This is a genomic window from Umezawaea tangerina (assembly GCF_003002815.1).
GTDB lineage: Bacteria > Actinomycetota > Actinomycetes > Mycobacteriales > Pseudonocardiaceae > Umezawaea > Umezawaea tangerina.
Genome location: NZ_PVTF01000017.1, coordinates 1 through 57,671 on the forward strand (window position 1 = coordinate 1; position 57,671 = coordinate 57,671).

A 57,671-nucleotide genomic window follows, 5' to 3' on the forward strand; every position below is an offset into this window, starting at 1 on the left:
ACTACAACACCCGACGGGCCCACAGCGCCCTCGGTGGTCGACCACCGATCAGCCGACTGGCCGCCTAACCGTCAACAACGTCACAAATCACTACATCTAGCGCGCGGTGCCACTCCCGTACTGGGGCAGCTCGGCCCTGGTGGGCAGGCCCTCCCAGTCGCCGGTGGTGCCGACGGCGAAGGCCGCGACCGTGGTGGCGCGCTCCAGGCGCGCGGGCTGGTCGAGGTCGTCCAGCAGGGCCGACAGGTAACCGGCCACGAAGGCGTCGCCCGCGCCGATGACGTCCGCCAGCCCGGTCGGTCTGGCCGGTGCCGACCAGCGGCCGCCGGCCGTGGTGGTCTCGGCGCCGTCGGCCCCGCGTTTGGTGACGACCTCGCGGACCCCCTTGTCCAGCAACGCCCGCGCGCCGCCGACGAGGTCCAGCTCGGCCTCGTCGCCGAACACGACGGTCGCCTTGGCGGCCAACGGGGTGAGGGCGTCCGAGGCCTCCCGCGACGTCCAGAGCTTCGTCCGGTGGTTGACGTCCAGGCACACGGTCCACCCGTGCGCCGCGGCGTGGTCCACGGCGGTCCGGGTGGCGTCGAGCGCGGTGTCGGACAGGGCCGGGGTGATGCCGGTGAACAGCAGGACCCGCGCGCCTGCGCGGAGTGGTCCGCGCAGGTCTTCGGGGCGGAGGCGGGAGCCCGCGGAGGCCGTGCGGTAGTAGGCGACCCGCGCCTGGTCGACCGTGCGCTGCTCGCGGAGCAGCAGACCCGTCGGGGCGTCGGGATCGCGGACGACCACCGCGTCGACCCGCTCGGCGCGCAGCCGTTCGGCGACCAGCGAACCGAGCTCGTCGTCACCCACCCTGCCGACCCAGCCCGCGCGGTGGCCCAGCCTCGACAGTCCTATCGCGACGGTGCTCTCCGCGCCCGCCATGCCCAGCTCCATGGTCCTGGCCAGCCGCAGCGGACCCGGCGCGGTCGCCCGCAGGACGGCCATCGTCTCGCCGAACGCCAGGACGTCCACGGTCATCGGGCGCCCCGGACCGCGTCCAGCAGCCGCTTGGCCCGGTCCGCGAGGCCGTCCAGGCCCGTGCCCATCAGCGGTGAGCCGACACCCACGGCCACCGCGCCCGCCTTGAGGTAGGCGACGGCCTCGTCGACCCCCACCCCGCCGACCGGCACGAACGGCACGTCGGGGAACGGCGCCCGCAGCGCTTCGAGGTAGTCGACGCCGCCGAGCGAGGCGGGGAACAGCTTGAGCGCCCGCGCCCCGTAGGCTAGTGCGGTCTCGACCTCGGTCGGGGTCAGGACACCCGCGAGCACCGGCAGTCCGGACTCCACCGAGTGGCCGACGGCGGCCGTGGTCGCCGGGCTGACCGCGAACCGGGCACCGGCGGCCAGCGCGTCGTCGACGTCCCGCGGCGTGCGGATCGTGCCCACGCCCAGCCACCCGTCGTCCGGGGTCTCGCCCGCCAGGTCCGCGATGACGGCCAGGGCGTCCGGGCTGGTCAGCGAGATCTCCACCAGCCGGACGCCGGACTCGAACAGGACGCGGACGGCCGCCCGCGCGTCGTCGCCGCGCACGATGGCGACCAGCCGTCCGGCCTCCAGCGCGGTCGAGAAGTCCACCATTCCGCCACGTTCCCTTCGTCGTGCCGCCGCAGCCGGTGATTGTTCGTGATGAATACACCCACCGGTGCGGCAAGTGGCCGACCGGGTCATACCAAGTGGTTCAGACCATTGACAAAAGGGTCCGCGGTTCAGCACGCTGCGGACGTGGGATCGGTCCGACCGAGGAGGACGACGTGGAAACCCCAGCGCTCCAACGAGGTCGATGGCACCGGGTGGGGCGCGTGGTCGCCGCCGCTGCACTAGTCGTCAGCGGGGCGGTCGTCGTCTCGGTCGGCGTGCGCGCGCCGGGTGTCGCCCAGGCCGCCGAACCGCTGAAGAGCGTCGTGCCCGTCCCGGTCTCGGTGCAGACCACCGCGGGCGTGACGTACTCGCTGACCTCGACGACCAGGATCTACACCCAGGCCGGTTTCGCGGACGCCCGCGCGGTCGGCGACTACCTGGCCGGGCTGCTGCGCGGGTCCACCGGGTTCGCGCTGCCGGTGTCCGACGCGTCCGGCACCCCCGCCGACGGCATCTCGCTGCTGCTCGGCGGTGCGAACCCGAGCGTGGGCACCCAGGGCTACCAGCTCGACGTGACCGCGGGGACCGTGGTGCTGCGGGCGAACGGGTCCGACGGGCTGTTCGGCGGCGTGCAGACCCTGCGCCAGCTGCTGCCCGCGAAGGTCGAGAGCACGACCGTCCAGAGTGGACCGTGGACGCTGCCCGGCACCTCGATCCTGGACTACCCGCGGTTCGGCCACCGCGGCGCGATGCTCGACGTGGCAAGGCACTTCCAGCCGGTCGCCGCGGTCAAGCGCTACCTCGACCAGCTCGCCGCGTACAAGGTCAACTACTTCCACCTGCACCTCACCGACGACCAGGGTTGGCGGCTGGTCGTCGACAGCTGGCCCAAGCTCACCACCATCGGCGGCAGCACCCAGGTCGGCGGCGGCGCGGGCGGCTTCTACACCAAGGCGCAGTACCAGGAGATCGTGGCGTACGCGGCCTCGCGGCACATCACCGTGATCCCCGAGGTCGACCTGCCCGGCCACACCAACGCGGCGCTCGCCTCCTACGCGGAGCTGAACTGCAACGGCGTCGCACCCGCCCTGCGCACGGACACAGCGGTCGGCTACAGCTCCCTGTGCGTGTCCAAGGACGTGACCTACCAGTTCATCGACGACGTGGTCCGCGAGATCGCCGCGATCACGCCCGGCCCGTACTTCCACCTCGGCGGCGACGAGGCCAGCGCCACCAGCGACGCCGACTACCAGGCGTTCATGAACCGCGCGCTGCCGATCGTGAAGAAGTACGGCAAGCAGGTCATGGGCTGGCACGAGTTCGTGAAGACGACGACCGACACCACGGCGGTGCCGCAGTACTGGGGCACCACCACGTCGAACTCCGTCGTCTCGGCCGCCGCGGCCCGCGGCAACAAGGTCCTGCTGTCCCCGGCCAACAAGGCCTACCTGGACATGAAGTACAACGCGAGCACGCCGCTGGGCCAGGACTGGGCGGCCCGCATCGAGGTGCAGGACGCCTACGAGTGGAACCCCGGCGCGTACCTGAGCGGGGTCGGCGAGTCCTCCGTCCGCGGCGTCGAGGCTCCACTGTGGACGGAGACGCTGGTCACCTCGGCGAACATCGAGTACATGGCCTTCCCGAGGCTCTCGGCCATCGCGGAGCTCGGCTGGTCGCCGTGGTCGACGCACAGCTGGGACCAGTTCAAGCTGCGCCTGGCCGCGCAGGCGCCGCGCTGGACCGTGCAAGGAATCAACTTCTACCGGTCGACGCAGGTGCCGTGGGAGACGGGCACCACGACCACGACGACCACCACGACGACGACCACCACGACCACGCCTCCGCCGGGGAACTGCCCGGCGGCGTGGGACCGCGCCAAGGTCTACGTCGCCACGAACGTCGTGTCGCACGCGGGCCGGAAGTGGACCGCCCAGTGGTGGACGCAGGGCGAGGAGCCCGGCACCACGGGGGAGTGGGGCGTCTGGCGCGACAGCGGCGCCTGCTGAGGGGCCGGTGGCCGTGGGCGGCCTCCCCGACCCGCTTACGGCCACCGGACCGTCCCGGTTCAACCGGAATGATCACGCTGTTTCTGCTCACCCACGGGGTGGCCGGATGGTGTGAGATGAGGTCATGACGCGCATCGAGATCGATGGCCGCGCGGCCACCGCCGAGACCCTCGCGCACCCGGCGGTGTCGACGCACGGGCACTTCACCGCCATGCAGGTCCGCGACCACAAGGTCCGCGGCCTCGACCTGCACCTGGCCCGGCTGCGCGCGGGCAGCAGGGAGGTCTTCGACAGCGCTCTCGACGAGGAGCTGCTGCTGCGGCACCTGCGGCACGCGCTCACCGGCGTCGTGGACGCGTCGCTGCGCGTGTACGTGTTCCAGCCCGAGGACGAGCTGTCGTTCATGGTCACCGTGATGCCGCCCGGTGAGCCGCCCGCCACGCCGCAGCGCCTGCGCGCGGTCCCGTACGCCCGCCCGTTCGCACAGGTCAAGCACCTCGGCGGGTTCGCGCAGGCGCACTACACCCGGCTCGTGCGCCGCGAGGGCTTCGACGACGCGCTGATGGTCACCCAGGACGGCTTCGTCACCGAGGGCGCCACCACGAACATCGGCTTCTTCGACGACGACACCGTCGTGTGGCCCGACGCGCCCGTGCTGCTGGGCATCACCATGCAGCTGCTCAACTTCGCCCTGACCGAGCGCGAGGTCGTGTCCAGGCTCGCCGAGGTCAGGCTGGACGAGGTGGCGTCGTTCGACGGCGCGTTCCTCACCAACGCCAGGGGGATCGTGCCGGTGGCCTCGATCGACGACGTGGTGTTCCCGGTCGACGCCGACCGGATGAAGGTCGTCACCGAGGCCTACGACTCGGCACCGTGGCGGGAGGTCTGACCTCGACCTCCAGCAAGGTCGAGGTGACAAGCTCGGCCGGACTTCCGGCGGATCACCAGGGGGCGTCGTGCGAGCGGTGTGGTTGAGGGAGTTCGGTGGACCCGAGGTGCTGGTGGAGGAGTCGACCCCGGACCCGGCACCGGGCCCCGGCCAGGTGGTCGTCGACGTCGCCTACGCCGGCATCACGTTCGTCGAGACGCAGGTCAGGGCCGGCCGGGCGCCGTGGCCGGTCCGGCTCCCGACCATCCCCGGCAACGGTGTCGGCGGGGTCGTCACCGGGAGCGCGGACCCGGCGCTCGTCGGCGCGACCGTCGTGACCGCCACCGGTGGCTCCGGCGGGTACGCCGACCGCGTGGCCGTGAACGCCGACGAGCTGATCGCGGTCCCGCCGGACATCCCCCTCGACCGCGCCGTGGCGCTGCTGGCCGACGGCCGCACCGCCACGATGCTCGCCGACGCGGTCGACCTGCGGGCGGGCGACCGCGTCCTGGTCGAGGCCGCCGCGGGCGGTGTGGGAACCCTGCTGGTGCAGCTGGCCCGCGCCGCCGGGGCCGTGGTGGTCGCGGCGGTGGGCGGGCCCCGCAAGGTCGCGGCGGTCACCGGCGCCGACCTGGTCGTGGACTACCGGTCCGACGGCTGGGCGCACCAGGTGCGCGCGGCCGTGGGCGCGCTCGACGTGGTGTTCGACGGCGTGGGCGGCACCATCGCCCGCACCGCGTTCTCCTTGGTGGCGGCGGGCGGCCGGATGACCAGCCACGGTGCCGCGAGCGGCGAGTGGGCGGGCATCCCGGCGTCCACCGCGGCCGAGCACGGCGTGGCGCTGCTCAGCGCGTCCCGCCCGACGACCTCGCAGGCCCGCACCTACGCGCTGCGCGCGTTCGAGAGCCTGGTGCCGGTCATCGGCCAGCGGTTCCCGTTGGCACGGGCGGCCGACGCCCACGCCGCGATGGAGTCGCGCACCGCCATCGGCAAGACGCTGCTGGAGACCTGACCGTCACCCGCAGCCCTCCGCCCGCTCCAGCAGCAACGTGCGCTCCCGCTCGTTGCGGGTCAGCGAGGCGGCCTTCTCGAACTCCGCCCGCGCCTCCGGCAGCCTGCCCAGCTTCGCCAGGAAGTCCCCGCGCACGCTGGGCAGCAGGTGGTACGACTTCAACGCGGGTTCGGCGCCCAGGGCGTCGACGAGCTCCAGCCCCGCGGCCGGTCCCTCGGCCATCGACACCGCCACGGCCCGGTTCAGCTCGACGATCGGCGACGGCATGACCTCGCCCAGCGTCTTGTAGAGGTCGGCGATCCGCCCCCAGTCGGTGTCGTCGGCCTCCCGCGCCCGCCCGTGGCACGCCGCGATGGCCGCCTGCAGGGCGTACGGACCGCCGGCTCCGCCCAGCTCCTCGGCCTTGGCCAGCGCCGCCAGCCCGCGCCGGATCAGCAGCTGGTCCCACCGCCCCCGGTCCTGCTCCAGCAGCAGCACCGGTTTCCCGTCCGCCCCGACCCGCGCGGCCGACCGCGAGGCCTGGATCTCCATCAGTGCCACCAGCCCGTGCACCTCGGGCTCCGCGGGCGCCAACCCGGCCAGCACCCTCCCCAGCCGCAGGGCCTCGTTGCACAGCGACGGCCGCAGCCAGTCGTCCCCCGCGGTCGCCGAGTACCCCTCGTTGAACACGAGGTACACGACCTCCAGCACCGACGACAGCCGCGCGGGCAGCTCGTCGCGGCCGGGCACCTCGAACGGCACCTCGGCCTTGGCCAGCGTCTTCTTCGCCCGCACGATCCGCTGCGCGATCGTCGACTCCGACGCCAGGAACGCCCGCGCGATCTCGTCGGTGGTCAGGCCGCCCAACAGGCGCAGCGTCAACGCGACCCGCGCCTCCGTGGACAGCACCGGGTGGCACGACACGAAGACCAGGCGCAGCAGGTCGTCGGAGATCTCCTGCGGGTCCTCCACCTCGGGCGCCGCACCGTCGGGATCGAGCTCGTGGCCCAGGATCTCGACCTTGCGCCTGAGGTTCTGCTCGCGGCGGATGAGGTCGATGGCCCGGCGCCTGCCGGTCGCCATCAGCCAGGCACCGGGATTGCGCGGGACGCCCTCGGCAGGCCACTGCTCCAACGCGGCCACCAGGGCGTCCTGCGCAAGCTCCTCGGCGAGTCCCACGTCCCGCACGATCCGCGCGAGACCGGCGATGACCCTGGCCGACTCGATCCTCCAGACCGCGTCGATGGCGCGGTGTGCATCCGATGCCGTCACAGCCACTGACTACATGACCGGGTGACGGCCGCGCAAACTACCCGCCGATCTGCTCGCGCAGCGCCGCCTCGGCGGCCCGCGCCTCGGGCGTGAACGCCGGGCCGAAGTCCTCGGCCTCGAACACCCGGCGGATCTCGATCTCGGACTCGCCGTCGTCGAAGTTCGGCACGCGCTTGACCCACTCGATGGCCTCGTCGATCGACTTCACGTCGAGCAGCCAGAACCCGGCGATGAGCTCCTTGGTCTCGGCGAACGGCCCGTCGACGACGGTCCGCTTCTCGCCCTCGAACTTCACGCGGGCCCCCTTGGAGCTGGAGTGCAGGCCCTCACCCGCGAGCAGCACACCGGCCTTGACCAGCTCCGCGTTGAACTTGCCCATCTCGTTGAGCTGGGTCTCGGTCGGCAGGACGCCCGCCTCGGTGTCGGGGGTGGCCTTGATGATCGCCATGAACCGCATGTCCGCTCCTCGTTCCGTTCGGCTGGGCGTTCACCCTGCCCCGTACCCCTGCGTCGAACGAGGACCACCCCGATCGACACGCGGGCGGAACTTTCTCGGAAGTTTTTCGGCGACCGTCCGACCTGCGGAAACGCGAACGGCCGGGCCGCACGTGGCGGCCCGGCCGTTCACCGGGTCAGTAGCCCGCGGGCCTGGAGGCGCTCTTCGCCTTCCGCACCGCGCCGTCGATCTGCTGGTGGTACCTGCCCTTGGTCCGCCGGTCGAGGAAGGTGCCCGCCTGGTCGGCGAGCCTGCTCACCTTCTCCGGGTTCTTCTGGGCGTACTTCCTGGCCGCGGCCGCCGCTGTGGCGAGTACCGCGAGCTTGCGCAACATGGCCATCGGCTCGTCCCTTCGACACCCGGTCAACGTCCGGAGGTGCACCAGTGGTTCCCCGGTGTGACCGCCGCCAACCCCCGCCCGCCCGAGGTGGGCGGAGGCCGTTCACCGCTCGACCAGCACCGCCAGCCCGTCCAGCAGCCGCGCCAGCCCGAACTCGTAGGCGAACGCGGGGTCGTAGGCGGTCCCGTGCGCCGCACCCGCGGCCGACCCGACCCGCGACGCCAACGGGTAGGCGCCCGGATCCAGCGCCCGCTCCAGCAGCGGCGCGTTGACCGCCCACCACTGCTCGTCCGTCATCGCGCTCTCCGACACCGCCGCCCGCGCGTCGGCGGCGTCGCGCGCCCAGGCCCGCACGAAGGCCAGCAGGTGGCCGAGCGACGCGTCCATCTCCACGTCGTCCAGCCCCAGGCCGTCCACAGCGGACAGCTCGTGCTCGTACTTCGCCATCTGCCCCGGCCCCAACAGCGGCCGCCCGGTGGACACCCGCGCCGCCCACGGGTGCGCCTCGAACAGCCGCCGGTTCTCCGCCGCGACCTCGGTGACCCGCTCCCGCCACGGCCTGCCCGCGGTGTCCGCGCGGTCCATCCGCGCGTACGCGGCGTCCAGCATCAGGTCGAGCAGCTCGGCCTTGCCCGGCACGTAGGTGTACAGCGTCATCGCCACCACCCCGAGCTCCGCCGCGACCTTCCGCATCGTCACGGCGTCGAGCCCCTCGGCGTCGGCCAGCGCCGTGGCCGCGTCGACCACCCCGTCGATGCTCAGCCCTTGCCGAGGGCCCCGGCGCCCGACCGCCGTCGGGTCGCGCCAGAGCAGCCGCAGGGTGCGGTCGGGATCGCCCGCGCTCGTCCGTTCGCCAGCCACCGCGACTCCTCACTTCTTACAGCGTACAATGTACTGCGTACAGAGAATGGAGCACCCATGCAGATCACCGCTTCCGCCATCTCCCTGACCGTGGACGACGTCGCAGCCTCCGCTCGGTTCCTCCGGGACCACTTCGGCTTCCACGAGCAGATGTCCGCCGACGGCTTCGCCTCCCTCACCCGCGAGGACGCGGGCGTGAACGTCATCTTCCTGCGCCGCGGCCTCGCCACGCTGCCCGAGGACCAGCGGGACGTCCACGCCACCGGCCTCATCCTCGCCTTCGTCGTGGCCGACCTGGAGGGCGAGCTGGCCCGCCTCCAGGGCGGGGGTGTCACGATCACCATGCCGCTGACCTCGGAGGAGTGGGGCGAGCGGGCGTTCCAGGTCCGCGACCCCAACGGCGTCGTCGTGCAGCTGGTGGACTGGAACGGCTGACCCCGCCAACTGGCGGGGCATCCCCGCCACCTGGCACTGTCCGCGGCCGGACCCGCGGGCCGACGATGGTCGTGACGGCCACACCGCAGTGACCCGAGCAAGGAGATCCGATGACGACCACCAACACCACCGTCGGCCCGCCTCCGCCGTTCGACCCCGAGCTGTCGGCGGCACTGGAGGCCATGCCGGAGCTGCCCAGCTCGTTGACCATCGGGATGGTCACCGCCATGCGCGAGGTCAACGCGGAGCGGGACGCCACCGACGCCGACCTCGCCCGCGACGGCGCCTTCGAGGTCACCCACCACGTCGCCGACGGCCCGCACGGCGACGTGCCACTCCTGGTCGTGCGCCCCCGCGACGCCGCGACCACCGCCGCGATCTACTACATCCACGGCGGCGGCATGGTCATGGGCAGCAACCGGGGGCCGGACTCGGGCAAGGCCTTCGAGCTGGCCGCCGAGCTGGGCCTCACCGTCGTGTCGGTGGAGTACCGGCTGGCGCCCGAGCACCCGCACCCCGTCCCCGTCGACGACTGCTACGCCGGTCTCCAGTGGACCGCGAAGAACGCCGAGGAGCTCGGCGTCGACCCCGACCGGATCGTCGTGGCGGGCGCCAGCGCGGGCGGCGGCCTCGCCGCGGCGACCACCCTGCTGGCCCGCGACCGCGGTGGTCCCGCGATCGCCGCGCAGCTCCTGTTCTGCCCCATGCTGGACGACCGCAACGAGTCCGTGTCGGCCCGGCAGATGGTCGGCCGGGGCATCTGGGACCGGACGTCGAACGACATGGGCTGGACCGCGCTGCTCGGCGACGCCCGCGGCACGGCGGACGTCCCGCCGTACGCCGCGCCCGCCCGCGCGACCGACCTGTCGAACCTCCCGCCGACCTACCTGGACGTGGGCTCCGCGGAGACCTTCCGCGACGAGGTCGTGGAGTTCGCCTCGCGCATCTGGGCGGCGGGCGGCGAAGCCGAGCTGCACGTGTGGCCCGGCGGCTTCCACGGGTTCGAGCTGCTGGCCCCGCAGACGCTCCTCGCGCAGACCGCGGGAGGTCCCCGCGCCCCCTGGCTGCGACGGGTGCTGGGCCTCTGATCCCGGTGGCACGATGAACAGGTGGAAGACCTAGTAGGCAGGCTCGCCGCACTGGACCCGGACGCGGGCGCCGCCGTCAAGGTGATCGCCTACTTCGACCGGCTGGTCGAGGCCCGCGCCGGTCTGGAGCCGATCGTCCGCGGCGCGGCGGTCCTCACGGGGGCCGCCGCGCGGCTGGTCGACGACGACCGCGGGGTCTGCGTCCGGGTGGACGAGAAGGGCGTCGTCCGACCGCCGGCGGACCCGCCGGATCCCCGGTGGCCCAACGCCCCGCTGCACCCCGGTGGTCCGCCCGCGCTCTGGCTCGAACGCCCCGGCGCGGCGGGTCCGGTCGAGGCGATGGTCCTCGAACGCGCCCTCTCCGCCGCGCGCGGAGTCCTGGCCAGGCAACGGGGTCCGGCCGCCGCGGACGACGTGGCGGCGGTGCTCGACGTCGCCGTCGACGAACGCGCCCGGCAGCGGGCCGCGCGCAGGCTGGGGTTGGGCGCGAGGGCGCGGGCCGTGGCGCTGGACGGCAACCGCCCCAAGGTCCTCGCCGAGGACCGGGAACCGCCGCCGGGGCGCGCGGGGATCGGCCCGACCGTCCCGGTGCTGGACCTCCCGTCCTCGTGGACGGCGGCGAGGACCGCGCTGCGCTTCGCCGCCGCGGGCACCGAACAGGACCCCGGCCCGTCGGTCGTGCACGCGGACCGCCTGGGCGGACTGGTCGTTCTGGCGGCGGCTGTCGGGCCCGGCAGCGAACCGGTCCAGGACGTGCGGGACCTGGAACGCGCCCGGTCCGCGGCACCCTGGGCGCTGGCCACGCTGGTGGCCGTCGCGACCACGCCGAGCCTGCGCACCGCCGCGTCGACCCTGGTGGTGCACCACTCCACCCTCCAGGACCGGCTCGCCCACCTGGAGGACCTGCTCGGCTGGTCGGTCCGCGACCCGTCCGGCCGACTGCGCCTGCAACTTGCCATCGCCTTGCGCCGCCTGCACCAACACCCCGAACAGGCCTAAGTGGACGGTCGTGCGCGCGGCCGGTCCCGGCCACCGGTCCACGGCCTCGCGGTTGGTGGCCTGCGAGGGGCCGAAACCCCGTAGCATCGACCACGTGAGCGAGACGACAGGTCTTCGGGACAGGGCACGGCGGGCGATGCGCGCCGAGGTCGCCGTGGTGGCGTTCGACCTGTTCGCGCGCCGCGGTTTCGACCACACCACGGTGGACGACATCGCCCGTGCCGCGGGCATGTCCCGCACCAGCTTCTTCCGCTACTTCCCGACCAAGGAAGACGTGGTGCTGGGCCATCTGGAAGAGCTGGGCGGGCTGATCGAGGCCACCGTCAAGGCCCGTCCGTGCGGCGAGGACCCGTGGCTGGGCCTGCGCGCGGGTTTCCAGGCCGCCTACGAGAGCAGCGGGTCGTCGCCGGTGCGCGCGCTGAGCCTGGGCCGGATGCTCGCCGAGACCCCGTCGCTCAAGGCCCGCCAGGTGGAGAAGCAGGCGCGCTGGCAGAACCTCCTGGTCCCGGAGGTCGCGCGCAGGCTCGGTCTCGCCGACGACCCGGCCGACCCCCGGCCGCGCGCGCTGGTGGCCGCCGCGCTGGGCTGCCTGGACGCCGCGTTCCAGGCCTGGGCCACCACGGACGGCGAGGTCGGCATGCCGGCGTTCATCGACCGCGCCATGGACGTGGTGACCACCAGGAGCTGACCCGCTCCGTCCACAGTGGACCTACCCGGCGAGCGCGATCGTGTGGCCGGTGTGCTCGACCTTCGCCCGCAGGTAGCTCAGGTTGCTGGCGGTCGCGAACACCCCGGTCGGCACGCGGTCGCGCACGGTGATGCCGTGCGCGCTCAGCTGCGCCCCCTTGTCGGGGTTGTTCGACAGCAGGCTGATGGTGTCGATCCCCAGCGCGCCCAGCATCTGCGCGGCCGCGGTGTAGTCCCGCCCGTCCTCGGGCAGCCCCAGCGCGCTGTTCGCCTCGTAGGTGTCCAACCCCTGGTCCTGCAACGCGTACGCGTCGAGCTTGTTGTACAGCCCGATCCCGCGTCCCTCCTGGCGCAGGTAGAGCAGCACGCCGCCCTGTTCGGACAGCCGCTGGGCGGCCTCCCGCAGCTGCGGCCCGCAGTCGCACCGCGCCGAGCCGAACACGTCCCCGGTCAGGCACTCCGAGTGCATCCGCACCAGCGGCGCGGCCTGCGCTGCCGGGTCGCCGAACACCATCGCCACGTGCTCGGCGCCGTCGACCAGGCCGTGGAAGGTGATGGTGTCGGCCGTCGTGCTGAAACCGTCGCCGAACCTGAGCGGGACCCGGACGCGGGTGCGGACCGAGGCTGGGGCGGTGGGGGAGGTCATGACCGGCTCCGATCGACTGCTGTTCGTCTTCGAACCACGAGATCGACACTACACACGTTCGTTTGAATTTGAACAAGGAGTGTGGTCGTGCGCACAGTCCGGTCGGCGGGTGCGGCTACTGCACGACGAGCTGGGCCTGGTCGAACGCCACCGCGAGGTCGGCCTCGATCCGGCCCACGGCCTCGCGCAACGCGGGCAGCAACCGGGCCACGGTCTCCGCGGGCTCGTCCCGGCCCACGTGCAGCGCGGTGTTGACCGCCGCGACGACCGCGCCCGACCGGTCGCGCACCCCGACGGCCAGCGACCGCAGCCCGTCCTGGAGCTCCTGGTCGACGAGCGCCCACCCGGCGCGTTCCACCTCGTCGACGGCGGCCACGAGGTCCGCCGTGGCGACCAGGGTGTGCCCGGTCAGGGGCCTGCGCTCGGTGGCGTCCAGCAGTGCGGCCCGCCGCCCGGCGGGCAGCCCGGCGAGCAGGACGCGGCCCATCGCCGTGGCGTAGGCCGGGAACCGGGTGCCGATCGCGATGTCGATCCGCGTGATCCGGGTCGTGGCCACCCTGGCCACGTACCGCACCCGGTCGCCGTCGAGCACGGCCATCGACACCGACTCGCCGACGGCGGCGGCCAGGTCGGCCAGGTGCGGCTGGGCGATGTCGGCCAGCGTCAGCGAGGACAGCCGCGAGTACCCGAGGTCCAGCACGGCCGGGCGCAGCGTGAACAGCCGGTCGTCGCTGGCGGCGTACCCGGCCTCGCGCAGCACGAGCAGCGCCCGGCGCGCGGTCGCGCGGGGCAGCCCGCTGGCGGCGGCCGCGGCGGAGATCGTCAGCCCGCCCGGCGCGAACCGGAACGCCTTGAGCACCGCGACCCCGCGGGCCAGCGTCTCCAGGAACTCCATGCCCAGCTCGTCCTTGGTCGACCGCAGCTCGTCCGCGGTCGGCACCGACGCCTCCGCCGCCGCGTGCGGCCCGCGAAGCGCGGCCTCCATGTCCCGCACGGCTTCCCGCAGCCGCGGCAGCACGGTGTCCGGGAACGACGCGGCGGTGTGCCTGCCGGCGTGGCTGAGCACGCTCACCGCGGCGACCGCCCGCCCGTCGGCGTCGCGCACCGGCACGGCCAGCGCGAGCAGGCCGGGTTCGACCCACTGGTCGTCCAGCGCCCATCCCCGCGCGGCGGCGGTGGTGACGCGGGCGCGGAACCGGGCCTCCCGGTCGGTCGCGGCGGTGTCGAGCGCGGGCACGGCCGGGAACCCGGCGTCCAGCGGGTCGGCGGTGCGGCGGTCGCGCCACGCCGTGTACCGGTCCTCGGTCCACGCCGCGGCCAGCACCACCCCGGCGGCGCTGCGGTCGTCGGGCAGCAGGCCGCCGACGTGGAACGCCAGGTACAGGGCCCGCCGCCGGGCCGACTGCGCGACCAGCCGGGCCCCGTCGGCGTCCGGGACGGCCAGCGACACGGACTCGTCCAGCTCGTCGGCGAGCCTGGTGACCAGCGGCTGCAACGGCTCGACCAGCCCGCACGAGGCCAGGTAGGCGTTGCCCAGCTCCATGGCGCGCGGAGCGAGCACCAGGTCCTGGCCCTCGGCGCGCAGGAAACCCAGGTGCAGCCACGTCGCGGTGATCCGGTCCACAGTGGACCTGGCGAGCCCGGTGGACTTGGTGAGGTCGACCCGGCGCAGCCGCGGCTCGGGGTCCGCCGCGACGGCGCGCAGCACGGCCAGTCCGCGTTCGAACGGGCCCGCGGTGTCCTCGCCGGCGTCCCGCACGGTCACGTCCCGTCTGGTCGGGCCGCGGGGCCGCGGCGCTCCGGACATCGTAGAGGCGGTGGCCTCCGCGACCGGGCGACGAACCCGCGTTCGGCGCACGTGGAGCGAACCCGTGTTCGGTGGGTGGACATAGACCCATCGGGTCGAATAATGACCGACGTCGATGAGACCGGTTGCAGCAGTGCTCGTTGCGTTGGCAATCAAGGGATTCGGCAACCGGTCAACCGACCGCAAAACGTGCTTTCCTCGTTGGTGGAGGTTTGTCCAGGTAGTTCACATTTGAATGATCAAGGAGTGGATACGGTGACCACCACCAACCGCGAGCTCTTCATCGGCGGCCAGGACGTCCCGGCGCTGGACGGACGCACCACGGAGGACCTCAACCCCTACAGCGGCGAGGTCTACGCGACCGTCGCCGCCGGTGGCGTCGACGACATCACCCGCGCGGTCGATGCCGCCGACGCCGCCTTCCCGGCCTGGGCGGCGCTCTCGCCGAGCGCCCGCAGGCGGATCTTCCTCAAGGCGGCGGACATCTTCGAGTCCCGAACAGCCGAAGCCGTCGAGATCATGGCGAACGAGGTGGGCGGCGTCGCGGGTTGGGCCGGGTTCAACTGCATGCTCGCCGCGGGCATGTTCCGCGAGGCGGCGTCCTCGGTGACCCAGCCGCTGGGCGAGGTGCTCACCACCGATACCGGCGGGCAGTTATCACTCGCGGTGAGGCAACCAGTAGGGGTGGTCGGTGCGTTCTCGCCCTGGAACGCACCGCTGATCCTGGGCACCCGCGCGGTCGCGGTCCCGCTGGCCGTCGGCAACACCGTCGTCCTCAAGCCGAGCGAGGACGCGCCGATCGCCTGCGGCCTGTTCGTCGCGGACGTGCTGCGCGAGGCCGGACTGCCCCCCGGTGTGCTCAACGTCGTCACGAACGCCCGCGAGGACGCGGAGGCCGTGGCGGAGGCGCTGATCGGGGACCGCAGGGTCCGGATGGTGAACTTCACCGGGTCCACCGACATCGGGCGGATCATCGGCACCGCGGCCGCCAGGCACATCAAGCGCGCGGTCCTCGAGCTCGGCGGCAAGAACGCCGTGCTGGTGCTGGACGACGCCGACCTGGACTTCGCGGTCGACGCCATCGCGTTCGGCGCCTTCCACAACGCGGGCCAGATCTGCATGTCCGCCGACCGCGTGCTGGTGCACAGCTCGTTGGCCGAGGAGCTGACCACCCGGCTCGCGGCCAAGGTCGCGGCGCTGCCGCACGGCGACCCGAAGGACCGGGGGACCGTCGTCGGCCCGATGATCAGCGACCGCGCCGCGAAGCGGATCGCCGACCTCGTGCAGGACGCCGTCGCGGGCGGTGCGCGGATCCGAGCGGGCGGCGGCGACCCGGAGGGTGCCCGCTACCCGGCGACGGTCCTGGACGGCGTCACACCGGGGATGCGGGTCTACCACGAGGAGGTGTTCGGCCCGGTCGTCACGGTGACCGCCGTCGAGAGCGACGACGAGGCCGTCGCGATCGCCAACGACACCGAGTACGGCCTGACCGCCGGGGTGCTCACCGAGGACACCCGCCGCGGCCTGGCCATCGCGCGCAGGCTGCGCACCGGCATCGTCCACGTCAACAACCAGACCGTCGACGACGAGCCGCAGGCGCCGTTCGGCGGGGTCGGGTCGACCGGCTACGGCCGGTTCGGCGGGCGGTGGGGCGTCGAGGCGTTCACCGACACCCGGTGGATCACCGTCGCCGCCGAGCACGGCCACTTCCCCTTCTGAGCGCCCGCGCGGGCACCGGACCGGTGCCCGCGCGGTGCCGGGGCGCGGAGATTAGATTGCCGCGGTGAGCACAACCCGAGACCCGGACCGGCTGGTCCTCTTCACCGACGCGGTCGTGGCGATCGCGATCACGCTGCTGGTGCTGCCGCTGGTGGACATCGTCCCCGAGGCGGTGGCCGAGCACCGGCCGTCGATCGAGGTGATCACCGAGCACAAGCCGCAGATCTTCAGCTTCCTGCTCAGCTTCGCGGTCATCGCGCAGTACTGGCTGACGCACCACCGGATGTTCCAGGGCGTGCGGGGCTACACGACGGGTCTGGTGTCCTGGAACCTGGTGTGGCTGCTGACGATCGTCTTCCTGCCGTTCCCGACCGAGATGACCGCCTCCTACAGCGACGACCGGTTCACCAGGGCGCTCTACGTCGGCACGATCCTCGCCAGCAGCGTCTGCCTCGCCGTGGTGTCGCTGATCATCCACGGCAACCCGGAGGTCGGCGGCGAGGAGGGCGGGCTCACCGCGGCGGTGGTCGTCCGGTCGCTCACGCCCACCGCGCTGCTCGTGGTCGCGTTCCCGCTGGCGCTCATCCCGTCGGTGGGCTACTACGCGCTGCTGCTGCTCCTGCCCGCGCCGGTCGTGAGCCGGGTCGCGCGCCGGAGGGCCGAGGTCTCAGAGTGAGCGGTAGTGCGTGGTGAGCACGTCGTCCGCGTAGAGGTGGAACGCCAGGCCGACCGGGGCGTCGGACCTGGTGACGTCGCCGTCGTGCTCCCAGGGCAGCAGGGTCGTGTTCTTCACGCCCGGCGCGGCCCGCAGCGGCAGGCCCGCGAACGTGGACGCCGCGCCCGTGTGGGCGTGCCCGCAGAACACACCCGCGACGCGGGGGTGCCGGGCCAGCACGCGTTCCAGGTCGTCCGGGTTCCCCAGCCGCATGGCGTCCAGCTCGGGGATGCCCAGCGCGACCGGCGGGTGGTGCAGCGCCACGAACGCCGGTCCGTCCGATCGGGACAGTGCGGAGTCCAGCCAGGCCAGGGTTTCCGGGGCGAGCTCGCCCTCCGGCCTGCCGGGGACGACGGAGTCCAGCAGCAGGACCGACGCGCCCGCCACCTCGACGGCCTGGTTCGCCGGACCGGTGCCGTCGATCCCGAGCAGGGTCCGCCGGAACGCCCCGCGCTCGTCGTGGTTGCCGGGGCAGAACAGCACCGGCACCTCCAGCGGCGCCACGACCGCGCGGACGGTCCCGTAGTCGACCGGCCGCCCCTGCTCCGTCAGGTCACCGGTGACCAGCACCGCGTCGACCCGCCCCGGCAGGGCCGCGAGGTAGTCGACGACCTGCCGCGCCCGCGCCTCGTTGCGCCCGCTGCCGTCGATGTGGATGTCGCTGAGGTGCGCCAGCGTGATCACGGTGGGTCTCCCGTCGAGGCCGATACCGGAAGCCTAGTGCGGTGACCGGGACCCCGCCGTCCAACCGGTCCTCCGTCACGCCCTAGGGCTCCGCGATCCGCCGGGTCTCGTGCGGTGGCCACTCGCCACCGGGGTCGAGCCGTTCCAGCACCTGGGCGGAGATCGCGGCCAGCTGCTCCTGCTGCTCGGGCGTCAGCGCGTCGAACACCAGGTGCCGCACCGTGTCCACGTGGCCGGGCGCGACCTCGACCAGCAGCGCGAACCCGGCGTCGGTGAGGGTGGCCCTGGTGATCCGCCGGTTGTCGACGCTCGTGGACCGGCTGACCCAGCCCTTGCCCTCCAGCCTGGTGACCACGTGCGACATCCGGGACAGCGACGCGTTGGTCAGCGAGGCCAGCCTGCTCATCGGCAGCGAGCGCTCCGCGGTCTCGGAGAGGACACTGAGGACCAGGTACTCGAAGTGGCTGAACCCCGCCTTGGCGCGCATGTCGGCGTCCAGCGCGTACGGCAGCTTGATGAGCACGCCGCTGAAGGCTATCCAGGCGTTCTGCTGGGCAGCCGTGAGCCAGCGGGGCGGTTCGGCGGTCACGACCGCCAGAATACCCCACAGTTGAAGCGTCAAGTTGTTCCGCTGCCGTGGGACTCCGCGGTCAGCCCCGCTGCCGCCGGCGCGATGCACGCGGTCGGGCTGCTCGGTACAAAGGTGCTACCCGCCGTGCGCCCGGCACTCGCCTGAGCGCGGTCGCGGCGGGACGACCGACTGGAGGCACGTGATGGAACAGCTGCGCTTGGGCGGATCCGGCCTGGCGGTGTCGCGGATCGTCCTCGGCTGCATGGGCTACGGCGACCCGGCGCGGGGCACGCACCCGTGGTCGTTGGGGATCGACGACGCCCGACCGCTGGTCAAGCAGGCGCTGGACGCGGGCGTCACGACGTTCGACACCGCCAACTCGTACTCGATCGGCTCCAGCGAGGAGATCGTCGGGAAGCTGCTCGGCGAGCTGGCCGACCGGTCCGACGTGGTCATCGCGACCAAGGTCTACGGGCGCATGGCGGAGGGGCCCAACGGGGCGGGCCTGTCGCGCGGCGCGATCATGACCCAGGTCGACGCGAGCCTGCGCAGGCTCGGCACCGACTACATCGACCTGTACCAGATCCACCGCTACGACCCGAAGACGCCGATCACCGAGACCATGGAGGCCCTGCACGACCTCGTGCGCGCGGGCAAGGTCCGCTACCTCGGCGCGTCCTCGATGTGGACGTGGCAGTTCGCGCAGATGCAGCACGCGGCCGACCTCAACGGGTGGACCAGGTTCGTGGCGATGCAGGACCAGTACAACCTGATCATGCGCGAGGAGGAGCGGGAGATGCACCCGTACTGCCTCGACGAGGGGGTCGGCGTCCTGCCGTGGAGCCCGCTGGCCCGCGGCAGGCTGACGCGGGACTGGGGCGCCACCACCGAGCGCAGCGAGACCGACGCGTTCGGCGGCACGCTGTACAAGCAGACCGAGGAGACCGACCGCAAGGTCGTCGACGCCGTCGCCGCGGTCGCCGCCGAACGCGGCGTCCCCCGTGCCCGGGTGGCGCTGGCGTGGATGCTGCACAAGCCCGCCGTCACGGCCCCGATCGTCGGTGTCACCAAGCCGCACCACCTGACCGACGCCGTGGCGTCGGTCGACCTGGAGCTGTCCGACGACGAGATCCGCCTGCTGGAGGAGCACTACGTCCCGCACGCCGCCGAGGCGTTCTGACCCGACCGGCTCGCGGTGGACCGTGCGGCCCACCGCGAGCCGCGGTCAGCGTCCGAGCGCCCAGCCGAACCGGGCGAGCGAGCCGCTGCGCCCGAACGAGGCCGAGGTCAGCACGCCCGCGCCCGACGAGCCCGCGCCGGGCACGACGGTGACCGAGCCGTCCCCGTAGTACGGCCAGCCGGGGGCGGGGTTCTCGCCGATCGCGGTGGCGGCGAGGTCCGCGTGCCCGTCGCCGTCGTAGTCGCCGAACAGCAGCATCCAGCCGAACGCGTCCTTGGCGTGCGCGGTTCCGGGCACGCCGTCCACGCCGCGGGTGAGCCACCGCCCGTCGGCGAACCCGTCCGCGCCGCCGGCCAGCACGGTCACCGCGCCCGCGGCCGACAGCGCGCCGACGGTCTCCTGCTGCGCGCCGATGGCCAACTCCGGGTACCCGTCGCCGGTGGTGTCGCCGATCGCGACCGACGAACCGAACTGGTCGTACTCCTCGGCCGCGTCCGGCACGCCGGGGGAGTCCTGCCCGATGAGCGCGCCCGGCGCGTCCCCGAGCCCGTCGGCCGTGCCGTACCAGACGGCGACCTCACCGCCGAGCGGTTGCCCGAACTGCTCCTGCGGCCTGCCGACGACGAGGTCCGCGAAGCCGTCGGCGTCCAGGTCGCCGACCGCGAGGTCCGCGCCGCCGTCGTAGGTGCGGACCACGCGGTCCGCGGTGGCCAGACCGGCGGGCGAACCGGGGAAGTAGGCGTAGGAGTAGGACCCGCCGACCTGGGTGAACAGCGCGACGAGGTCGTCGTCCCCGTCGTGGTCGACATCTCCCGCGGCGAGCGCGGACAGTCCGTAGGCGCTGTCGTCCGCGGTGGGCACGAGGGTGGTCGCGCCCTCGGCGACGGTGAACCGGCGGATCCGGCCGAAGTTGTTCGGGGTCTCGGTCGCGACGAGCTCCGGCCTCCCGTCGCCGTCCAGGTCCGCCGCGGTCAGCGCGGTGCCGAGGTGCCAGGTCCCGGTGACGGCGGTCGCGTCGCCCAGGCCGTCGACACCGCCGAAGAACACGGTGACCGAGCCGCCGACCCCGTCGGCGGGCGCGCCCACGGCCAGGTCGTCGAAGCCGTCGCCGTTGAAGTCCGCGGCGCTGAGCGCGGTGCCGAACCTGGCCGACGCGGTCGCCTCGCCCGGCACGTCGGCGTCGGCCTGGCTCAGCACGTCGCGGTCCTGCGACAGGCCGTCCGCCGAGCCGAACGCGACCGCCACGAGCCCCGCCGCCGCGACCCCCGCGACGGTGCTGCCCGGCGCGCCGACGGCGAGGTCGTCGTAGCCGTCGCCGTTGAAGTCGGACGTGCCGCCGCCGTTGGAGTCGGACGTGCCGCCGCCCACCCGTGGCGCGGCGGTCGCCGGACCCGGTCCCCCGGCGGCCAGCGCCAGGGCAGCGGACAGCACGAGCACAGTCGTCTTGCGCACGATGGAGATCCCCCCGTTGTGGAGCCAGCCCCCCCGGCTCCTGGTCGCAGTCAACCCGGTCGGGCGGCCCGGTGACAAGGGAGATCCTTCAGTCCAGCCAGCCCGCGTCGTGCACCAGCAGCGCGATCTGCACCCGGTTGTTGAGGTCCAGCTTGGTCAGCGCGCTGGACACGTGCGTCTTCACCGTGGGCACGCTGATGTGCAGCCGTCCGGCGATCTCCGCGTTCGACCGGCCGTGCCCGACCTCCAGCGCGACACCGCGTTCGCGCGCGTTCAACGCCGCCAGCCGCCGCACGGCCACGGCCTTGCGCTCGTCGGTGCCGGTGTCGGTGACGCGGGCGATCAGCCGCCGGGTCACCGCGGGCGAGAGCACCGGCAGCCCCTTGGCGACCTGGCGCACCGCGTCGACGATCTCCCACGGCGGCGTGTCCTTCAGCAGGAACCCGGCCGCACCCGCGCGCAGCGCCCGCAGCACGTGCCGGTCGGCGTCGAACGTGGTCAGCACCAGCACCTCGGGCGCCCCCGGTCGGGAGCGCAGGGCCTCGGTGGCGGCGAGCCCGTCCATCACGGGCATCCGGATGTCCATCAGCACCACGTCCGGCGCGTGCCGCTCGACCATCGCCCGCACCGCCGTGCCGTCACCGGCCTCGCCGACCACCCGGATGTCGGGTGCCCCGCCCAGCATCATCGCCAGCCCCGCCCGCACCAGCGGGTCGTCGTCGACGATGAGCACGCCCACCACACCCGGTTCGCTCACGGCGGCCACGGTAGCCAGGCCGCCACCCGCCAGCCACCGCCGGCCGTCCGCCCGTGCTCCAGCGCTCCGCCGACGACCGCCACCCGTTCGGCCAGACCGGGCAGACCGCGCCCCTGCCCCGACGGCGGCTCCGGCACCGCGGTCGGCGGGCTGTTGACCACCTCCACCGACAGCCCGTCACCGGGCGCCCCGGACACCCGCACGTCCACTTCGGACCCCGGGGAGTGCCTGCGGGCGTTGGTCATGCTCTCCTGCACGATCCGGTACACCGTGCGGCCCGCGGTGTCCGGCACGTCCCCGTCGACGTCGTCGCGCAGCACCACCCGCATGCCGGGGTGGTCCGACTCGGCCACCAGCAGCGGCAGGTCCGCGAACCGCGGCTGCGGCAGCTCGCCGACCGGGGCGCGCAGCACGCCGATCACCTCCCGCAGGTCCTGCAACGCCCGGTGGGAGTTCTCCCGGATCACCCTGGCCGCGCGGGCGATGTCCTCGGTCGGCGCGTCCGGCCGGTACTCCAACGCGCCCGCGTGCACGCTCAGCAGCGACAACCGGTGGCCGAGCACGTCGTGGATCTCCCGCGCGATGTCCTCGCGCACCCGGTGCTGCACCTGCTCGGCGCGCAGGTGCGCCTCGGTCTCGGCCCGCACGGCGCGGTCGCGCAGCGACAGGATCAGCTGCCGCCGGTGGTGCACGACGAGCCCCCAGGCGACCGCGGCCCCCTGCAGCGCCACGCTGAAGACGATGAGCACCTCGTTGGGGATGTCCGGCTCGGGCCGCAGGATCACGGCCACCGCCGAGGCGGCGGGGGAGAGCGCGAACACGACCATCGTGGTGCGCGGCGGCAGGTGCACCGCGACGGTGAACAGCGCGACCAGCAACGCGAACGAGCTCAGCTCGGAGAACGTGGAGAACGCGATCTGCAGCAGCGCCAACGGGATCGGCCACCGGCGGCGCACCCACAGCCCGGCGCTGCCCACCGCCCAGGCGACCAGGTCGGCGTCGAACAGCCACGCCGGTGACGGCATCCCCCAGGACGTGACGCGCCCCGCCGCCATCACCGCGCCGAACAGCAGGGAACCCAGGAACAGCGCGGTGTCCACCACCCAGTCCCGCGTTCCGCGCCGGTGCGCCGCTGACCCCATGGGCCGAACGTACCCAGCGGGCGGGCGGAACTCCCGTGATCGATACCTAAGTCCCGGCGTTCGGGTACTTGAGGACGACCGGCCGCATCCGGAGGGTCGATCCGCGCCCGCGCGGACCGCCGTTAGCGTCGGGACATGCGCAAAGCCGTCGAGCTGGTCGGGCTGTTCCTCGTCGCGGAAGGCGTCAGCGGCACGATCGACCACCTGGCGGTCCAGCCGTTCTTCTCGTTCCTGCTGAACTTCGTCAACCGGGTGGTCATCCCGAGGATCGACCTCCTGGCGGGCCACGAGCTCGTGGCCAACCTCGCCGTGGCCGTCCTCGGCGCCGTGCTGGTCCTCGCGGCTAACGCGGGGTCGTCGTCGGAGCGAACCTGAGCTACAGCTTGGTGAACTCCCCCTGCACGAGGTCGGCGCCCAGGTCGCGCCACCACCCGGCCTGCCCCTCGGTGTCGACGCCGTCGACGATCACGGTCGTGCCCGCGCCGTGCACGATCCGGAGCACCTCCTTGAGCGCCAACGTGACCAGCGAGTCCTCCCGGACGTCCTGGGCCTGCCTGCGCACCATCCAGCGGGCGATCCGCACCGCCCGCACCGGTAAGTCCTCCAGGTGCGCGAGGTCGCCCGCGGTCGTGCTGAAGTCGAGGATCTCCGTCGCCACGCCGGCACCCGCCAGCAGCCGCAGGTTCTCCGCCGCCTCACCGCCCTCCTGGGCCAGCGCGGACGCCGGCATCCCCAGCCACAGCCGGTCCGCGGGCAGGCCGGTGTCGTCCAGGACGGTCAGCACCCGGCCGAGCAGGTCGGGGTCCGACGACTGGTTCGGCGTGAGCCCGACGTGCAGCGGCTGGTCGTCGTCCAGCTCCTCGCGCCGGGCGCTCGCCTGCGCGCAGGCGGACCCGAGCAGCCAGCTGCCCAGCTGCAGGATCAGCCCGGTCTGCTCGGCCAGCTCCGCGCACCGCGCGTGCGGCAGCCTGCCGCGGTAGGGGTGCCGCCACGACAGCAGCGCGTCCAGCCCGACGACCTCGCCGCCGTCCAACCGCACCAGCGGCCGGTGCTCGACGGTCAGCTCGCCGTTCTCCCACGCGCCGGGCAGCGACACGGCGAGGCTGAACATCTCCCGGTCGCGGGCGTCCTGGTAGGGGTCGAACAGCGCCCACTGCGTGCGCCCGTTGCGCTTCGCCCTGGCCAGCGACATCTCCGCGGCCTCGAGCAGGCTCGCCGCGTCCAGCCCGGCGGGCGGCCGGTCCACCACGCCGATGCTCGCGGGCGAGGCGACCGCGTGGCCGTCCACGTAGATCGGCTCGGACAGCTCCTCGTTGATCCGGCGCACCGTGCTCACCGCGTCCGGCGTGGTCGGCGAGTTCTCGACCAGGATGGCGAACTCGTCCGCGCTGAACCGGGCCACCATCGCCTTCTCGTCGGTGAACAGCGACTCCAGCCGGTGCGCGACGCTGTCCAGCAGCAGGTCGCCGACCCGGCGGCCGAGGCCGTGCGTGATCAGCGAGAACGCGTCCAGGTCCAGGTGGTAGAGGGTGATCCCGGTCGACGGCGCGGCGTGCCGCACGATCCGCTCCAGGCTGGTGGTGAAGTACTGCCGGTTCGGCAGCCGGGTGAGCATGTCGTGCAGCGCCTGGTGGTTGAGCTGGCCGTGCAGCAGGTTCAGCTCGGTCCGGTCCTCGACCACGACGACCAGCCGACCGCCCGGCGTCGGCGCCGTCATGGTGATCGCGGCCCACGCGCTGTCGCCGTCCTTGCGCACCAGGCGCTGCTCGCTGTGCACCCGCCGCTCGGTGCCCGCGACGACCTTCGCGAACCCGTCGCGCAGCGACGCCGACTCCTCCGGGCGCACCAGGTCGAACAGCGCCAGCCCGGCCAGGTCCCCCTCGGCGTACCCCAGGATGTCGGCCAGCCTCTCGTTGGCGCGCAGGAAGGTCCCGTCCCGGTCGGTCAGCACGATCCCGTTCGCCGAGCCCGCCAGCACGTCGTCGAACTCCGCCTCCACGGCCCGCAGCCGCCCCAGCGTGTCGTTCAACGACTTGAGCAACGCCTGGCTCATGCTCTCCTGCTGCTCCAACGTGACGATCCGCACCTGCTCGGTGTAGCCCGCCGCCAGCGCCCCGAGCAGCAGCACCACCCGCTCCGCGACCCTCGTCCCACCCGGCAGCTCCGGCAGCGCGGGCAGCCCGCGCCCCAGCACCTCCATCGTCACCTGCAGGCTCTCCGGCCCCGTGCACCCCCACCGCACCAGGTCGCCGCCGTCGACGTGCGCCCTTCCGGTGGAGAACGGATCGCGCCCCAACGCCTCCACCAGCCGGTCCAGCACACCCGTCAGCCGGAGTTCGAACTCGGCCGACTCGAGTGGAATGTAGGCCGAGGTACCCAGCGAATTCGCCCAGGTGCGCACCAGTTTGAGCCGTGGGGCCGACCGGGTGACCGGAAGCACCTCGGGTAATGGCGACTCCGGTAGCGGGGCCGTCACCAGGGCACACCGCGGCGGACGACGTCGCTATGCATGGCGAGCGGAGGGAAAAGTGATTCCAAGGTGCACCTCGGTGTTCATACCCGTGCCGAGCAAAAGGTACCCGCGTACCGGGTTCCTGGCCAATAGCGATGTGCTCCGCCGCAGGTGGGGACCGGTTTCGGGAGTTGTGGACGCGGTGTGGCTATTCCGCTCCCGAATCGGTTCACCGCAGGTGGGGACGGCGTGACCGATAGCGGACGTGTTCTTTCAACGAGAGCGGGCGACTCCATGTTCATGATTCGCCGGAGGTGTGGTCGTGTTGTGCGAAACGATGTTACATAACGGTGTCCGAGATGCGCACGACAAGGGCGTCCGACGAATCGCACGTTGCGCCAACTCCGGTGATTTCGGTCCGATCGCGAAGGCTGCATGGTACAACCGGGCCAATCACGAAATCGATGGGGTGCTGTTCCGCAATTCGGCGTTATCTCGCCGAATCGGGCCGGGAAGGCCGTGACCAGCGGATTTGGTCACGGGTGTGGTCAGTTGAGGGCGTCGAGCACCCGCATCCCGAGGGCGACCGGCCTTCCGACCCTTTCCGCCCTGGGACAATCAACCATCGGGAATTCCTCTAGAGCGCTTCCCCGGTCTCCAGCAAGGACTTCAGGCGCGACAGGATCACCGGCCACCCCTCGGTGATACCGGCCAGCACCGTGCTCTCCGGCTCGAACCCGTCGTGCGTCACGGTCAGCTTGACCAGCTTCCCGTGCGGCGAGATGTCGAACGTCACCTTCGACCGAGGCTCCTCCGCCATCGCCGCGACCACCTCGGCGTTCATCCCGTTCACCTCACCGAACTCCGGGGTGAACGTGTGCCACGTGTACGACAGCCGGTTGTACGGCTCCGCCTCCAGCACCACCTGCTGCGGATCCGACGTCTTCAGCCCGTTCTCGATCCAGCTCATCCCGGACCCCGGCGTCCACTCCGACTCGAACGTCGCCCCCCAGTACCGACTCGTCAGCTCGGGCTCCGTCAACGCCCGCCAGAGCTCCTCCGACGTCGTGTTGATGTAGGTCGTGTAAAAGAACTCCGCCTTCTCCACCGCCCCGCCCTCCCACACCCTGGTCGCTCCGACGAGCCGACCGCTCCGCCTTGGCCGATCCCGCGCACAACTCTCGCAGGCTCCGGCCGTTCCGCGAGTCCAACCGGCACGCCGACCGGTCGGCCGACGGTGCCCACCCACGAAAATGCCCCCTTCCGGCGGCCTGGAAACAGGCGGCCGGAAGGGGGCGAGTCAGGAGGATCAGCCGGTCCTGCGCTCCGTCCGCGACCGCGCGTCGGCGACGCACCGGATCCCGTACTCGCGGCCGGGCACCGTGTCGAGGAAGGTCACCTCGACCTCCCCGACCGAGTTCACCGCCACGGCCCCGTCGAACTCGCCGCCCACCCTGGTCACCAGTGCGGGCGGGCGGTCGACGTCGAAGCGCACCACCAGGTCGAGCCGGTCGCACGGGCGCGGGGTGCGGAACACGTGCGCGGGCCGCAGGGCCTGGACACGCGGCATCCGCACGTCCAGCGCGAACTCGTGGGACTCCCCGGCGCGGAGCGACCTGGGCAGCCGCACCCGGAAACCCGGTCGCCGCGCCGGTGACCGCTCACCGCTCATCAGCACGGCCCCGTGCGCCACCCGCACGTCCTGCTCACCGGTGGACTCCGGCACCGGCCCCGGCCACGGCACCTCCTGGACACCGTCCTCCTCGGCCACCACCGTCCACCGCTCGGTGCACAGCGGCACCGGCCCGTCCAACCGCAGCAGCACCTGCAGCCTCCCCACCCGCCACCCGTCCCGCGCCCCCCTGCCCCTCCGCGCCCCCGGCCGCACCGCCGCCTCCACCAACCGCGTCAGCCCGTCGTCGATCCTCCGCCGAACCGTCCGCGCGTCCCGCCCCATCAGCTCCGCGAGCCACTGCACCCGATGCGCGAGGAACACGTGCTGCGCCTCGGGGTTCAACGCCAAGGGCGTGGTCACCGCGAGCCGCAGGTCCTCCGGAAGCGCCCGCACCGAACCCGCGACCCACCCCACGACCTTCTCCCGCACGACCTCCGCCCCGTCGTGCTCCCCGATCCCGCACACCTCCCGCAACGCGGGGCCCACCAACCGGTCGATCCCCGGCGCCTGCACCCCGCGGCCCCGCCGCAGCGCTTTCAGCTCGTCCATGAGCACTTCCGACGAGACGGCCATCGACCCTCCGTGCGACGAGCACGCGACACCCATCAGGTACCGCGCGGTTTCGGTTTCGTTGACGAGTTCCACCCGGACGCGGGTCAACGATCTGGGCCGTATGTCGCAGCACTTCACCGACGCGTTACCCGATTCGGACGCTCCACCAGAACCGGTAGCCGCTAGTGCACCGGCTCCCCGATAGCGCCCGTTCCCGACCATTGCACCGATCCATGACAGCCAAATCCCCGACTCCCGAAAGGACGGACCCGCTTCCGGAAGCCGGAGAATTCACCTTCCCGGTCGCTAGTCGTCGTCGTCCTCGTCGTCCTCGTCGAAGTCGAACAACACCGGCTTGGCGGCGGCGGGCACGACCTCCGCCGCGATAGCACCCTCCGCGGGCCCCGACGTCGTGTGCGGGCTCCCCGGCGTGGTCGTGGGGTCCACACCGAGCTTGAACGGCGCGTTGGACATCCGCTGGGCGATCGTCGAGGTCGCGCGCCCGGTGATCTCCGCGACGTCGCCGCGCGCGACGAGCTCGTTCTTGAGCATCAGGTCGAGCACCCCGCGCGCGTCGTCGAGCTCCACCTGGTGCTGCTTCATCAGCATGCCGAGGACGTCGGTGGCCTTGCTCGGGTCCTGGGCCAGGATCATGCCGAGCAGGTTCGCCGGGTCCTGCGCGACGGCACCGCCGAAGAACTTCATCTGCTGGTGCTTGAGCCGCAGCTCGTGCTCCTGCTGCATCTCCTGGAGCTCCAGCTCGTGCGCGCTCCGCATGAGGTCGATCCGGTGCTGCTTGCTCTGCTCGGCCATCGTGTGCGCCTGCACGCCGGTGGTGACGTCATGCTTGCGCCTGTTCTCCTCCAGGCTCCTGATGTAGATCATGGTCGCGGAGTCCAGGGTGAGCGCCGCGTCGCAGTCGAGAACGCTCACCCCCTGGGCGAACGGCTGCCTGCGCCTGCCTGCGAACGCGTTCGCCATCGCCTGTTCCGCGCCCGCGGCGTCCTCGATCGGGAACGTGACACCGACGTCGCGGAGCACCCTTTCGACGTAGGGCCTCAGGATCGGGTCGGCGCCCACCAGGTTCGTCTTCGCCGCCTCGACCGGGTCGGTGACCCGCCAGCGGACGGTGACCTTGGCGATGAAGTGGTAGGCCTGCTCCCGGCTGGGCAGCCTCAGCTGGAGGTCGCGGGAGAACACCGACGTGTTGACCAGGAACACGGCCCGGTAGCCCGACACGCCTCCGATGGGTATCTGCTCGGTGAGGTGGTCGTACCGCCCGTGCCGGTCGAGGAAGACGGTCGCGCGGTCGGCGCTCGGCACCGGCCGGTTCTTGAACAGCATGGTGCCGGCCTTGATGTCCACACGGGTGACGAGCGGTCCCGAGGCGGTGTCGGGGTTGCGGTTGATCATGAGCGGATCTCCTCACGGTCGAGAACGGCGAGCAGCTCGGCGACCGCCTCGACCGGGCCGCGCCGCGCGCGTGCCCAGTCGTCCAGGTGGAGGCGGAGGGTGGTGGAGCTTCCCGTGGCCCTGGCCACGTCGGCGAGCAGGAGGCCGAGCGGCTCCCGCTGCGTGCTGTCGCGCTGGGCGGTCTTGACCCAGCCGTGGAGCAACCCGTACGCCTCGGGCATGAAGTACTGCGCTTCCAGTGCCTTCGCGATGAGCACGACGACGGCCTCCCGCCTGCTCATCCGGCGCGTGCCGACGACCACGGGAGCCGCCGCGGCCTCCGACCGCCGCTCCACGTCGGCCACCCAGAGCAGACCGGGCCACGGGTCGGTGCTGCCCTCCTCGGTGACCTGGAGGTAGGCGGTCAGCTGGAGCACGCAGGTCAGGGTGGTGGCGCGCACGTCGGCCCGCTTCGACCGCGACCACTTCACCAGGGCGCCGAGAACCAGGTCGAGCCGGTCCTGGTCCAGCGAGAGGGTGGTGATGGAGTCGCCGATCGCGATGACCATCCGCGGGTCGGCGGTGTCGGCGGCCTTCCGCAGCCGTTTGAGCACCTGGTCCGTGGTCATGACGGGCAACGAGCCCAGCGCAGCCACGGCGGTCACCTTCATGCCGGTCGCGGCCTTGCCGTCCAGCCACTGGTCGATCATGCGGTTTACCAGCGGCTGCAGCTCCGGCTGGAGCGCGGGCAGCCGGAGCGCCCCGATCACCGCCTGCTGCTGCCAGTAGTCCTTCCTGCTCGCCCAGTCCTCGATCACGTGCCTGCGCATGTGGTCGAACTCGGACAGGCTGAGCAGGCCGACGGCCACGCCCGCCCGGATCCGGACCTGGCGGTCGGGGAAGAAACCCAGGGCGCACAGCCATTCGCGCACCACGCCGTGCGCCTCGGCGTACTCGCGCCGGACGTGCTCGAGCACCTTCCGCGGCCGGTGCGGGTCGCGGAAGCGGACGACCTCGGCGGACAGGCTACCCAGGTCGCTGTCCTCGACCGCGGACGTGATCTCGGCCTCCATCCGGTCGACCAGGTTGACCGTGCGGATCGCGAACACCGAACGGGTGCGGTCGCGGTCGTCTGGGATCTCCGCCGCCTGGATCGCCTGCGCGAGCCTCGTGCCCGCCTCCGCGACCGTCGCGAGGGGCATGCCGTCCAGCACCGCAAGCGCGACGGCGAACGCGCGGTGCTCGTTGTCCGGCAAGGAGGCGAACCACTCGTGGAAGGCGGACTCCGCGCTCCGCGCGTACCTGAGGCGGACCTCGTCGAGCCCGCGCTCGCCCAGCACGACCGTGCAGAGGCCGCGTCCGAAGTCGGCGAGGTCCTGCGCCCGCAGCGTCCGGCCGACCACCTCCTCGACCAGCTCGGTGAACTCCGGGAAGTCGTCGAGGTCCTGCGCGGGCTTGCCCGCGGACCGCAGTCCGGTCTGGAAGTGGCTCAGCACCAGCGCGCGGTCGTCCGACCGCTGGGCGCCGTCGACGAGGTAGGCGGCGAGCTCCCGTTCGCGCAGCGGGGTGTCCGCGCCGACCAGGACGACCATCCGCGCCTTCGCGTCGGCGAGCCTGCGCCGCCACAGGTCGAGCGAGAACTCGGTCAACCCCGCCGCCTGGTCGAACTCCAGCGTCTCCAGCAGGTAACCGCGGTCGGCGGAGAGGGCGACCGGTGCCGACGGGGACCGGAGGTCGATGTCGGGGCTGAGCTTGTCCACGCCCACGGCGCACTCGACGCCCAGGAGGTTGAGCGCGGTCGCCGTGCGGCCCCACCCGGCCGGTGCGCGGAGCAGCACCAGCCACTGGTCGCGCAGCCGTTCCCGCAGCTCCGCGTAGTTGGCGGGCCGCACGAAGGTCGCGGTGACGGAGTCGAGGCGCTCGGCCGGGATCGGACCGGTGGGCACCGACCCGTGGTGGGACCCCGCCGAGCGCGGGAGGCCCGCGTCGACGAGCCCGATCGAGTTGGTGACGAAGACGTTGCCGATGCCGCCGCCCCGCTCCCCGAGGAGCGCCGCGATCGCGTTCTCCACCGTGCGCGCGTCCTGGTGGAGCTTGCGCGCTTTGGTGGGGTCTGCGGCGTTCGCCTTGGCGTCGGGCTCGTCGGGGTTCGGCGTAGGCGCCGCGTCGGGTGGCGCCTTCTCCCCGTCGGAAGGGGACTGCCCGGACTCGGCGGGTGCCGGGGCGTCGGCGGGCGCCTCCTGCGGCTCGGCGGGCTGGTCGTCGCTCACGGCTGTTCCCGGAAGCCGGTCCGCGCGTCGACGTGGTGGATCGTGTCGGTGGCGAAGACGTTGCCGTGGCCGTTGTGGCTGATGGTGATGGACTTGCCCGCCACCGGGCCGTCGGCCGCGGCGGGCGGTCGCGGGGACGTGTGCGCGGCGGGCACGGGCGGTTCCGCGTAACCGGGGACCCGGACCCAGAACGTCCGGCCGTCGTCGTGCTGCTCGCGGTAGACCTCCGGGCGGAGGTTCCGGTGCCGGTGGCGCACCACCGACCGGTACACGGCGTCGGAGACCACCACGACCGACTGCGCCCTGTCCGCCGCCCGGAGCGAGTCCTTGACCAGGGTGCTGTTGTTGATCCGGAAGGTGGTCGTCACGTCGTCGCCGACCCAGCCCTGGCCGTCCCGCGCGACCAGTCCGAAGTGGACGGCGAAGCGCAGTCTCAGCCACTCGGTCGGCGACACGAGTGCGTTGTGCCGGGCGAGCGCTTCGACCGCGTCGTCCAGGAACGGGTCGAGCATCGGCAGCACCTCGGAGTCGGCGACCACCAGCACGCCGTCGCCGGTGTCGTCGATCCTGCGGCGGTCGGCGGTCAGGCCCGCCGCGTCCAAAGCCCCGTGCAGCACCCCGTAGAGCGCGCTGCGCAGCGCGGCCTTCTCGGGGTCCGTCCGGTCACTGGACTTCTCGATGTCCACGACCAGGATCGTGCGGCTCACCGGTTCGAGGTCCACGACCTCCTCCTCTCGTCGTCGTTCATGGCAGGCATCCCCGTCGGCAGACCGAGTCGAGCACCGCCGCGACCCCGTGGGACACGACCGAGTCGCGCACCATGCGGTAGCCGGCGCCGTACACCGGGTCGGGGCTCTCCAGCGACACCCGGCGCAACGTGCTCGCGAACTCCGTGCGCTGCCGCTTCAGCCAGGCACCGGAGAACAGCTCGCACACGCCCTCCTCCAGCGGCGGGGACAGGTTCCGGGCACCCCGCTGCGCCAGCCACGCGTGCCCGATCTCGTGGGCCACCGTGGCGCCGAAGTGGGTCGTGGTGAGCCCGCGGGCGATCTCGATGCCGAGCACGTCGGTCGTGGCCCTGTCCGCCCACGTGCGCTGCAGCGTGCGGCCGAGGCACAGGCTCACGACGTCGGTGTTGATCGCGTCCGGTTCGACCAGGGTCACCCTCACCCGCTGGTCGAGCTCGATGCCCAGCGCGGCCATCCCGGTTCGCACCGCCGGGATGTGCAGCCTGGCCTCCTCCTGCGTGTCCACCGCCTGCCCCGCGCAGGTCGGGCAGCGCACGGTGGCCGAGGTGAACCTCGACCACCCCGACTCCCCGGTGTGCCGAGGACGTGCGCACAGCGCGCACTGGCCGCGGGTGGGGTGCTGGACGCACGTGGCCTCCCCGTGCATCGACACGACGTAGCGGTCCGCGGGCGGGGCTCCGCACGCGGTGCAGGTGCTGTCCGACACGTCAGGTCACCGGCATCCATCTCTTGGTCCTCGCGTCGCGCCGCCACCCGGAGGTGGTCATCTGGTCGGCGGTCCTCCGGCTCTGCTTGCCCGAGACGGTCGACCCGGTCAGCACGGCGTCGAAGTACCGGCCCCACGTCTGGGCCGTCGTCCGCTCGGCGGGGTCACCGCTCAGCGCGGCGCGCAGCAGCGAGGGGCCCTCGCCCGGCAGGACCGCGTCGACCCGGCTCGGGTCGCGGGCGACCGACGCGAACGCGCCGGGGCTCAGGCACCTGAGCACGAACAGCCCGAACTTGTAGAGGTCGCTCGACTGGCTGAGCACGTCCTCCGGCGGGTCCCAGTCGGGCGCGTTCAGCTGGCGCACCACGGCGGCGGCACCCTTGAGGCGGAACGCGTCGCAGTCGACCAGCATCACGCACGGCCGTTCGGCGAGCCGGTAGACGGCGTTCCTCGGGTTGAGGTCACCGATCACCAGGTCGTTGCGGTGCAACAGGTGCACCGCGCTGGCGAAGTCGCGGCACACCAGGACGCGTTCGACCGCGCTCGGGGCGGGCATGCCCAGCCGCGCCGACCGCAGCGGGTCGACGAAGAGGTGCTGGACCTCGCGGAGCGTGCGTGCGCTGACGCCGCTGGGCTTCACGCGGTCCTCGAAGTACGTGCCGGGGATGTGGCGCATGAGCACGCCGCGCACCTCGCCGTCCTCCACGACCGCGCGCACGGGCCACGCGGTCGCCGCGTCCAGCCGTCGCCGGGTGTGCTCGTCCATGCGCAGCCTGCGCGCCACCACGGCGGCCAGGCCGTGCGGTGGCGCCTGACCCGCCTTGTACTGCTTGTACACCAACGGTCCTGGGACGTCGGCGAGCGTCGCGTGCGGTGCCCGGTAGACCTTCGCCTGGCCCCCTTCGCCGAGCAGCCCGCCCAGCGGGCCGACGGCGTCCAGGCCGATGACGTGACCGCTCATGCCCTGGCGACCGGCCAGAACGCGACCGCGGTGCGGTCGTCGTCGAAGCTCTTGCGCGAGAACCCGACGTGGGCGGCGAACTCCAGCCCGGACGCGGGCGGCGTGGACCAGACGTCGGTCAGGAAGCGCCCGACGGCCCCGGTGCCGTGCCCGAGGGGGTCCCCGATCCCGTCGGTCATCACCACCAGCGCCTCACCGGGCGCCACCGTGGTCCGGACCGGCACCGGGGCGGTGCCCGGCACCATGGGCAGCGCCTGGACCGACGACGAGTGCAGCTCGGCACCGTCGTTCTTCACCGCCTCCAACGGCTCCCAGCGCCCGCCCGCCCGCAGGACCCAGGCCGACGTGTCACCCACCGAGACCACGTGGACGTCGTGCGCGCCGTTGACGGGCACCAGGTCGACGACGGCGTAGAGGACCGTGGTCGCCAGGTGCTCGGCGACCTCCCGGACGGACATGCCCTCCGCGTCGGCGACGCCCTTCGTGATCAGCCGGTCGCGGCCCGAGCGCTCGATCCGGTTCGCCACCGCGCGGACGAAGTCCGCCCAGGGGAAGGTCTCCGGACCGGTGGACCTGAGCGCCCTCGCGAGCATCTCGACGCCCTTGCGCGCCGCGATGAGCGCGGCCCTGTGCGAGTGCTTGCCCGACGACACGCCGTCGGCCACCCCGATGACCAGGTGGCGGCCGTCGGAGGTGCGGCGGAAGCCGTACTCGTCCTGCCGCACGGTTCCGTACGCCCGGTGCGAAAGGCCCCGCACGCTCGCCGCGCGCACCTCGGCGACGCGCTTCTTGGCGCCGTCCAGCAGCGCCACCCCGTCGAGGACGGTGTCCCTGCGGTCCCAGCCGTCCGGATCGGGCACCGGCACGACCAACGAGGCCGCGCGGCCGGGTTCGCCGACCGCGAAGGACTCGAACTGCCCGCGCCAGTCCGCCGTCGGGTCCGCGTCGGCGACCGGCACGGCGACGGCGCCGTGGTGGGTCTCGGTCGACCCGGCCATCAGACGAAGTCTTCCGACGAGTGCGCGGAGATGCCCGACGGCAGGTCCTGCTTGTCGGGCAGGAGGAGACCGGACCCGCCCTGCGCGATGCTCTGCCCGGACGCGAGCATGCTGGAGATCAGGATCTCCGCGATCATCGCGATGGCGTCGGCGGGGTTCTGGCCGTTCTGCATCAGGTACATCTGCATGGCCTTGGGGCCGGTGGCCGGGTGGATCAGGTTCGCCAGGATCTTCGGGTTCGCGTCGTCGACCCCGCACGGGACGAAGTTCGGGTAGATCGGGAAGTTCTCGGTCAGCTCGGCGAACGCGCCGCGCCAGTCGTCCTCGCGGTCCGTCGGGTCGCCGTCGCTGATGAAGAACACCGCGGGGCGGTGCACCTGGAACCCGTCGGCCTTGAGCTGCTTGACGTTGCTCTCGATCTCCGCGCGCAGCAGCCGGAAGGCCGCCGCGAACGAGGTCGCGCCGCGGACGGTGAGCGCGGGAAGGGAGACGTTCTCGTCCAGCAGGTCGCACAGCGGCAGCCGGACCTGCGCGTCGCTGCCGAAGTCGATGACGCCGAACCGGACCTTGTCGGACAGGATCGGCGCGTCGGCCAGCGCGTCGACGACCGCGGGCATGATCGCGTTGGCCTGCTTGAGCTTGTCGCCGGTCATCGACACCGAGACGTCGATCACCAGGTAGAACGGCAGGAGCTTGGCTTTTTCGCTCTCCATCAGGAGTCTCCGATCAGGGGTTGCGCGTGGTGGACGGCGTGCCGTTGGGGCGGAAGCTGGTCGGCAGGGCGGACCGCGGGATGGGCTTGGTGAGGTCGTCCGGGACGCCGTTGGCCTTGGACCAGGTCCTGAGCTCCTGGTTGGTGCGCTGCTGGGCGAGGCTCGACCAGGCGTCGATCGCCTTCATGGCCATGGTCAGCTGCTTGTCGGCGACGGCCTTCGTGGTCGCGGCGTGCGCCTGCGTCTGCGCGTCCAGCCGGTGGCGCTCCATGGCCAGCTTCTGGTCGGCCTTGTCCTCGGCGAGCACGCGGTCGCGGTCCGTCCAGAGCTTGTCGCTCGCGTCGGAACCGTCGTCGGCCCGCTTGACGAACCGGTCGTAGAGCGTCTCGGGGCCGAAGCTGGACAGCAGCTTGACCACGACGGGGAGCAGCTCGATGCACAGGAAGAGCAGGAAGAGCGCCTGGTGGGCCTGCCCGCCGCTGGGGCTGTTGTTGGTCAGCCGGTCGAGCGCCTCCAGCCGGGCCAGCAGACCTGTGTCGCCCGCGGTCGCGGTGCTGCCCCGCTTCTCCAGATCCTCGCGGTCCTTGCGCAGCCGGTCGAGGTCCGCCTGCACCTCGGGGAGCCGCTTCTTCGCGTTGTCGATGTCGGTGGAGGACCCGTCCTGGACGCGCTTGGTCACCTTGGCGGTGATCTCGTCCAAAGTGGACTGCGCCTTGTCCCGGACGCCCCTGGCGTCGTCGGCGGCCTGCTTCTTCTGCCGGTAGGACTCGCCGTCACCCTGGACGCTGGTGCCGCAGGTCCCGTCGAACTCGCACTGCGCCAGCCTGCTGGCCTCCTGGAAGGCCTTCTCCGCTGTGTCGAGGTCCGCCTTGGCGGCCTTCACGTCCGGGTCGTCGGTGATGGTCGTGGTGGACCGGCCGGAGATGACGGCGAGGAGCTTCGCCTCCTCTCCCTCCAGCTGGGTGATCTTGCCGTAGGCCTCGTCGTACTTGGCCTGGTTCGCCTTGGTCGTCTCGGCCTGCATCGCGATCAGCTCGCTGTTGATCTCCGGCTCGAAGATCTTCAGCACCATCGGCATGGAGATGATCGACCCGATCACCACGGCGAGCAGCACCCTGGGGACCGCGGCGAACAGGTTCAGCAGCCAGCCGTTGCCCCGCGTCATCGTGACGACGAGCATCCGGTCCAGGTTGAAGATGATCACGCCCCAGGCGAGGCCGACGAAGGCGGCCGCGAGCAGGGGCAGCTCCAGCACCGAGTACATGGCGAAGAACGCCGACACGGCGGCGACCCCGGCGGTGCTGAGCAGCACGCCGCCCATGGCGGCGTGCTTGTTGACGTCGCCCGGCGCCTTCTGGAGGATCGAGACCCTCGCGCCGGACAGCCTTGCCAGCCACATGGAGAGGCTCATCGCCCCGCCCCTTCCCCATCGCGGTACCCGAGGTCGACCTCGGGTGATTCGGTCAACATCGCTTGCAGGTCCAACGGGAACCCGACTCCTTGCGGGGCGGGCACAGCGGGCCAGGAGACACCGTTCCCGCCGGTGGTGAACAGCTGCGGCACCTCGGGTGGGAGGTCGACCCGCGGCAGCGGGAGCAGCTCCAGCCCCGGAGGTCCCGGCACGTCGAGGACCGGCCAGTGCACCTGGGGCATCGGGATCGGCAGCTGGTGGACCCCGGGCGGCGACACCACCCGCACCGGGCCGAGCTCCCGCTCGTCGACGCCGAGGTTGTTGCCCGCCCGGACCCTGATGCGGCCGGACGTCTCCGGCTCGACCGGCGTCCGACCGCGGCCGGGTCCCCCGTCGACACGGGTGGACCGGGAACCGGCGACGACCTCGACCCAGTCCGCCTCCAGCGCCTCCCACTCGACCACAACGGACTGTCCACTGAGGACCATCGTGCGGTCCACCCTGACCTCCCCGAGCCGGGGCGGGACGAGGGACTCCCCGAGCAGCCGCCGCAGGCGCACCTCCCACTCGCGCGCGGTCGGCCGGTCCGCGGGGTTGCTGCCCAGGGCCCGCCTCAGCATCGCCATGCCCTCGGTGTCGAGGCGGGCGGCGGCGGCGTCGGGATCGGTCTTGACCGACGAGCCCGTGCCGGGCGACAGGCAGCGCAGGATGAACAGCCCGAGCTTGTAGTGGTCGGTCGCGAGGGTGAGCGCACCACCCTCCGGCGGCAGCCAGTCGGGCGCGTCGAGCTGCCTGACCTGGGCGACCACGCCGTTCGGCCGCACTGCGTCGCAGTCCAGGAACATCACCATCGGCTCGGCGTCGAGGCGGAACACCTCGTTCATCGCGTTGATGTCCCCGAACACGACCTTGAGCTCCTCGTGCAGGAACGCGAGCCCACCCGCGAAGTCGCGGCAGACCCGCAGCCGCTCCTCGTCGGTAGGTGCCGGCCGCCCCACCTGGACCGCCCGCGCCGGGTCGATGAACAGGTTCTGCACCTCGCGCAGCGACTGCTTGACGCCCGCGTTCCGCTGCACGCGGTCGAAGTAGGCACCGGGGATGCGCGGCATCACGATCCCGACCGCCTGCCCGTTCTCCTCCACCACCCGCACCGGCCACGCCGCGATCGAGTCCAACCTGCCGCGCGCCACCACGTCCAGCTTGTTCCGTGCCGCCACCACGCGCCGCAGACTGTCCGGCGACCCGTGCACCGCCCGATACCTCTTGTAGACCAACGGTCCCGGCACATCCGGGTAGGTCAGACCGGGCAGGTCGAAAACACTCGCCTCACCCCCCTTGCCGAGCTGACCACCGATCCGACCGAGCTCCGCAGGTGTCACGGACATGGCGGTGCCGGATGAGGAACTCCCCACTTATGCCTCTCCTCAGCTAATGGCGACACGCAGCAACGACCGACGCAGCACAACCCACAAGAACAATGCGAGCCCTTGGCCCGTTGTCCCCTCTGGATCGGCGCGTGTCCGAAGTGGTGTCTCGCGGGGTCAATCGAGTGACCGCCACCATTCGTTACCGCCAGTCGGATGGACTTCGGTGGACGAAATCCGGTCAAGTGGGCAGAAGCTGGGTAGAACGAGGAACTTTATTGGTCACCAATGTAAATTGGGAGCCGTCGAATGACGCGGTGAGGGCACCTGAGCTGTGTGTTCGGAGAAATCAAGGCTTCCGCGTGGTCGACATCCGCAATAATGCGGCTTTGGCTTCAGGTGAGTCGCGATTGCGGGTTTCGAGCGTCCGCCCGTTCGCTCACATGTGGAATAGACCCCGTCAGAGAACCTTCTACCTGCGTGTTCGGGAAGAGGTGACACCGTTGGGGTGAATCGTGACACCACTGCGGCGGAACGTGTCGTGCGTTCCGGCTGGAAAAAGCGACATGGGAAATGTCGAAGAGTGCGTCGGACTGGTCTGCCTTCAGCAACCCTGTTGGGTGAACCCCGCCCAGCACTCGATGTCGGGGTAGTCGAACTCCGGTGACGGGGCCAGCCCGCGGAGGTAGTCCGGCATGGAGGCGGGGTAGGTGCGGCCGGGGTCGAGCATCCACAGCTGAGCCTTGCGCAACGCGTCGGCGGGAGGCAGTCGTTCGGTCGAGAGGTAGTGGTAGAACAAGAACATCAGGTGTGCCGTGGTCCGGCCGGAGGGTACCCGCCACAGCGAGCCGATCACCGTGCGAGCCCCGATCGCGAGGAACGTCGTGGACAGGCTCAACGCCTCGTCGTAGTCGGTCCCGGACACGCTCGTCGTGCACCCGGCGAGGTTCACCAGGCCCAGAGGCAGCACCGCGGTCGGGTTGTGGGCCAGCAGTCGTCGTGCCGACAGCGTGCCCGCGGCGAGCCGGACCTCCGAGCGCAACGGGCCGCGCATGTCGGCGACCGCGTGGCATGCCAGGTGCAACGCCGGCAGCGGAGCCCCCAGCAGGGCCAGGACTTCCTCCGGTGTGCCCATCCCGTCCTCGGCGGGTCGCCACGGCCGCGGCGGCTGACCGAAACCGCCGAGCAACGAGCCCTCGGGGTAGAAGGCGTCCCGAATCGCCTTGGCCTCGTAGGCGCCGGTGGGCAGGTCCCGTGCGGGGTTCCCGATCAGCGCGGCCCTGCCGCCGTCGACCTCGTCGCGGGCCACTAGATCGCGGAACAGCCGCGCGGACGGCACGTACGAGACGGGTACGTCCTGCACCAGGTACCTCTCCGCACCGTCGATCATCCGACGCGCGGCGTGCCACGGCACGAGCCCGAGCGGTCCGACCGGAACCAAGACGAGCCCGCCGTGCTGCTCGCCTGTCCGCGACAACTCGCCACCTGCGACGTCCCAGGCCCACGAGCACAGCCTGCCGAGCTCCGCACGCCACCGTGCCACGCTGTCGACGTCCCGCACCTCGTCGCGGGCCTCGTACGCGACGCGGTAGCTCTCGACCGCAGTGTCGACCCGCAGGTCCGGCAGTGGACGCACCCGGACCTTGCCGTGGGCCGGCACCAGCAACGCCATGCCGTCGTGGTGCTCGTTCGTGGGCAGCAGGTACACCAGGCAGCCCGATCCGTGTGCGCGCAACGAGTGCTGGATCTCCTCGACTGACGGCTGGTCGACCAGTTCGCCGCGGTGTTCGGCCAGTTCCCGCAACACGGTGCGGCGCAGCATCCCCCAATCGTCATCCGGTTCCTGCCAGTCCGTGAGCAGCGCCTCGTCCCGGCCGTCGGCGGCTGTCCACTGCTCCGCCAGGTCGTGACGCCCAATCGCGGCCAGTTGATCCGCCACGGTCCGGCCGGCGTTGACGGCTTTGAGCACCAGTCCGCGGCGAGCGTCCACGACGGCGACGAGGTCGTCGACCGCCTCGTCCCGCAGGCACCACGCGGTGAGCTCGTCCACCATCGCCGTCGCGTTGCGCGCCATCTCCAGCGCGTGCTCGCTCCCCGACTGCACCAGCACCTTCCACGCGGTGGCTCGCAGCGCCTCACGCCCGATCCGCCTGCTGAACGCCCGATCGCCATCCTCGTCCCGCCTGCGTAGCAGTTGTGCGAACGGCATCGCCAAAGTTCCGAAGGTCGGGTCGAAGGCGTCGAACCGCTCCCAGCGTGCGAGGTTGCCCTCGATAGCCAGATTCAGCGCTTCGCGGTTCCAAGGCTCCAACTTGGACAGCGCCTCGTGGGCGACGACGCGCACGAACTCGACCGGGTCGACGCCCATCGCGGGGCTGTGCGACTTGGCGGGCATCCGGTCCAGCTGCACGAGGACGTCGCGGATCGCGGCGGGGTCCGACTTGCGGACCGCCGTGTTTATCCGTTCCCCCAGTCTCAAGGGGACCATCAGGTGCTCCAGCCAGAAGCCTGTCCGTTCCTGTTCCGCCGGTAGGTCGGTGTTGGACGATTCGACCAGCCGGTGCAACACCCTGCCCATCTCGACGATGGGTGCCATCGAAGGCGTCTCGGGCAACGCCGACAGCAGGCGCCACGCATTGTCGACCTCCTCGAGGAACTCTGGTAGATCGGGATTGACGTTGAACGCCCGGAATACGCGGAAGAATGCCTGCATGGCTTCCTGCTCAAGCCGATCCTCCGGCGTCTTGTCCAGCTTCTTCTTCTCGTCGCCAAGGATGTCGATCGCCAAGTCGAGTGGTCCGAGCCCTTGGGTCCGGTTTCCCGTCAAAGCACTCGCCATGCCGATCATGCCGACGAAGCCGGAGTGGAAATCGGCGAGCGCGGGTTCTTCGAGGGCGCTCTTGATGGCGGTGAACGTGGCGTTGTCGTCACCGTTGACGGCGCGGAGCACGTTGGTGAAGAACTCCAGCAACGCGTTCATCAGCAATGTGATTTCCCCAGGCAGATCCTCGAGGTTCGCTGCGGTGCCCAGCATCCTCACGATGTCCTCGAGGAAGGAGGGGGCGTCGGCGGCTTCGACAACCAGCTCCAGTGGCGTGTGCACTGTCAGGCTGACCCAGCCCTGGGCGACGCTCATCGCGAGCCGTGCGGCGCTGTCCGACATGGAACCGGTGGCCAGGTCCGCGTCCACCGCTTCCTGTGCGCTGCTCAGCCACTGCGCCACCGGATGTATCACCGCGAACCGCGCGAGATCAGTTCGATCGCCTTCGAAGAACGTCGCGGCGAGCCGGAATCGCATCAGGTCGTGCTCGACATCCTTGTCCGGCAGGGCGAGCGAGAGTGCGCGAGTCGTGCAGTCGACCACCCGCTCGGAGTGCTCGGACTCCCCGGTCAGCCGATGGAGTTCGTCGTGCGCCTGGATGATGGTCGTCCAGGGCACCCAAGCCCCGTCCTCGGTGGGGTCCTGCTGTTCGAGGCAGCGGGACAGCCAGCCGGTCGCGGCGCGGAGGTCGTCGATGTCGTCGTTGGCCTCGCCGCGGTCGTAGAGGAGGGTTCCGCACCACTCCCACACGTTCGGGTCGTCATCCTCGGCCGCGCGGACAAGGGCGTCGATGATCCGGTCGCGGACAGGCCCCTCGTCGTCGGGGTGGAGCAGATCGAGGAGGCGGGCCAATTGCTGGTGGTGTTCCGGCAGGTCCTCCTCAGCGATGACCGCTTCGATGGCCTTGACGGCGTCGTCCAGCGGTGCCGTCCCGTCCAGCAGGAAGCGCTGCCTGCACACCTCCGCGAACAGGGTGAGGTCGTCGGTGAACAGCGAGTAGTGCGGGGGGAGAAGCGGGATGTTGTCCACCAGCAGGTTCAGCGCGCCGCGCAAGTCGTCGTGGTCTCCACCCGCGTCCCAGCGCAACGCCAGCACACGGGCTTGGCGGATGCGGATGGCGGCGGCGATCTCCGGGAGCGCCGACCGCTCCGCCAGACCGTCAAGGGCATGTGGGAGTCCGTCCCGTGCGGTGGGCACGGCCTTGGCCCGTTCGACGAGGATGAGGGCGAACTCGAGCAGTGCCTCGCCGGCCTCCGAGTCGTCGGTGTACGGGAAGGCCGCTGCTCGTTCGCCCCAGAGGACCGCCTCGTCCCACTCCTCGAGCAGTCCGAGGGCCGTCGCCAGGCTGAGCATCCACGCGCCGAGCATCTCGTCGTGCGGCACGGAGGACGTCCCGTGGCGCAGCAGGGCGACCGCGTCGTCCAGCTGCGAGGACAGGTCCCCGTCCTCGACGTCGATGCCGAACATCCGCAAGTGCCCGATCGCTCCCGCGTAGGAAGGCTCGACGTTGTCCGGATCGGTGATGAGCAGGTGCGCCAGTCCTCCCGCCACCTCGCGGACTTCCTCGTCGGACCACTCGTGATCGGTCGTTCCGCTCACTGCGCTTCCTCCCGCACCTCCCGCATCCACTCCCGCCACGGACCGTCGTACCGCTTGACGTGCATCCTCGTCGTGGACTCCGTCGAGAATCCGGAGAACCTGGTCAGGGTCGTGTAGTCCTCCACCCGGCCCGCTTCTCCCCATGGCCGGTGCGGGCACACCTCCTCGACCGGACGCGGACCGTCGTCGCACGAACAGGTTTCCGGGCGGTCCAGGTCCACCGCACGGCGCACCTGCTGGGCGGGTGCGCGCACCACGACGGCCGCCACGAGGCTCGCCTTGGCCGAGTTGACCACCCCTCGACCGATCGCCAGCCGGAGCTTGCTTGCCACTAGCCGGACCGCACCGTCCCGTTGTGTCCACAGTGGAGGAAAGATGCTCCGGGTGAGCAGCGCGCCGTCGAGATCGAGCGTCAGCGCGTCGCGGACGTTCGACCGCACGACGGCGAACGCCGCGGCTGTCCCGGCCCGCTCGACCAGTTCGGGCAGCTCACCCGCCGGGCCGCGCAACCTCCGGTCGACCCGACGCACCCGGTCGACCAGGAACGCCATGCCCTCCTGCGCGTCAGGTGGTCTGCACCCGGTGAGCCAGGCCGTCAGCACCTCCTGCTCCGGCGCCCTGGTGCCGGCGAACAGTTCGACCAGCACCCACCGCGCCACGTGGTCGGCGTGCAGGAGCAGCTCGTCGGCGGTGCCGCCGACGGCCCCGGTGAGGGCCGGGCTGTCGTGCTCCACCGGCACCTCGTACCTGCCGCCGAACTCCATCGGCGAGAGGAATTCCGGATGCAGCTTGCCGAAGATCTTCTCGGTCGACTCGCCCGCTTCAGGGCCGCCGAGGAACCGGGCGAATTCCAGCAGTCCTTTCAGCACGTCGGGTTCGGCGCCGCCCAGGGTCGTGGTCATGGCCCTGCGCAACGACGTGGCGAGCTGCGCCCCGTGCGCGGCCACGACCTGCTCCGACGCGGCGACACCGCCCATTTCCGCGATCGCCACCCGGTAGGCCGCGATCTGCCCCACGACGTCGGCGTTGCCCAGCACCGGGTAACCGGCGTCAGGCCCCGGGGCGACCTTGAGCCCGGCCCGGTGTCGAGCGGCGAGGATATCGCCTCGGTCGAGCACTGCGACGACGTCAGCCGTCAGGTCGTCCGCGTCCCGGCCTCCGACCGCTACCACTGCGGCCGTCACCATTCCGATGAACATCGGCGGCTGTTGCCGACGTGCGCGGACCTCCCTCTCCGTCCTCGCGGCCACGATCATCGGACCTACCAGGTGCTCGTCCTTGTCCTTGAGCAACCTGGTGGCGATGGCGACCCCGACCGGGACGTCGCCGAACGCGAGCAGTCGGGTGTAGACGTCCGCGACGTTCGCGAGGTTCTGCTGGACACCGGCCAGCCTCCCCCTCACCGACAGCAGCGCGACGGCGAACTGGGGATAGGTGTCGGGCGGCACGGTCCGGCCGCGCCGATCCAAGTGAGCCCAGACCCTCCTCCCCAGCGCGGTCATCTCCTCGGCCAGCGCGGCCGTGGTGCCGTACTTGGTGATCAGCCGGTCCACCAGGTCCGGGGGCAGGTCGTCGGCGACCTGCGAGGCCGCGGCGCGCAGCCGGCCTTCGTCGAACGGATGGTCAGCCATCGGTCCTCCCTCCGGTGCGGAACCTCAGCGCCGGTTCACCGGTCCCTGGATCCAGCGGCAACACGGCGATCACCACCTGCGGTTCGGTCGGCTCGGGGACCAACGGCACCCAGTCGCCGTCGCCGTCGTCGAACCCGACGAGCAGTCGCGGGGCCGATCCCGGCGACCCGGTCGCCCGCACCACGACCCCCGTCTCCTCCCTGCCCGCCACCGGATCCCATTCGCGGTAGACGCTCCACCGGACCTCCTGGTCCACCATGGCCAGTGCGGCCAGGTCGACCGGCAGCAGGACGTCGTGCCAGACGACCTCTTCCGCCTCGTCGCGGTACAGCTCGACCGCCATGGGCCGCGCCCGCAGAGCGGCGACGAGACCGAGGCCCGCCAGCGACGTCCACAGCCCGTTCGTCCAGGTACCGGACCTCATCTCGACCAGGGGACGCGCCAGCACCCGATCGCGGTACGGCGCCCAAGTCCGCGCCAGCGCCGTCACCTCGTCCAGGGTGAGCCGGGTGCACCGGGCCTCCGGTCCGCCACCCACGAGTCCGTTCACCACGGCCATCAGCGGCCCGCCCAGCAGCACCTCCTCGTCCTCGGTGAGCCCGAACCCGATGTCCACCTCCACGAACGTCGGTGGGCCGCCCGTGTCGTCGGCGGCGAATGCGCAGGCCAGCCCCCGTCGCGGTCGACCGAACACCGTCGGTTCCACGGTGGACAGCGTCACCTGCACCCGGCCGGGGATCGGAAGGTAGTCGACCCGTGCGAACCCGTCCCACGCCGTCAGCACCGGTCTCCTGCCCGACGGACGACTCGACCCCATGGGGACAGCCGTCGCCTGCCCGCGAACAACAGACCTCGCGCGTCCGACCCGCCGCCAACGGATGTCAGCGAGATCCGATCACGCGACGAGGCGTGCCCCCGAGGGCGCTTCGCGGCGTGGTCGGCCGACGAGAGGCGGAGCCCATGTCCGGACAACACGAGGGAACGACACCCGAAGAGAGGCGCCGGAGGCGGAAGGCCGCCATCGTCCGGTGGTCCGCCGCAGGGCGCTGGGTGCTGCGGGTGGCCCTGCTGGTACACAAGGTCGTGGAGATCGTGGTGGACTCCTTCCCCGACAGCTAGCGCGAGGTGGTCCGGCGCCCTCCTCCGGCGCCGGACCGCTCGCTCCCCGAGGACGCGTGCGGGGCGTCGACGCACGCGAAGGCGCGGAGGTTCCTTGCTGTGCACGGGATCCCTTCGACTGCTCAACCGAGCACGACTCGGCGATTGCCACCGGGCCTGTCCGCCGTGGAGCGGGGTTTGCCGGACGCGGGGATGGCGCGGTCGCGGAGCTGGCGGACCTCCTCGACCCTTTCCGGCGCCGATCGCAGCAGGGGGACGACGTTGTGGAACGAGCCGAAGTAGTAGTCGAGGGGCACATTCGCGTCACCGACACGCACGGCTTCGTAGCCGATCTCGGCCACCGCGGCCTGCAAGTCCGAACCGGAGAAGCCGTCGCTGAGGTGCACGAGTTTCTCCAGCACCTCCTCGGGCACCGGGACCCTCAGGTACTTGCGCAGGTAGATCTGGATGATCTCCCGCCGTTCCTCGGTCTCCGGCAGGTCGACGAAGAACATGTCGTCGAACCGGCCGCTGCGCAGCAGTTCCGGTGGCAGCGAGCGGACGTCGTTGGCGGTGGCGACCACGAACACCCTGGATCGGGACTCCTGCAACCAGTAGAGGAACTGTCCGACCAGCCGCGTGGTGACACCGGTGCTGTCGGACCCGGAACCCGCCAGGCCCTTCTCGATCTCGTCGATCCACAGCACGCAGGGCGCCACGGTATCGGCGGTGTTCAGCGCCTCGCGGAACCTGTTCTCCGACTGGCCGACGTAGTGGCCGAGGATCGACCCCATGTCCAGTCGGTAGAGGGGGAGCTGCCAGTCGGACGCGATCGCCTTGGCGGACAGCGACTTCCCGCAGCCGGGCACACCGACCAGCAGCACGCCGCGCGGCGGCCGCATCCCGCGGTCGCGCAGGTCCATGGTGAGCAGCGGGCGTTTGCGGTCCAACCACTGCCTCAGCCCGGAGAGTCCGCCGACCTGGTGGTCGCCCGCCTTCAGCGAGACCCGCTCGATCCCGGACAGCTCGCTGAAGATGGAGTCCTTGGCCTGGCTCAACCCCAGCAGGTCCTCCTTGGTGACGGACTTCTTCACCACGAACGTAGCCAGGATGTTCAGCGCCTCGATCTTGGTGACACCCGCCAGGATCGACGCGGCCTGGTCGAAGTCCGCGGGCTCCCACTCGATCCGGATCGCGCTGGAGTACGGGTGGAGGAAGACCTCGATCTCGTGGCGCATCTCGTCGAGGTCGGGCAGGTCGAGCGAGACCGCCATCCCCATGCGCTGCAACGAGTTCCACACCGGGTCGGAGGTGATGACCACCATGCAGCCACCGTGCTCCTCGGCGAGCGTGGCCAGGTCGGCGAAGCGCCGGGACACGTCGTTGTCCTCGGACAGGTGCTGCACGTCGGTGAAGACCACGGTCAGGTTCGACCTCGCCTGGAACCATTCGCCTGCCAGGTCGAGCGCGCCGAGCAGCGACTTGTCGTCCGCGACGACCTGCTTGGTCTTCAGGTCGCGCAGCCCCTGGCTGAGCGTGTGCACCATGATGTCGAGTTGCTTCCGCTGGGCGAGCTCGCCCAGGATGTCCAGCACGCGCCCGCGTTCGACGGTCCGCACGGTCACGAACGGGATCCGGGCGAGCAGGTACGACTCGATCCTGGCCTTGGTCTCCGCCCCGTTGGGCATGCCTGCTGTTCCTTTCAGAGGATGACGCGTCGGCCGGTCGTGGTACCCGGCGTCCTGGCTGGAGGGCGCTTCCGGGTCAACGCGGGTACCAGGCTGTTCATCCGGATCGCTGACTGGAGTTCGATCGGTGCGTGCCGGGCCGAGTCCTCCAGACTCCGCTGCGCCGAACGCACCGTCTGTTCGAGGGCCTCAGCCAGGCTCTTCCTCAGCTCGGCCGGGAACCGGGGATGTTCGGTGAGGTCGCGCAGCGGGGCGAGCAGCGTGCGGGCGTTGCCCAGCACCACCGCGATCGTCGTGGCGGCCCTGGCCGGGTCCATGGTCAACAGCTGCTGGTCGCGCCGCAGCGCCTCGCTCCACCGGCGCTGCCGCTGGTGGAACGCCTCGGCGACTTGCCGCAGCAGCCGGTCCGCCATCTCCGGCCCCATCTTCTCGTCGATGACCGGCAGGTGGTCGAAGGGCAGGTCCTCCCCGCGGCCGAAGGCCTCCAGCCAGCTCTTCCACGCCGCGTAGGGCCCGGGAGTGCGCAGCACGGCGTTACCTCCGCCGGTGACGCCGGTCGAGGAACTCCGCGGGCGGCAGCAGATCCCACTGGGGCAACGCCAACGCCAGCTCGCCGTCGACTGCCGCCTGCCGTGCGATCGCGGTCCCACGCTCCGGCGAGGCGTCGTGCCGCGGCCGGTTCTCACCATCCAGCACAGGTCCTGGCATGTGTCACGCTCCTCGCTTCTGGTCCGGGGCCAAGGCCGCGAACGCCGTGCTGTTGAGCCCTTCCACGTACTGGCGGAACCCCTGGGCCGCGGCCAACTCCTGTTCCCACTCGGCGCGCAGGTCGACGAGTTCGGCGATGCCGCCCCGCAGCCGGGCGAGCGCGACGGCTTTGCGCTGCTCCCCTTGTCTCCTGATCTCGGCCCGGCGGGCGGGCAGGCCACGGGCCTGCACGGCCGCCCAGCCGCCCAGGCCCCCGGCGACGAGGATCATGAAGACCGCGAAGCCGACGCTGCCGCCGAACGCCGACAGCAGGGCGAACAGCAGCGCGAACCCGGCGCCGATCGCGGCGGCCAGCGGCCCGCCGGTGAACCTCACCTTCGCCACGGCCCGATCGGTCTGGCGGTCGATGTGCCTGGCCAGGCCCGCGACGAGGTGCTGTTCGCCGGTGGCACCGTCGATCGTGCCGCGCCACCCCTCGAGAGTGACCTCCACCTCGGAGGGCACCGTGGCCAGGTTGCCCGCCTCGAGGCGGCCCGCGGCCTGCACGATCCAGTCCCTCGCCAGCGCCACCGCGAATCGGCGCGTGCCCAACGACGCTCCCGCCTTCTCCGCGTGCAGCGCGGCATTGCTGATCAGCGTGAGGAAGTCGACGGTGGCCTCGTGCAGCGGGTCGGCCACGCGCATAGCCGTCGCGGCGGCGACCTTGTCCCCATCCGCGTCGATGATCGCCTGGAGCGTGGCCTCCTTCCGCCGCAGCGGCGCCTCCTCGAGGTCGAAGTTGGTGACCAGCTTGGCGAGGATGTCGTCGACCCGCTTGTGCAGGTCGTCGCTCTGCGGGACGGGGCCGGAGAACATCTGCCGGAACATCGCCTCGGCCGCGCCGTGCACGGTTGCGCCCTCGTACAGCTCCTTGAGCCGCGGCCAGGTCGGGCTGATCGACGGCAGCACCGTGTAGCGCGGGTCGACCGGCCGCCGCAGGGTGTCGAGCATCTCGGCCCACCTGCCCACCTGCTTGTCGACGATCCCCTGGTCGGAGCAGAGGCGGTCGTACCACTCGCTCATCTGCTCCAGCACAAGGGGTTTGGCCTCGTGGCCGAACGCGCCCGTGCTCACCGCGTCGAGGACGACGGTGAACTCCCGGGACAGCTTCGACGGATCCTGCCTGGCCGTGTACTGGCGCAGCCACCGTGCGGTCGCCTCGTTGCGTTGATGCCTGCGCAGCACCAGGGCGAAGAACAGCGATGCCTTGTCGTTGTCCCGGCGCACCGCCTCCCCGAGCGCCTTGCCCGCCAGCGCCTCGTCATCCCGGATCCAGGCCGCGATCGCCACCAGCGCGGGCGCGAGCCAGTAGTTCGGCGTGAGCAGCATCAGCTCCTCGGAGAGCTGGCGCATCGTGCCGTGGGAGACGATGCCGACGTCGAGCGCCTGCAGGGTGCCGGTGGCCAGCCTGCGCACATCGGAGAACTGGCCGAAGTTTGTCGTCAGCTCTTGGCGCACCTCGATGATCCCGGTGGACGCGATCTGCAGGTTGTGCCGCAGCTCGTCGCGTCGCGTGTACTCCTCGAACCTGGCGCTCAGGTCCTGCAGCTCGCTGCGGGTCTGGTCCTGGGTCGCGGCCACCTGCGTGATGGAGCCCTGCAGCACCAACTGCTGCCTGTTCAGCTCGACCTGCGCGTTGCTGACGTTGTTCACCGCGTTGATGAGGTTTCTCGCCTGGGCATCGCTCATCGCGTTGTCCATCAGTCACTCCCCAGTGCGACGGTCGAGCCGTCGGGTCGTACGCAGACCATCCGGTCGGCGTAGACCTCGATGGCGAGGTACGCGTCGGAGGAGGCCATCGTCCTGGCCTTCTCCAGCCCGCCCGGCAACTCCTGGCCGGTGCGGTAGTGCTCGATGATCCCGCCGTCCGTCGCCAGCGTGTGCACCTCGAACGGGGGCCCGAGGTGGCACTTGCCGACGATCCCGATCGGGACCGCGCAGTACTTCTCGTGGAACTCGCGGCGGATGTCGTCGACCAGCTTCCCGACCTCCACCGCCCCGATGCGCCCCGAACCGTCCAGCGCCCGGATCGCCCGCAGGTAGGAGTCGGACCGGCGGGCGGTGCGCATGCGCCCACCCGCTCCGGCGGTCGACCTCGTGGTCGGTCCGGACAGGCCGGTCGACGTCGTGGTCCTGTTGATCAATGGCCGCGGCACGACACCAGCTTCCTGAGCAGTACTGTCCATTAAGGGCCGATTCGGAACGGGGCGATCGTCGTGGGAGTCATCGTGCCGAGCTCGCGAACCATTACCGGTCTTGATCGGTGTCGAAAGAACTTTGGTTGCAGGACAAGGGATAGAGTTACTACGATTCACTCGTCCGGGCTAATTTTCCGCTAATTGCGGAATATGAGCGACCAAACCGTGCTCGCGGCGGCCGCGGCCCACACCACGATGATCGCGATCGATGTTGCCCGAGCCACCGTGCACGAGGTCGGCGGTCGGCCGGTCGTCGTGTCGCCGGTCGTCGTCGACACCAAGTGGCGCAACAGGATCACGCCGGATTTGGTGCGCCGCCCATACACGTCGACGATGTCGCCCACGGCGGGTGGCGACGGTGCCCACCTACCCCGGACGGCGCACTCGTGCTCGACCCCGGTGATGTCCTTGACCCACAGGAACCGCAGATCTGCGGTTCGCGACAGCACAACGGCCCGCATCGGCAGCACCAACGGCCACAGCACCGAACCTCCCGCCAGCCGTCTGTCGTCGGTGGGGAGGGTCGTCCGGAGCAGTACGCCCAGCACCACCAGGACCACCACGCACAACGCCGTGACCAGCAATGACCGTTGTAACAGGGCGAGATTGCCCACCAGTGGCGCTGCGACCAGGCCGCACAGGGTGAGCACCGCGGCGGTCGCGGTCAGGGCTGTGGTCCTCCGCCCCACTGCCGGCACCTGGCGGACGACGCCGAACCGGATCACCGTCCCGGTCGTGACCCTGCCGGGTACCACCACGTCCTTTCTCGACCGCGGAGGAATCGACGGGACATCGACAACGGGATTGGGAGAGGAGGATCCCCCGCAGGAAGGACATTGGACATCCTTGCTGCTCAAGGGTTTTCCACAAAGCGGGCAGTAGGTGATCACAGCTGTGGACTCCTCACCATGCGGCGCAGGGAGAAACATCGGGCCGAGTGTCGGCGATTGTGTCGGGTGAGTGGGAAATCCGGAAGTTGCCGACCAGGTCGAATTCCGGCGAGCATGAGGAGGATCCGTCACCTATGGACGACTCGCCGCTGTGGGGGCCGCCGCGGGCTCCGGGGGCGCCACCACCCCCACCTCTGCCGCGCTTGGAGGCTCTCGAACAGCTACCGCCACCGTCCTACGACCCCGTACCACCGCCGGCCCAGCCGTCCCGGACGAACGGCCCGGTGATCATGCTCATCGCGGGCATCGCGGCGTTCCTGGTCGTCGCGGGAGTGGTCGTCGTGATCGCGATGCGCGCCGACCGCACCACCGATGCGGCCGCGGTCGACGGCGCCCCGATCCCGATCACCTCGACTTCGATGTACAGGCAACCGGCCACCGCTATTCCGACCACGAGGACCACCACGCCGCCCCCCTCCACGACGATCCCGCCCGGCTACCGCGAGGTGACAGGCCCCGGCGGCATCATCGTCGGCATCCCACGCGACTGGCAGGTCAGACCCGGCGCCGTCCCCTCCAACCAGCAGGCCGACGACCCGACCTCACCGGGCGACCTCCTGCGCTTCGGCGGGAGCCCCTCGACCACGTCGTCCCTGCTGGAGTCCGTCGCGCAGAACGAGACCGACAACAGCGGCATCAAGGACGGCTACCAACGCCTGAAGCTGCAACGCGCGTCCACCCAAGCCGGCCTGGAGGCCGTCGAATGGGAGTTCCTCTTCGCCAAGGACGGCGGCACCAGACACGCTCGCGGTCTCTTCTGGCGGCTCAACGGCACCGACTTCGTCGTCTACGCTTCAGGCTCCACCACGACCTGGCCCCGAGTGCAACCGGTCTTCGAGGTGATGGTGAGAACCGCCGGACCGAAGTGACCCTCGTGGGCAACCGATGGACATCGCCTCGCGCCCGCTTGACCGCCGGACCTTGACGCGCGTTCGGCGCGACCTGGTTCTACCAGCGGAAACGCTTGATCCGCAGCGGCGCGCGTGGGTGTGGTCGCGTCGACCGCGGGTCCGTGCGCTTCGCCGCTCCCGCTCAGTACCCTCCGGGCATGAGCCGCGCCAGGCAGACCGTCACGCTCACCGCAGACCTCGTGATCCTGACGATCCGGGACGGCACCCTCTGCGTGTTGGTCGTGGAACGGGGGAACGAGCCGTTCGAAGGGCGGCTCGCACTGCCGGGTGGCTTCCTCCGGGGAGGTGAAAACCTCGATGAGACCGCCGCGCGGGAACTCTGCGAGGAGACCGGCGTCAGGGCTGAGAAGCTCCACCTCCAGCAGGTCGGCGTCTACTCGGATCCTGAACGGGATCCCCGGCGACCCAGGGTGGTGACGTGCGCCTACCTGGCCATCGCGCCCGACCTGCCGCTGCCCACGGCGGGCTCCGACGCCCGGTCCGCCCGGTGGGCGCCGGTTGGCGTGGTCGAGAGCACCGGGTTGGCGTTCGACCACGACCAGATCCTGCGAGACGCGGTGGAACTGGCGCGTGCCGAACTCCAGTTCCGCACGATCGCGACGGCGTTCTGCGGCGATGACTTCACGATCGGTGAGCTGCGCGAGGTCTACGAGGTGATCTGGGGGGTGACGCTGGACAAGCCGAACTTCCACAGGAAGGTCACCGAGGCGGACGGCTTTCTCGTTCCGACGGGTGGCAAGCGCCCCGTCGCCAACGGCCGTCCGGCCGCGCTCTACCGCGCCGGCGACGCGGAGCTGCTCGCACCGCCGATGATGAGGCCGCGGTCGACGACACCTGAGCGCTCGCGCGGCCGCTGAGCGCCGCGACCACCACCAGGGCGAAGGTGGCGGCCCGCACGGCGACACCGGGCGAACAGTAGATCTCCACGATGCGCTCTGCTGGTTTGTCGTAATGACAATTGGCTCAGCACAGCCAAGTCATGCCGTCAAACCACTTGATGTCATAGTGACAATAACCTAGTCTGATGACATGACGAACAGCGATGGCCGGAGCGTCACGACTCGTGTGTTCACCGCGGACGTGGTGTTGTTCACCAGGAGGGGAGGCGAGCTGCTGGTCCTTGCCGTGGAGCGGGGCAAGGAGCCCTTCAGTGCGGCGCTGGCGCTACCCGGCGGCTTCGTGGAGCCGGGGGAGAGCGCCCTGGACGCCGCCGTGCGCGAGCTGGAAGAGGAGACCGGCATGGAGGTAGAGCGCAAGCGCCTGCGGCGTTTCGGCTACTACTCGGAACCGGGAAGGGATCCGCGCGGGTGTGTGATCAGCGTGGCGTTCCACGGTTATGCGGCCGGTGTTCCCGAGGTGGCCGGCGGTAGTGATGCCCGCACCGCGAGCTGGTTACCCGTGGCAGACTTCCTGTCGGGTGCCGTCGAGGTCGCCTTCGACCACCGCGACATCGTCCGCGACGCGGTGGTCAGGAAGTTCGGGTGGTGTCCGGTTTCGGCGGAGGGGGCCGCAGCATCGCCGGGTGCAGCAGGTGCGCGGGCCCGCGGCGGTAGAGGGCGGCCGGACGCCCGCTCTGACGGCTCGTCTGGGCGCCGGTCGCGACCAGGAAGCCCTCGGTCCCGGTGACCTTGCGGTTGAAGTTGCGCGGGTCGAGCGGTTCGTCCCACACGAGCTCGTACACCTGGCGGAGGTCCGCCACGGTGAACTCCGGCGCGCAGAACGCGGCTGCCAGTGTCGTGTACTCGATCTTGCTGCGCGCTCGCTCCACCGCGTCTTCGACGATCTTCTTGTGGTCGAAGGCGAGTTCTGTTCGCTGGTCCAGCGCGGTCGTGGCGGGTACCCAGGCGGCTGACCGGGCATCGCCGCCCGCCGTGGGCGACGCCAGCTCCGGGACGAAGGCGAGGTAGCAGACGGTCACCACGCGACGGCGCGGATCCCGGTTCGCCGCGCCGTAGGTACCGAGTTGCTCGAAGTGCAGTCCTGCCAGTTCAAGGCCGGTTTCCTCGGCGAGTTCGCGGCTGGCGGCGTCGTCAAGGTTCTCGTCGACGTCCGAGAGGAAGCCTCCGGGAAGGGCCAACTTTCCCCGGTAGGGCTCGATACCCCGTTCGACCAGCATGATCTGCAGAGCGCCTGCCCGCACGGTCAGCACCGCGAGATCGACGGCCAACGCGACTTCGGGGATCTTCCAGGATTTGTCGACCATGATCGTCGCTTTCGGTGACTGCGGTGGTGATCGTTCGGCGATTATCCGTCCACTTGCAACATTTTACCCGCAGATTTGGGGGGAATCATGATCGTCTTTACTGTCATATTGACGAGAACTGCGGATCTGCGTTAGCGTCTCGCGCATCACCGGGCAGTGCCCCAAGTTCTCCTCGCGTTCGACATCTCCTGCGATGAGCGCTGCCGACGGAAAGCCAGACCCAGCTGAGCCGCGGACCCGCTCTCCGCAATCCATTGGCGTACGACGAATGCGGATCCGCCCACGTGGAACCGCCTTGGAGTGATTTCGATGTTCGTGATCCTGACCGCGCTCGACATCGAGCACCGAGCGGTGCTCGCCCACCTGACCGATGTCCACGAGCGGACGCACGCCGCGGGAACCGTGTTCGAGGTCGGCACGCTCACCACCCGACCGGGCCGCCAAGTGGCGCTCGGTGTGACCGGGCCGGGGACCACGACCGCCGCAGCGTTGACGGAACGCGCCCGCGCCGAGTTCTCCCCGACCGCAATGCTGTTCGTCGGCGTGGCAGGAGGACTGCGCGACTGGCTGGAGATCGGTGACGTAGTCGTGGCCACCAAGGTCTACTCGCACCACGGCGCTCGCAGCGAGGACGGTGCGGACTTGGCGCGGCCTCGGTCCTGGGACGCCTCGCATGCGCTCGAGCAGAGGGCGAGGCGGTTGCCCCGCAACGACTCCTGGTGCTCCTACCTGCCGGACAACGAAGGACATGCGGGACCCGGTGTGCACTTCGACCCGATCGCCGCCGGCGATGTCCTGCTGAACTCCAGGACGTCACCGCTCGCACGGACGTTGAAGCACAACTACAACGACGCGGTGGCCGTCGAGATGGAGAGCTCGGGTTTCGCGCACGCGGCCCACTTGAGCGGCAACATCCCGACGATGACCATCCGAGCCATCAGCGACCACGCGGACGGCACGAAATCGGCCAGCGACCGCCAAGGCACCCAAGCTCTCGCCGCCCGCAACGCGGCCGCGTTCGCGATCGCCCTCGTCGCGGCGCTCGACGACGCCTCCGAAGGCGGAGCGGCCCGAAGCGCACAACCGGACATCCCTCCGCTGCCCACGATCCACAACACCAACTCGGCGAGCGGCGACGCCCGTGTAGGCCAGCAGGCCGGCGTGCAGATCGGCGACTTCCGATCCACGTGGACGGGGAACGGGCGGTGAACGGCGAATCGGATGCGAGTCCCGCAGACGAGAGCGCCTCGCCGAAGGTCGACAACCAGAACACGGCGTCCGATGGCGCGCAGGTCGGCCAGCAGGTGGGCTTCCAGGTCGGTGACACCACGATCCACCAGGACAGCTACACCTACCACGTCAACCAGGACGATCCGCCTGAACGCAGGCACGATGTAGCCCGCAACCTCCTCGACGGCGGCGCGCCGCGCCGGGCGGAGGAGATGTTCGCGGCTCTGATCAGGAGCGGGTGGATCTCCACCGAGAGGGCCTACTACTACACGCTGTCCATGATGAGCGAGCGGTCGCTGACGGAGTTGTCCGGCGAGCTCCTCGACAACGTCAGGGAGATGCACAAGTACTGCTCGTCGTCCCTCGCCGACAGCTGGTCGGACGCTTTCAGCGTCGTCTGGGACCTGCTCCGTCGAGTGCGCCGGGAGGTCGGGGAACACAAGGGGGAAGAACGAACCGACGTGGCTGCGGTCCTGAGCGCGCTGCCGCTGCCCCGTCAGGAGGAGATCGCCCGGCACATGGACGTGATCCTCAAGGGGCTGGACCAGGAGTGGTGGGAGTCCGATCTCAAGCTGCACATGATGCGGGAGCGCATCGTCCCCGAGCGCGCGAGCCAGTCCGCGAAGTTCTTCGAGGCCGACCCGGCGGAGCCGAGGCCGTACCCGCCGTACCCGATGATGTCGAAGCCCGGCGACGGGCCGCGTGTGTTCCTCGGTTCCCTCGGACTCCTCGTCGGAGTGTTCCTCCTCGTCTCGGGGCCGCTCAGGCTGGGCATCGTGCCGGAGTTGTTGTTGCTGACGGCGGGGTTCCGGGGCTTGTTCAGGCACGGTGTCGTACTGGAGCTCATCAGGAGGTCACCTGGCGCGAACAGCCAGGACTTCGCGCCGCCTGGTGGTGGCGACGACATGGCGTGGGAGGACGACGTCCCGGCGCGGTCGGGGTTCGGCAAGAACATCGGGTCCATGGTCGACCGCCTCTTCAAGAGGACTGGACCCGGAGGTGCTGCTCCGTCGGAAAAGGAGGGCGAGGCGCCGTACAAGGCGTACCGCGCCTACTTGAAGAACCGCTTGGTCAAGTCGTACCGACCCCACGAAGTCGAGCCCGTCAACCTCAGGTGGCTGGTCGAGTGGCACGTGGCTCGGGCACGTGGTCCGCAGGCCCAGGACGGACCCGACGACAGTGGTTCCGGCACGGTCCTGCGCTTCTTCCTCGGCTTCCTCGCGGTGGTGGCGGGGTTGATCGACGCGCTGTGGGCGCAGGACATTTGGGCGGTGTTCTTCCTGGCGTCCGGTGGCTGGTTCGCCGTGAAGCACGGGGTGAGCGTCGAAGCCACGAGGAAGGCGAACCACGCCGCGGCGGACGCGGCGGACGCGTTGTACCGCGAGGAGTTGGATGCCTACCGCGAGCGCGTCGAGGAACTGGCGGACCGGCCCACCGACGCGCAGATCGCGCGGTGGCACGCCCTGGACAAGTTCTACCTGGTGTCCGACGTCATCAAGCGCGTTCAGGTGAAGCGGGACCACGTCCTCGAATACGTCGTGCTGACCGAGTGCGCGCCGTTCGCCCGGCGCAGCCGCTTGCAGGACGGCCCACCGCGGTACGAGGCCTACACGGTCCACATGCTCTTGCTCACCTGGAAGGGCCTGCGCCTGGTCAAGGTCCGACTGGATGCGTTCACGGGCGAGGCGCAGAACGAAGTGCGCTTCATGTTCAGGTACGACGCAGTCGTGTCGGCGAAGGTGACGGAGAAGGGCACGCGCACCACTGCCGTGGATGCCGTTCGCAGCCCCGACGTGGAGAACTTGAGGAGCAAGGAGTTCCGCCTGGTCCTCAGCAACGGTGAGGCCATCGAGATGAAGGTGAACACCTTCAAGAGCTGGCAGCACTCCGCCCAGGAGAGCGAGTCGGACCTGATGGACGTCGCCTACGAGACGTCGGGGATCGAGAACGCGCTGCCCATCCTCGAAGCGATCGCGGCGGAGGGCGAGGGCTGGATCGCCCACGAGCAGGAACGCCGCAAGCAGTGGTCCCACGAGTGGGATGAGGTCGCGGCCGTGGGGTGAGAGCCCGGCTGCGCCATCGCTCGCGCCGGGACTCGGTGCGAGCGGATCGACCAGGCCGCTCAGCGGATTCGCCGTCCGCGCCCAACCTCGGCAGAACGAGGGCGGCACCCGTCGGGGTGCCGCCGTGGAGACGACCCATGACAGTCACCCTCATCGCGTCGGCAGCCGAACGCCTCGCGGCAGCAGCTCTTCCTGCGGGGGAGGATCGATGATCCCCCCTGGCTCCAGTGCTCCTTTCGACGGGCAGCCCCACGTGGACAACCACAACGAAGCGCGGTCCGGTGCGCAAGTCGGCCAGCAGGTCGGCGCCCACTACGGCGACACGGCGATCCACTACGAGTCCGTCTACCACGTCAACCAGGACGATCCGCCGGAGCGCAGGCACGAGGTCGCACGCAACTTCCTCGAAGGCGGCCTTCCCCGTGAGGCGGAGCGCATCTTCGACAAGCTGCTCCGCGCCGGGCACGTGACGACGGAGCGGGCCTACCTCTACTTCTTGTCCGTGGTCGGCGAGCGGTCGTTCCACGACCTGCACGGCGAGCTGCCCGGTCGCATCATCGGCGCACGCAAGATGTCCGCTTCCCTCCCGCCCGACGAGTGGAGCGACGCGTTCTCGGTCGGCTGGCGCCTTGTTCGATTCGTGCGCGACGAGGCGGCTGGTGGTTCGAGGAGCGAGGACCTCGACCACGTCCTCCGCTCCTTCGACTCCCTTCCGCAGCCCCGGCAGTACGAGTTGTCCGAGCACATGCGCATGATCCTCAGCGGTGTGGTGAAGGAAAGACTTGAGGCCTCTCATGCCGTTCGGGTCGTTGCGGAGCGGCTGGGATCCGGACGTGCCGCACGGGCTTGGAAGTTCTTCGAGCCCGATCCCGTCAAGCCCAAGCTGTACGCGCCGCCGGCCATGAGCGTCGACCAGGGCGACAAGGTGGGGTTGGTCGCGGGCGGCGCCGCGCTGCT

Annotated in this window: 52 protein-coding genes and 1 pseudogene (1 of these 53 running past the window's edge); 18 read left to right on the forward strand and 35 right to left on the reverse strand. The window is 71.1% G+C overall.

Features of this window, described 5'->3' with window-relative positions:
- Nucleotides 1-96 precede the first annotated feature (96 nt).
- Together CLV43_RS40140 and CLV43_RS40145 are read right to left on the reverse strand one after the other, a co-directional pair.
- Nucleotides 97-1,014: a sugar kinase gene (locus CLV43_RS40140; protein WP_106194902.1), complete on the reverse strand. Its 918-nt coding sequence runs from the start codon at nt 1,012-1,014 to the stop codon at nt 97-99.
- A complete protein-coding gene (locus CLV43_RS40145) occupies nt 1,011-1,616 on the reverse strand; it encodes a bifunctional 4-hydroxy-2-oxoglutarate aldolase/2-dehydro-3-deoxy-phosphogluconate aldolase (protein WP_211304793.1) in 606 nt (201 codons plus the stop codon). The genes CLV43_RS40140 and CLV43_RS40145 overlap by 4 nt, the downstream gene beginning before the upstream one ends.
- Before the next feature lie 221 nt (nt 1,617-1,837).
- On the opposite strand from CLV43_RS40145, the gene CLV43_RS40150 reads away from it, so the two are divergent.
- From CLV43_RS40150 to CLV43_RS40160, 3 genes are all read left to right on the forward strand, one after another.
- Complete coding sequence (locus tag CLV43_RS40150; RefSeq protein ID WP_281262202.1) at nt 1,838-3,622, forward strand: family 20 glycosylhydrolase; 1,785 nt, start codon at nt 1,838-1,840, stop codon at nt 3,620-3,622.
- Between the two features lie 124 nt (nt 3,623-3,746).
- On the forward strand, nt 3,747-4,511 hold the full coding sequence (locus CLV43_RS40155; RefSeq protein WP_106194908.1) for an aminotransferase class IV: 765 nt from the start codon (nt 3,747-3,749) through the stop codon (nt 4,509-4,511).
- A gap of 67 nt (nt 4,512-4,578) precedes the next feature.
- The gene (locus tag CLV43_RS40160; RefSeq protein WP_106194911.1) at nt 4,579-5,502 is read left to right on the forward strand and encodes a zinc-binding dehydrogenase; all 924 of its coding nucleotides are present in this window, start codon (nt 4,579-4,581) and stop codon (nt 5,500-5,502) included.
- Nucleotides 5,503-5,505: 3 nt separating this feature from the next.
- Here the strand turns inward: CLV43_RS40160 and CLV43_RS40165 are convergent, their stop codons facing one another.
- The 4 genes from CLV43_RS40165 to CLV43_RS40180 form a co-directional block, all read right to left on the reverse strand.
- Complete coding sequence (locus CLV43_RS40165; protein ID WP_106194914.1) at nt 5,506-6,753, reverse strand: RNA polymerase sigma factor; 1,248 nt, start codon at nt 6,751-6,753, stop codon at nt 5,506-5,508.
- A gap of 37 nt (nt 6,754-6,790) precedes the next feature.
- Nucleotides 6,791-7,210, reverse strand: a complete 420-nt coding sequence (locus tag CLV43_RS40170; RefSeq protein ID WP_106194917.1) for a YciI family protein — start codon at nt 7,208-7,210, stop codon at nt 6,791-6,793.
- A gap of 175 nt (nt 7,211-7,385) precedes the next feature.
- Nucleotides 7,386-7,589, reverse strand: a complete 204-nt coding sequence (locus CLV43_RS40175; protein ID WP_106194920.1) for an antitoxin — start codon at nt 7,587-7,589, stop codon at nt 7,386-7,388.
- A 102-nt stretch (nt 7,590-7,691) separates the two neighbouring features.
- Nucleotides 7,692-8,450: a TetR/AcrR family transcriptional regulator gene (locus CLV43_RS40180; RefSeq protein WP_106194923.1), complete on the reverse strand. Its 759-nt coding sequence runs from the start codon at nt 8,448-8,450 to the stop codon at nt 7,692-7,694.
- 57 nt (nt 8,451-8,507) lie between these two features.
- Between CLV43_RS40180 and CLV43_RS40185 the strand changes: the two genes are divergently transcribed.
- The 4 genes from CLV43_RS40185 to CLV43_RS40200 all read left to right on the forward strand — a co-directional run bounded on the left by CLV43_RS40185 (nt 8,508) and on the right by CLV43_RS40200 (nt 11,660).
- Nucleotides 8,508-8,885: a VOC family protein gene (locus tag CLV43_RS40185; protein ID WP_106194926.1), complete on the forward strand. Its 378-nt coding sequence runs from the start codon at nt 8,508-8,510 to the stop codon at nt 8,883-8,885.
- 110 nt (nt 8,886-8,995) lie between these two features.
- On the forward strand, nt 8,996-9,973 hold the full coding sequence (locus tag CLV43_RS40190; RefSeq protein WP_106194929.1) for an alpha/beta hydrolase: 978 nt from the start codon (nt 8,996-8,998) through the stop codon (nt 9,971-9,973).
- 21 nt (nt 9,974-9,994) lie between these two features.
- Nucleotides 9,995-10,972, forward strand: coding sequence for a helix-turn-helix domain-containing protein (locus tag CLV43_RS40195; protein WP_106194932.1), 978 nt, complete (start codon nt 9,995-9,997; stop codon nt 10,970-10,972).
- A gap of 94 nt (nt 10,973-11,066) precedes the next feature.
- Nucleotides 11,067-11,660 carry a TetR family transcriptional regulator gene (locus CLV43_RS40200; protein WP_211304794.1) on the forward strand — a complete coding sequence of 198 codons (594 nt, stop codon included), beginning with the start codon at nt 11,067-11,069 and terminating at the stop codon, nt 11,658-11,660.
- A gap of 21 nt (nt 11,661-11,681) precedes the next feature.
- Here CLV43_RS40200 and CLV43_RS40205 read toward each other — a convergent pair whose 3' ends face one another.
- The gene (locus CLV43_RS40205) at nt 11,682-12,305 is read right to left on the reverse strand and encodes a GTP cyclohydrolase II (protein ID WP_106194938.1); all 624 of its coding nucleotides are present in this window, start codon (nt 12,303-12,305) and stop codon (nt 11,682-11,684) included.
- 115 nt (nt 12,306-12,420) lie between these two features.
- A complete protein-coding gene (locus tag CLV43_RS40210) occupies nt 12,421-14,070 on the reverse strand; it encodes an IclR family transcriptional regulator domain-containing protein (protein ID WP_211304795.1) in 1,650 nt (549 codons plus the stop codon).
- Nucleotides 14,071-14,367: 297 nt separating this feature from the next.
- Between CLV43_RS40210 and CLV43_RS40215 the strand changes: the two genes are divergently transcribed.
- Together CLV43_RS40215 and CLV43_RS40220 are read left to right on the forward strand one after the other, a co-directional pair.
- Nucleotides 14,368-15,831: an aldehyde dehydrogenase family protein gene (locus CLV43_RS40215; protein WP_245887356.1), complete on the forward strand. Its 1,464-nt coding sequence runs from the start codon at nt 14,368-14,370 to the stop codon at nt 15,829-15,831.
- A gap of 64 nt (nt 15,832-15,895) precedes the next feature.
- On the forward strand, nt 15,896-16,507 hold the full coding sequence (locus CLV43_RS40220; protein ID WP_106194946.1) for a TMEM175 family protein: 612 nt from the start codon (nt 15,896-15,898) through the stop codon (nt 16,505-16,507).
- On the opposite strand, the gene CLV43_RS40225 is transcribed toward CLV43_RS40220, so the two are convergent.
- Together CLV43_RS40225 and CLV43_RS40230 are read right to left on the reverse strand one after the other, a co-directional pair.
- Nucleotides 16,499-17,230, reverse strand: a complete 732-nt coding sequence (locus tag CLV43_RS40225) for a phosphodiesterase (protein WP_106194948.1) — start codon at nt 17,228-17,230, stop codon at nt 16,499-16,501. The genes CLV43_RS40220 and CLV43_RS40225 overlap by 9 nt on opposite strands.
- A gap of 82 nt (nt 17,231-17,312) precedes the next feature.
- Nucleotides 17,313-17,819 carry a MarR family winged helix-turn-helix transcriptional regulator gene (locus CLV43_RS40230; RefSeq protein WP_106194951.1) on the reverse strand — a complete coding sequence of 169 codons (507 nt, stop codon included), beginning with the start codon at nt 17,817-17,819 and terminating at the stop codon, nt 17,313-17,315.
- Nucleotides 17,820-18,003: 184 nt separating this feature from the next.
- Between CLV43_RS40230 and CLV43_RS40235 the strand changes: the two genes are divergently transcribed.
- Nucleotides 18,004-18,981 carry an aldo/keto reductase gene (locus CLV43_RS40235; protein ID WP_106194954.1) on the forward strand — a complete coding sequence of 326 codons (978 nt, stop codon included), beginning with the start codon at nt 18,004-18,006 and terminating at the stop codon, nt 18,979-18,981.
- Between the two features lie 45 nt (nt 18,982-19,026).
- On the opposite strand, the gene CLV43_RS40240 is transcribed toward CLV43_RS40235, so the two are convergent.
- From CLV43_RS40240 to CLV43_RS40250, 3 genes are all read right to left on the reverse strand, one after another.
- The gene (locus CLV43_RS40240) at nt 19,027-20,433 is read right to left on the reverse strand and encodes an FG-GAP-like repeat-containing protein (protein ID WP_170156229.1); all 1,407 of its coding nucleotides are present in this window, start codon (nt 20,431-20,433) and stop codon (nt 19,027-19,029) included.
- Nucleotides 20,434-20,521: 88 nt separating this feature from the next.
- Entirely contained in the window at nt 20,522-21,199 is a 678-nt protein-coding gene (locus CLV43_RS40245; protein WP_106194960.1) for a response regulator transcription factor, read from the reverse strand.
- A complete protein-coding gene (locus tag CLV43_RS40250; RefSeq protein ID WP_106194962.1) occupies nt 21,187-22,332 on the reverse strand; it encodes a sensor histidine kinase in 1,146 nt (381 codons plus the stop codon). Before CLV43_RS40250 ends, CLV43_RS40245 begins: the two co-directional genes overlap by 13 nt.
- A gap of 135 nt (nt 22,333-22,467) precedes the next feature.
- Here CLV43_RS40250 and CLV43_RS40255 point away from each other — a divergent pair, with 135 nt between their 5' ends.
- A complete protein-coding gene (locus CLV43_RS40255; RefSeq protein ID WP_106194965.1) occupies nt 22,468-22,707 on the forward strand; it encodes a hypothetical protein in 240 nt (79 codons plus the stop codon).
- A gap of 1 nt (nt 22,708) precedes the next feature.
- Here the strand turns inward: CLV43_RS40255 and CLV43_RS40260 are convergent, their stop codons facing one another.
- The 15 genes from CLV43_RS40260 to CLV43_RS40330 form a co-directional block, all read right to left on the reverse strand.
- Nucleotides 22,709-24,733, reverse strand: coding sequence for a putative bifunctional diguanylate cyclase/phosphodiesterase (locus CLV43_RS40260; RefSeq protein ID WP_245887358.1), 2,025 nt, complete (start codon nt 24,731-24,733; stop codon nt 22,709-22,711).
- A 688-nt stretch (nt 24,734-25,421) separates the two neighbouring features.
- Nucleotides 25,422-25,892: an SRPBCC family protein gene (locus CLV43_RS40265; RefSeq protein WP_342749850.1), complete on the reverse strand. Its 471-nt coding sequence runs from the start codon at nt 25,890-25,892 to the stop codon at nt 25,422-25,424.
- Nucleotides 25,893-26,093: 201 nt separating this feature from the next.
- Nucleotides 26,094-27,032, reverse strand: coding sequence for a hypothetical protein (locus tag CLV43_RS40270; RefSeq protein ID WP_146175101.1), 939 nt, complete (start codon nt 27,030-27,032; stop codon nt 26,094-26,096).
- A 285-nt stretch (nt 27,033-27,317) separates the two neighbouring features.
- Complete coding sequence (locus CLV43_RS40275; RefSeq protein WP_106194975.1) at nt 27,318-28,424, reverse strand: hypothetical protein; 1,107 nt, start codon at nt 28,422-28,424, stop codon at nt 27,318-27,320.
- Entirely contained in the window at nt 28,421-30,673 is a 2,253-nt protein-coding gene (locus tag CLV43_RS40280; protein ID WP_106194978.1) for a hypothetical protein, read from the reverse strand. Before CLV43_RS40280 ends, CLV43_RS40275 begins: the two co-directional genes overlap by 4 nt.
- Nucleotides 30,670-31,395: a hypothetical protein gene (locus CLV43_RS40285; RefSeq protein WP_106194981.1), complete on the reverse strand. Its 726-nt coding sequence runs from the start codon at nt 31,393-31,395 to the stop codon at nt 30,670-30,672. The genes CLV43_RS40280 and CLV43_RS40285 overlap by 4 nt, the downstream gene beginning before the upstream one ends.
- A gap of 22 nt (nt 31,396-31,417) precedes the next feature.
- Nucleotides 31,418-32,128 carry a protein DA1 gene (locus tag CLV43_RS40290; RefSeq protein ID WP_106194984.1) on the reverse strand — a complete coding sequence of 237 codons (711 nt, stop codon included), beginning with the start codon at nt 32,126-32,128 and terminating at the stop codon, nt 31,418-31,420.
- 1 nt (nt 32,129) lies between these two features.
- Nucleotides 32,130-33,089, reverse strand: a complete 960-nt coding sequence (locus CLV43_RS40295) for a hypothetical protein (RefSeq protein ID WP_106194987.1) — start codon at nt 33,087-33,089, stop codon at nt 32,130-32,132.
- A complete protein-coding gene (locus CLV43_RS40300) occupies nt 33,086-34,087 on the reverse strand; it encodes a protein phosphatase 2C domain-containing protein (RefSeq protein WP_106194989.1) in 1,002 nt (333 codons plus the stop codon). Before CLV43_RS40300 ends, CLV43_RS40295 begins: the two co-directional genes overlap by 4 nt.
- Nucleotides 34,087-34,800 carry a vWA domain-containing protein gene (locus CLV43_RS40305; protein ID WP_106194992.1) on the reverse strand — a complete coding sequence of 238 codons (714 nt, stop codon included), beginning with the start codon at nt 34,798-34,800 and terminating at the stop codon, nt 34,087-34,089. The genes CLV43_RS40300 and CLV43_RS40305 overlap by 1 nt, the downstream gene beginning before the upstream one ends.
- Before the next feature lie 13 nt (nt 34,801-34,813).
- Nucleotides 34,814-36,211 (reverse strand): DUF4407 domain-containing protein, encoded by a 1,398-nt coding sequence (locus CLV43_RS40310; protein WP_106194995.1) that lies wholly within the window; start codon nt 36,209-36,211, stop codon nt 34,814-34,816.
- Nucleotides 36,208-37,431 (reverse strand): protein kinase family protein, encoded by a 1,224-nt coding sequence (locus CLV43_RS40315; protein ID WP_146175102.1) that lies wholly within the window; start codon nt 37,429-37,431, stop codon nt 36,208-36,210. Before CLV43_RS40315 ends, CLV43_RS40310 begins: the two co-directional genes overlap by 4 nt.
- 748 nt (nt 37,432-38,179) lie before the next feature.
- Entirely contained in the window at nt 38,180-41,995 is a 3,816-nt protein-coding gene (locus tag CLV43_RS40320; RefSeq protein WP_106195001.1) for a CHAT domain-containing protein, read from the reverse strand.
- On the reverse strand, nt 41,992-43,626 hold the full coding sequence (locus CLV43_RS40325) for a hypothetical protein (RefSeq protein WP_106195004.1): 1,635 nt from the start codon (nt 43,624-43,626) through the stop codon (nt 41,992-41,994). The genes CLV43_RS40320 and CLV43_RS40325 overlap by 4 nt, the downstream gene beginning before the upstream one ends.
- Nucleotides 43,619-44,410 carry a hypothetical protein gene (locus CLV43_RS40330; protein ID WP_106195007.1) on the reverse strand — a complete coding sequence of 264 codons (792 nt, stop codon included), beginning with the start codon at nt 44,408-44,410 and terminating at the stop codon, nt 43,619-43,621. Before CLV43_RS40330 ends, CLV43_RS40325 begins: the two co-directional genes overlap by 8 nt.
- 176 nt (nt 44,411-44,586) lie before the next feature.
- Here CLV43_RS40330 and CLV43_RS48210 point away from each other — a divergent pair, with 176 nt between their 5' ends.
- Nucleotides 44,587-44,745 carry a hypothetical protein gene (locus tag CLV43_RS48210; protein ID WP_170156230.1) on the forward strand — a complete coding sequence of 53 codons (159 nt, stop codon included), beginning with the start codon at nt 44,587-44,589 and terminating at the stop codon, nt 44,743-44,745.
- Nucleotides 44,746-44,867: 122 nt separating this feature from the next.
- Here the strand turns inward: CLV43_RS48210 and CLV43_RS40335 are convergent, their stop codons facing one another.
- From CLV43_RS40335 to CLV43_RS40355, 6 genes are all read right to left on the reverse strand, one after another.
- A complete protein-coding gene (locus CLV43_RS40335) occupies nt 44,868-46,412 on the reverse strand; it encodes an AAA family ATPase (protein ID WP_106195010.1) in 1,545 nt (514 codons plus the stop codon).
- Nucleotides 46,413-46,426: 14 nt separating this feature from the next.
- Nucleotides 46,427-46,942, reverse strand: coding sequence for a hypothetical protein (locus CLV43_RS40340; RefSeq protein ID WP_106195013.1), 516 nt, complete (start codon nt 46,940-46,942; stop codon nt 46,427-46,429).
- Nucleotides 46,943-46,946: 4 nt separating this feature from the next.
- Nucleotides 46,947-47,120, reverse strand: a complete 174-nt coding sequence (locus tag CLV43_RS48215) for a hypothetical protein (RefSeq protein WP_170156231.1) — start codon at nt 47,118-47,120, stop codon at nt 46,947-46,949.
- Nucleotides 47,121-47,123: 3 nt separating this feature from the next.
- Nucleotides 47,124-48,848, reverse strand: a complete 1,725-nt coding sequence (locus CLV43_RS40345) for a hypothetical protein (RefSeq protein ID WP_146175103.1) — start codon at nt 48,846-48,848, stop codon at nt 47,124-47,126.
- 11 nt (nt 48,849-48,859) lie between these two features.
- Nucleotides 48,860-49,315 (reverse strand): hypothetical protein, encoded by a 456-nt coding sequence (locus tag CLV43_RS40350; protein WP_146175104.1) that lies wholly within the window; start codon nt 49,313-49,315, stop codon nt 48,860-48,862.
- Between the two features lie 179 nt (nt 49,316-49,494).
- Entirely contained in the window at nt 49,495-50,082 is a 588-nt protein-coding gene (locus CLV43_RS40355; RefSeq protein WP_146175105.1) for a hypothetical protein, read from the reverse strand.
- Nucleotides 50,083-50,531: 449 nt separating this feature from the next.
- Between CLV43_RS40355 and CLV43_RS40360 the strand changes: the two genes are divergently transcribed.
- The 3 genes and pseudogenes from CLV43_RS40360 to CLV43_RS50560 form a co-directional block, all read left to right on the forward strand.
- The gene (locus CLV43_RS40360; RefSeq protein WP_106195025.1) at nt 50,532-51,176 is read left to right on the forward strand and encodes a hypothetical protein; all 645 of its coding nucleotides are present in this window, start codon (nt 50,532-50,534) and stop codon (nt 51,174-51,176) included.
- Nucleotides 51,177-51,355: 179 nt separating this feature from the next.
- Nucleotides 51,356-52,075 (forward strand): NUDIX hydrolase, encoded by a 720-nt coding sequence (locus tag CLV43_RS40365; RefSeq protein ID WP_106195027.1) that lies wholly within the window; start codon nt 51,356-51,358, stop codon nt 52,073-52,075.
- A 172-nt stretch (nt 52,076-52,247) separates the two neighbouring features.
- A pseudogene (locus tag CLV43_RS50560) lies at nt 52,248-52,661 on the forward strand (NUDIX domain-containing protein); the annotation flags it as partial.
- A 25-nt stretch (nt 52,662-52,686) separates the two neighbouring features.
- Here CLV43_RS50560 and CLV43_RS40375 read toward each other — a convergent pair.
- On the reverse strand, nt 52,687-53,421 hold the full coding sequence (locus tag CLV43_RS40375; protein ID WP_106195033.1) for an NUDIX hydrolase: 735 nt from the start codon (nt 53,419-53,421) through the stop codon (nt 52,687-52,689).
- A gap of 309 nt (nt 53,422-53,730) precedes the next feature.
- Between CLV43_RS40375 and CLV43_RS40380 the strand changes: the two genes are divergently transcribed.
- The 3 genes from CLV43_RS40380 to CLV43_RS40395 all read left to right on the forward strand — a co-directional run.
- Entirely contained in the window at nt 53,731-54,630 is a 900-nt protein-coding gene (locus CLV43_RS40380) for a 5'-methylthioadenosine/S-adenosylhomocysteine nucleosidase family protein (RefSeq protein WP_106195036.1), read from the forward strand.
- The gene (locus CLV43_RS40385) at nt 54,627-56,714 is read left to right on the forward strand and encodes a hypothetical protein (RefSeq protein ID WP_146175106.1); all 2,088 of its coding nucleotides are present in this window, start codon (nt 54,627-54,629) and stop codon (nt 56,712-56,714) included. The genes CLV43_RS40380 and CLV43_RS40385 overlap by 4 nt, the downstream gene beginning before the upstream one ends.
- A 253-nt stretch (nt 56,715-56,967) precedes the next feature.
- Nucleotides 56,968-57,671, forward strand: partial view of a hypothetical protein gene (locus CLV43_RS40395; protein WP_245887360.1) — the start only. The gene runs 1,303 nt beyond the window's last position; only the first 704 of its 2,007 coding nucleotides appear in the window; it begins with the start codon at nt 56,968-56,970; its stop codon lies off the right edge, out of view.

Bases quoted from the DNA above. Each gene is read 5' to 3' on its own strand.
- CLV43_RS40250 (WP_106194962.1), bottom strand. From the start codon at position 22,332: ATGGGGTCAGCGGCGCACCGGCGCGGAACGCGGGACTGGGTGGTGGAC.
- CLV43_RS40275 (WP_106194975.1), bottom strand. From the start codon at position 28,424: ATGATCAACCGCAACCCCGACACCGCCTCGGGACCGCTCGTCACCCGT.
- CLV43_RS40325 (WP_106195004.1), bottom strand. From the start codon at position 43,626: ATGGCTGACCATCCGTTCGACGAAGGCCGGCTGCGCGCCGCGGCCTCG.
- CLV43_RS40310 (WP_106194995.1), bottom strand. From the start codon at position 36,211: ATGAGCCTCTCCATGTGGCTGGCAAGGCTGTCCGGCGCGAGGGTCTCG.
- CLV43_RS40380 (WP_106195036.1), top strand. From the start codon at position 53,731: ATGTTCGTGATCCTGACCGCGCTCGACATCGAGCACCGAGCGGTGCTC.
- CLV43_RS40145 (WP_211304793.1), bottom strand. From the start codon at position 1,616: ATGGTGGACTTCTCGACCGCGCTGGAGGCCGGACGGCTGGTCGCCATC.
- CLV43_RS40170 (WP_106194917.1), bottom strand. From the start codon at position 7,210: ATGCGGTTCATGGCGATCATCAAGGCCACCCCCGACACCGAGGCGGGC.
- CLV43_RS40175 (WP_106194920.1), bottom strand. From the start codon at position 7,589: ATGGCCATGTTGCGCAAGCTCGCGGTACTCGCCACAGCGGCGGCCGCG.
- CLV43_RS40235 (WP_106194954.1), top strand. From the start codon at position 18,004: ATGGAACAGCTGCGCTTGGGCGGATCCGGCCTGGCGGTGTCGCGGATC.
- CLV43_RS40335 (WP_106195010.1), bottom strand. From the start codon at position 46,412: ATGCCCAACGGGGCGGAGACCAAGGCCAGGATCGAGTCGTACCTGCTC.
- CLV43_RS40295 (WP_106194987.1), bottom strand. From the start codon at position 33,089: ATGAGCGGTCACGTCATCGGCCTGGACGCCGTCGGCCCGCTGGGCGGG.
- CLV43_RS40255 (WP_106194965.1), top strand. From the start codon at position 22,468: ATGCGCAAAGCCGTCGAGCTGGTCGGGCTGTTCCTCGTCGCGGAAGGC.
- CLV43_RS40155 (WP_106194908.1), top strand. From the start codon at position 3,747: ATGACGCGCATCGAGATCGATGGCCGCGCGGCCACCGCCGAGACCCTC.
- CLV43_RS48215 (WP_170156231.1), bottom strand. From the start codon at position 47,120: ATGCCAGGACCTGTGCTGGATGGTGAGAACCGGCCGCGGCACGACGCC.
- CLV43_RS40365 (WP_106195027.1), top strand. From the start codon at position 51,356: ATGAGCCGCGCCAGGCAGACCGTCACGCTCACCGCAGACCTCGTGATC.
- CLV43_RS40140 (WP_106194902.1), bottom strand. From the start codon at position 1,014: ATGACCGTGGACGTCCTGGCGTTCGGCGAGACGATGGCCGTCCTGCGG.
- CLV43_RS40300 (WP_106194989.1), bottom strand. From the start codon at position 34,087: ATGGCCGGGTCGACCGAGACCCACCACGGCGCCGTCGCCGTGCCGGTC.
- CLV43_RS40205 (WP_106194938.1), bottom strand. From the start codon at position 12,305: ATGACCTCCCCCACCGCCCCAGCCTCGGTCCGCACCCGCGTCCGGGTC.
- CLV43_RS40375 (WP_106195033.1), bottom strand. From the start codon at position 53,421: ATGGTCGACAAATCCTGGAAGATCCCCGAAGTCGCGTTGGCCGTCGAT.
- CLV43_RS40270 (WP_146175101.1), bottom strand. From the start codon at position 27,032: ATGGCCGTCTCGTCGGAAGTGCTCATGGACGAGCTGAAAGCGCTGCGG.
- CLV43_RS48210 (WP_170156230.1), top strand. From the start codon at position 44,587: ATGTCCGGACAACACGAGGGAACGACACCCGAAGAGAGGCGCCGGAGG.
- CLV43_RS40345 (WP_146175103.1), bottom strand. From the start codon at position 48,848: ATGAGCGATGCCCAGGCGAGAAACCTCATCAACGCGGTGAACAACGTC.
- CLV43_RS40305 (WP_106194992.1), bottom strand. From the start codon at position 34,800: ATGGAGAGCGAAAAAGCCAAGCTCCTGCCGTTCTACCTGGTGATCGAC.
- CLV43_RS40190 (WP_106194929.1), top strand. From the start codon at position 8,996: ATGACGACCACCAACACCACCGTCGGCCCGCCTCCGCCGTTCGACCCC.
- CLV43_RS40185 (WP_106194926.1), top strand. From the start codon at position 8,508: ATGCAGATCACCGCTTCCGCCATCTCCCTGACCGTGGACGACGTCGCA.